Annotated in this window: 45 protein-coding genes (1 of these 45 running past the window's edge); 17 read left to right on the top strand and 28 right to left on the bottom strand. The window is 55.9% G+C overall.

What is annotated here, in order from left to right:
- The first annotated feature begins 433 nt into the window (after nucleotides 1–433).
- Nucleotides 434–1,015, top strand: a complete 582-nt coding sequence (locus ABVT36_RS02235) for a hypothetical protein (RefSeq protein WP_367152811.1) — start codon at nucleotides 434–436, stop codon at nucleotides 1,013–1,015.
- 576 nt (nucleotides 1,016–1,591) lie between these two features.
- On the top strand, nucleotides 1,592–2,446 hold the full coding sequence (locus ABVT36_RS02230) for a sulfurtransferase (protein ID WP_368455054.1): 855 nt from the start codon (nucleotides 1,592–1,594) through the stop codon (nucleotides 2,444–2,446).
- Nucleotides 2,447–2,614: 168 nt separating this feature from the next.
- Here the strand turns inward: ABVT36_RS02230 and ABVT36_RS02225 are convergent, their stop codons facing one another.
- The 4 genes from ABVT36_RS02225 to ABVT36_RS02210 form a co-directional block, all read right to left on the bottom strand.
- Nucleotides 2,615–3,307 carry a hypothetical protein gene (locus ABVT36_RS02225; protein ID WP_368455053.1) on the bottom strand — a complete coding sequence of 231 codons (693 nt, stop codon included), beginning with the start codon at nucleotides 3,305–3,307 and terminating at the stop codon, nucleotides 2,615–2,617.
- Between the two features lie 19 nt (nucleotides 3,308–3,326).
- Nucleotides 3,327–3,863 (bottom strand): hypothetical protein, encoded by a 537-nt coding sequence (locus ABVT36_RS02220; protein ID WP_368455052.1) that lies wholly within the window; start codon nucleotides 3,861–3,863, stop codon nucleotides 3,327–3,329.
- A 1-nt stretch (nucleotide 3,864) separates the two neighbouring features.
- Entirely contained in the window at nucleotides 3,865–4,647 is a 783-nt protein-coding gene (locus ABVT36_RS02215) for a hypothetical protein (RefSeq protein WP_368455051.1), read from the bottom strand.
- Between the two features lie 593 nt (nucleotides 4,648–5,240).
- The gene (locus ABVT36_RS02210) at nucleotides 5,241–7,052 is read right to left on the bottom strand and encodes a carbohydrate-binding protein (RefSeq protein WP_368455050.1); all 1,812 of its coding nucleotides are present in this window, start codon (nucleotides 7,050–7,052) and stop codon (nucleotides 5,241–5,243) included.
- 872 nt (nucleotides 7,053–7,924) lie between these two features.
- Between ABVT36_RS02210 and ABVT36_RS02205 the strand changes: the two genes are divergently transcribed.
- The 3 genes from ABVT36_RS02205 to ABVT36_RS02195 all read left to right on the top strand — a co-directional run bounded on the left by ABVT36_RS02205 (nucleotide 7,925) and on the right by ABVT36_RS02195 (nucleotide 10,730).
- Complete coding sequence (locus ABVT36_RS02205) at nucleotides 7,925–8,911, top strand: serine protease (RefSeq protein WP_368455049.1); 987 nt, start codon at nucleotides 7,925–7,927, stop codon at nucleotides 8,909–8,911.
- A gap of 160 nt (nucleotides 8,912–9,071) precedes the next feature.
- Nucleotides 9,072–9,239 (top strand): hypothetical protein, encoded by a 168-nt coding sequence (locus tag ABVT36_RS02200; RefSeq protein WP_368455048.1) that lies wholly within the window; start codon nucleotides 9,072–9,074, stop codon nucleotides 9,237–9,239.
- Between the two features lie 543 nt (nucleotides 9,240–9,782).
- The gene (locus tag ABVT36_RS02195) at nucleotides 9,783–10,730 is read left to right on the top strand and encodes an alpha/beta fold hydrolase (protein WP_368455047.1); all 948 of its coding nucleotides are present in this window, start codon (nucleotides 9,783–9,785) and stop codon (nucleotides 10,728–10,730) included.
- Between the two features lie 264 nt (nucleotides 10,731–10,994).
- On the opposite strand, the gene msrA is transcribed toward ABVT36_RS02195, so the two are convergent.
- Together msrA and ABVT36_RS02185 are read right to left on the bottom strand one after the other, a co-directional pair.
- A complete protein-coding gene (msrA, locus tag ABVT36_RS02190; protein WP_368455046.1) occupies nucleotides 10,995–11,624 on the bottom strand; it encodes a peptide-methionine (S)-S-oxide reductase MsrA in 630 nt (209 codons plus the stop codon).
- Between the two features lie 21 nt (nucleotides 11,625–11,645).
- Nucleotides 11,646–12,269: a methyltransferase gene (locus tag ABVT36_RS02185; protein WP_367152001.1), complete on the bottom strand. Its 624-nt coding sequence runs from the start codon at nucleotides 12,267–12,269 to the stop codon at nucleotides 11,646–11,648.
- A 409-nt stretch (nucleotides 12,270–12,678) separates the two neighbouring features.
- On the opposite strand from ABVT36_RS02185, the gene ABVT36_RS02180 reads away from it, so the two are divergent.
- From ABVT36_RS02180 to ABVT36_RS02170, 3 genes are all read left to right on the top strand, one after another.
- Entirely contained in the window at nucleotides 12,679–13,947 is a 1,269-nt protein-coding gene (locus ABVT36_RS02180) for a porin (RefSeq protein ID WP_368455045.1), read from the top strand.
- Nucleotides 13,948–13,988: 41 nt separating this feature from the next.
- The gene (locus tag ABVT36_RS02175; RefSeq protein WP_368455044.1) at nucleotides 13,989–14,477 is read left to right on the top strand and encodes a DnaJ domain-containing protein; all 489 of its coding nucleotides are present in this window, start codon (nucleotides 13,989–13,991) and stop codon (nucleotides 14,475–14,477) included.
- Nucleotides 14,478–14,599: 122 nt separating this feature from the next.
- Nucleotides 14,600–15,331, top strand: coding sequence for an SDR family oxidoreductase (locus tag ABVT36_RS02170; RefSeq protein WP_368455043.1), 732 nt, complete (start codon nucleotides 14,600–14,602; stop codon nucleotides 15,329–15,331).
- Nucleotides 15,332–15,458: 127 nt separating this feature from the next.
- Here ABVT36_RS02170 and ABVT36_RS02165 read toward each other — a convergent pair whose 3' ends face one another.
- Genes ABVT36_RS02165 through ABVT36_RS02155 form a run of 3 tightly spaced genes read right to left on the bottom strand, consistent with a single transcriptional unit; the run spans nucleotide 15,459 to nucleotide 17,279 of the window.
- Entirely contained in the window at nucleotides 15,459–16,241 is a 783-nt protein-coding gene (locus tag ABVT36_RS02165) for a methyltransferase domain-containing protein (protein WP_368455042.1), read from the bottom strand.
- Nucleotides 16,242–16,246: 5 nt separating this feature from the next.
- Nucleotides 16,247–16,573 carry a nucleotide pyrophosphohydrolase gene (locus tag ABVT36_RS02160; RefSeq protein WP_368455041.1) on the bottom strand — a complete coding sequence of 109 codons (327 nt, stop codon included), beginning with the start codon at nucleotides 16,571–16,573 and terminating at the stop codon, nucleotides 16,247–16,249.
- A gap of 1 nt (nucleotide 16,574) precedes the next feature.
- Complete coding sequence (locus ABVT36_RS02155; RefSeq protein WP_368455065.1) at nucleotides 16,575–17,279, bottom strand: DUF599 domain-containing protein; 705 nt, start codon at nucleotides 17,277–17,279, stop codon at nucleotides 16,575–16,577.
- 215 nt (nucleotides 17,280–17,494) lie between these two features.
- Between ABVT36_RS02155 and ABVT36_RS02150 the strand changes: the two genes are divergently transcribed.
- The 4 genes from ABVT36_RS02150 (at nucleotide 17,495) to ABVT36_RS02135 (ending at nucleotide 23,691) form a co-directional block, all read left to right on the top strand.
- Nucleotides 17,495–20,410, top strand: a complete 2,916-nt coding sequence (locus ABVT36_RS02150) for an insulinase family protein (RefSeq protein ID WP_368455040.1) — start codon at nucleotides 17,495–17,497, stop codon at nucleotides 20,408–20,410.
- A complete protein-coding gene (gene cmoA / locus ABVT36_RS02145) occupies nucleotides 20,407–21,162 on the top strand; it encodes a carboxy-S-adenosyl-L-methionine synthase CmoA (protein WP_368455039.1) in 756 nt (251 codons plus the stop codon). Before ABVT36_RS02150 ends, cmoA begins: the two co-directional genes overlap by 4 nt.
- Nucleotides 21,163–22,140, top strand: coding sequence for a tRNA 5-methoxyuridine(34)/uridine 5-oxyacetic acid(34) synthase CmoB (gene cmoB, locus ABVT36_RS02140; protein ID WP_368455038.1), 978 nt, complete (start codon nucleotides 21,163–21,165; stop codon nucleotides 22,138–22,140).
- 165 nt (nucleotides 22,141–22,305) lie between these two features.
- Nucleotides 22,306–23,691, top strand: a complete 1,386-nt coding sequence (locus tag ABVT36_RS02135; protein WP_368455037.1) for an L-serine ammonia-lyase — start codon at nucleotides 22,306–22,308, stop codon at nucleotides 23,689–23,691.
- A gap of 50 nt (nucleotides 23,692–23,741) precedes the next feature.
- On the opposite strand, the gene ABVT36_RS02130 is transcribed toward ABVT36_RS02135, so the two are convergent.
- From ABVT36_RS02130 to ABVT36_RS02120, 3 genes are all read right to left on the bottom strand, one after another.
- Nucleotides 23,742–24,551, bottom strand: coding sequence for a class I SAM-dependent methyltransferase (locus tag ABVT36_RS02130; RefSeq protein ID WP_368455036.1), 810 nt, complete (start codon nucleotides 24,549–24,551; stop codon nucleotides 23,742–23,744).
- A 36-nt stretch (nucleotides 24,552–24,587) separates the two neighbouring features.
- Nucleotides 24,588–24,956 carry an STAS/SEC14 domain-containing protein gene (locus tag ABVT36_RS02125; RefSeq protein WP_368455035.1) on the bottom strand — a complete coding sequence of 123 codons (369 nt, stop codon included), beginning with the start codon at nucleotides 24,954–24,956 and terminating at the stop codon, nucleotides 24,588–24,590.
- A gap of 82 nt (nucleotides 24,957–25,038) precedes the next feature.
- The gene (locus ABVT36_RS02120; RefSeq protein ID WP_367152026.1) at nucleotides 25,039–25,497 is read right to left on the bottom strand and encodes a hypothetical protein; all 459 of its coding nucleotides are present in this window, start codon (nucleotides 25,495–25,497) and stop codon (nucleotides 25,039–25,041) included.
- Between the two features lie 737 nt (nucleotides 25,498–26,234).
- Here ABVT36_RS02120 and ABVT36_RS02115 point away from each other — a divergent pair.
- Nucleotides 26,235–26,384 carry a hypothetical protein gene (locus ABVT36_RS02115; protein ID WP_368455034.1) on the top strand — a complete coding sequence of 50 codons (150 nt, stop codon included), beginning with the start codon at nucleotides 26,235–26,237 and terminating at the stop codon, nucleotides 26,382–26,384.
- Between the two features lie 47 nt (nucleotides 26,385–26,431).
- On the opposite strand, the gene ABVT36_RS02110 is transcribed toward ABVT36_RS02115, so the two are convergent.
- The 6 genes from ABVT36_RS02110 to ABVT36_RS02085 form a co-directional block, all read right to left on the bottom strand.
- Nucleotides 26,432–26,785, bottom strand: a complete 354-nt coding sequence (locus tag ABVT36_RS02110) for a hypothetical protein (RefSeq protein ID WP_367152027.1) — start codon at nucleotides 26,783–26,785, stop codon at nucleotides 26,432–26,434.
- Between the two features lie 626 nt (nucleotides 26,786–27,411).
- Nucleotides 27,412–27,888 (bottom strand): hypothetical protein, encoded by a 477-nt coding sequence (locus ABVT36_RS02105; protein WP_368455033.1) that lies wholly within the window; start codon nucleotides 27,886–27,888, stop codon nucleotides 27,412–27,414.
- Between the two features lie 162 nt (nucleotides 27,889–28,050).
- Nucleotides 28,051–28,701: an OmpA family protein gene (locus ABVT36_RS02100; RefSeq protein ID WP_368455032.1), complete on the bottom strand. Its 651-nt coding sequence runs from the start codon at nucleotides 28,699–28,701 to the stop codon at nucleotides 28,051–28,053.
- Nucleotides 28,702–29,380: 679 nt separating this feature from the next.
- Nucleotides 29,381–32,095 carry a pyruvate dehydrogenase (acetyl-transferring), homodimeric type gene (aceE, locus tag ABVT36_RS02095; protein WP_368455031.1) on the bottom strand — a complete coding sequence of 905 codons (2,715 nt, stop codon included), beginning with the start codon at nucleotides 32,093–32,095 and terminating at the stop codon, nucleotides 29,381–29,383.
- 135 nt (nucleotides 32,096–32,230) lie between these two features.
- Nucleotides 32,231–33,415: a methionine gamma-lyase gene (gene megL, locus ABVT36_RS02090; RefSeq protein ID WP_368455030.1), complete on the bottom strand. Its 1,185-nt coding sequence runs from the start codon at nucleotides 33,413–33,415 to the stop codon at nucleotides 32,231–32,233.
- A 194-nt stretch (nucleotides 33,416–33,609) separates the two neighbouring features.
- On the bottom strand, nucleotides 33,610–34,092 hold the full coding sequence (locus ABVT36_RS02085) for an Lrp/AsnC family transcriptional regulator (protein ID WP_368455029.1): 483 nt from the start codon (nucleotides 34,090–34,092) through the stop codon (nucleotides 33,610–33,612).
- A gap of 1,017 nt (nucleotides 34,093–35,109) precedes the next feature.
- Here ABVT36_RS02085 and ABVT36_RS02080 point away from each other — a divergent pair.
- Both ABVT36_RS02080 and ABVT36_RS02075 read left to right on the top strand, forming a co-directional pair.
- Nucleotides 35,110–35,988 (top strand): DUF417 family protein, encoded by an 879-nt coding sequence (locus tag ABVT36_RS02080; RefSeq protein ID WP_368455028.1) that lies wholly within the window; start codon nucleotides 35,110–35,112, stop codon nucleotides 35,986–35,988.
- A gap of 1,068 nt (nucleotides 35,989–37,056) precedes the next feature.
- Nucleotides 37,057–37,614 carry a hypothetical protein gene (locus tag ABVT36_RS02075; RefSeq protein ID WP_368455027.1) on the top strand — a complete coding sequence of 186 codons (558 nt, stop codon included), beginning with the start codon at nucleotides 37,057–37,059 and terminating at the stop codon, nucleotides 37,612–37,614.
- Between the two features lie 181 nt (nucleotides 37,615–37,795).
- On the opposite strand, the gene ABVT36_RS02070 is transcribed toward ABVT36_RS02075, so the two are convergent.
- The 6 genes from ABVT36_RS02070 to prmB form a co-directional block, all read right to left on the bottom strand.
- Nucleotides 37,796–39,775 (bottom strand): alkyl/aryl-sulfatase, encoded by a 1,980-nt coding sequence (locus ABVT36_RS02070; RefSeq protein ID WP_368455026.1) that lies wholly within the window; start codon nucleotides 39,773–39,775, stop codon nucleotides 37,796–37,798.
- Between the two features lie 472 nt (nucleotides 39,776–40,247).
- Nucleotides 40,248–40,562, bottom strand: coding sequence for a hypothetical protein (locus ABVT36_RS02065; RefSeq protein ID WP_368455025.1), 315 nt, complete (start codon nucleotides 40,560–40,562; stop codon nucleotides 40,248–40,250).
- Between the two features lie 96 nt (nucleotides 40,563–40,658).
- Entirely contained in the window at nucleotides 40,659–41,186 is a 528-nt protein-coding gene (locus tag ABVT36_RS02060) for a hypothetical protein (protein WP_368455024.1), read from the bottom strand.
- A gap of 567 nt (nucleotides 41,187–41,753) precedes the next feature.
- Nucleotides 41,754–42,554: a tetratricopeptide repeat protein gene (locus tag ABVT36_RS02055; RefSeq protein WP_368455023.1), complete on the bottom strand. Its 801-nt coding sequence runs from the start codon at nucleotides 42,552–42,554 to the stop codon at nucleotides 41,754–41,756.
- A gap of 116 nt (nucleotides 42,555–42,670) precedes the next feature.
- A complete protein-coding gene (gene aroC, locus ABVT36_RS02050; protein WP_368455022.1) occupies nucleotides 42,671–43,759 on the bottom strand; it encodes a chorismate synthase in 1,089 nt (362 codons plus the stop codon).
- A gap of 104 nt (nucleotides 43,760–43,863) precedes the next feature.
- On the bottom strand, nucleotides 43,864–44,787 hold the full coding sequence (prmB, locus tag ABVT36_RS02045) for a 50S ribosomal protein L3 N(5)-glutamine methyltransferase (RefSeq protein WP_368455064.1): 924 nt from the start codon (nucleotides 44,785–44,787) through the stop codon (nucleotides 43,864–43,866).
- Nucleotides 44,788–44,953: 166 nt separating this feature from the next.
- Here prmB and folE point away from each other — a divergent pair, with 166 nt between their 5' ends.
- Nucleotides 44,954–45,493: a GTP cyclohydrolase I FolE gene (gene folE / locus ABVT36_RS02040; protein ID WP_368455021.1), complete on the top strand. Its 540-nt coding sequence runs from the start codon at nucleotides 44,954–44,956 to the stop codon at nucleotides 45,491–45,493.
- Between the two features lie 60 nt (nucleotides 45,494–45,553).
- Complete coding sequence (locus tag ABVT36_RS02035) at nucleotides 45,554–45,898, top strand: 5-carboxymethyl-2-hydroxymuconate Delta-isomerase (protein WP_368455020.1); 345 nt, start codon at nucleotides 45,554–45,556, stop codon at nucleotides 45,896–45,898.
- 39 nt (nucleotides 45,899–45,937) lie between these two features.
- Here the strand turns inward: ABVT36_RS02035 and ABVT36_RS02030 are convergent, their stop codons facing one another.
- The 4 genes from ABVT36_RS02030 to ABVT36_RS02015 form a co-directional block, all read right to left on the bottom strand.
- Complete coding sequence (locus ABVT36_RS02030; RefSeq protein ID WP_368455019.1) at nucleotides 45,938–46,816, bottom strand: alpha/beta fold hydrolase; 879 nt, start codon at nucleotides 46,814–46,816, stop codon at nucleotides 45,938–45,940.
- A 103-nt stretch (nucleotides 46,817–46,919) separates the two neighbouring features.
- Nucleotides 46,920–47,375 carry a phosphohistidine phosphatase SixA gene (sixA, locus tag ABVT36_RS02025; protein WP_368455018.1) on the bottom strand — a complete coding sequence of 152 codons (456 nt, stop codon included), beginning with the start codon at nucleotides 47,373–47,375 and terminating at the stop codon, nucleotides 46,920–46,922.
- A 26-nt stretch (nucleotides 47,376–47,401) separates the two neighbouring features.
- Complete coding sequence (locus ABVT36_RS02020) at nucleotides 47,402–47,848, bottom strand: DUF4389 domain-containing protein (RefSeq protein ID WP_367152177.1); 447 nt, start codon at nucleotides 47,846–47,848, stop codon at nucleotides 47,402–47,404.
- Nucleotides 47,849–47,861: 13 nt separating this feature from the next.
- Nucleotides 47,862–47,958, bottom strand: the 3' portion of a protein-coding gene (locus tag ABVT36_RS02015) for an NAD(P)H-dependent glycerol-3-phosphate dehydrogenase (protein WP_368455017.1). 938 nt of this gene lie beyond the right edge of the window; only the last 97 of its 1,035 coding nucleotides appear in the window; the start codon falls outside the window, past its right edge; it ends in the stop codon at nucleotides 47,862–47,864.

The following is a 47,958-nucleotide window of genomic DNA, read 5'->3' as shown; positions in this document are numbered from 1 at the left end:
ATTTTGACGTTACCCCGCTGTAAAGGCAGCAGGTGTTCGATAATTTTGAACTGCGATTTTGTGATTTCCATAAACGCAGATTTTATCAAAATTAGTGTTAACAGGCCCTAGGGTAAGTCAATTGGTCTCATCAGGCAGATGAAAGTACGCGGTTTATCGAAAGTGAACAGTGTCTTTATGCTGACGATGATTGGCTGGAACCTGACTCGAATGAGGGCGTTACAGGGATAGTCCGTCTTGAAGGCGGGGAAAGCCCGCCACCAAGGCCCGTAAGGGTAAAAAATGGCCTTAAATCGTCTATTTGGGCCGAGAATTGCGGATTCAAACGATTACCGTGTTCGAATCTGGGTGAAAATCAACAGCCTGCTAGGCTTTTCCTGCCCCACAACTGTGATCCTTGCCTGAAAACTACCACAACAAATCAAGTAATTGTATGCTGGACTTGCAAACCGAATTTCTCCGTTCGAGACAGCAGGCTATAGACAAGGTTTTTTCGGCCCTCTGCCACCCTCAAAGGGGAATAAAGGATGCAGGTGGATTGGTATTTACTCCACCATTCAAAGTGCAGAAGGGAATACTGGCATCCTCAAATCGTATAACCCCAGTAGTCAGGTCGATATCCCCTGTTAAATCTCCGCTACATACACCAAATATAGTCTGCATCTGTATATTCTCTATAGTCACCATAGCAGTGGTGCTGCAGAAAGTACCACTATGGCCCTCCATATTGTATGGCAATCCATTGAACCCCGTTATTCCACAGGGATCTAAAGGAGAGAAATCAGACACTGACAAGGCTGTGATGGTTGCATCCGAGCCATTTAAGATAGCCGTTCCATTCAGTTCACAGGGAAATGGGCCGAATCCAGCAGATATAAAACCTTCTAAAGCGACAGTCCCCGTGGGAGCCCAGGTTTCCGCATTGACCAGGCTGCTTGGGAAAGGAATGCTAATGGTAAGAAATACGGAGATTATTAAGTTTTTCATAAAAATTTTCTTTAAATTATGTATGTGATAAAAATGATAAATAGCCACACGAACAGTACAAAGACCACGCAGGTATAGTGCATTTTTACAAGCTAAATAAATACGCCCATAAAAAACCCTCTGAATAATCACTTGGCAGAATACCTATTGATACAATCGTATCACTGAAGAAAAGTCGCGAATAATTTCGCATGTCATTCCACCAAAAATTCAGGAAAAATCGAATCCGCAAAAAAGCGACTTTTCAGAACATCAGACGCAGTGTTTTTCTGATAGGGGGGTTAGCCACGACAATTTGGCGTTTTATTTTTGGTATTGTCTTGTAAAAAGGGAAGACCAGGCCCATGAATATAGAAGTCTTTTCATTTTTTCAGGGTTATTGGTACTTTTGGCCTTTTCCAGGGTTACTTAGTACTTCATAGCCAGAGGTTGCAACTTAACCCACAATCACTCGGGCTTTTATTCTGCAGTAGATGGTCTTCTCTCCAACTGCCACTGGACAAAGGGTTTTTGTCACCGTAACTTGGCCACCATTCAGCGCATTTTCCAGCGGCGGTGCTATGAGTCACCTCTTATAGTAATAACAGGAGTATTAAAAAAATCTATGGATTCGACCCTACCAACCCTAATCAGCGTCACAGATCTGGCAGCTATAGCGGCACAACCGGATCTGGTGATACTGGACTGCCGCTACCAGCTGGATGACCCGGACGCCGGTGCCAGGGCCTTTGAGAAGGGCCATATCCCCGGTGCCGTCTATGCCAGCCTGCACCGGGATCTATCCGGGCCGCTGAGTCACTTCGGGGGACGCCATCCGTTGCCAGCCCCACAACAATTTGAGGCTTTTGCCCGCGCCGCGGGTATCAGTGCCAACACCCGGGTTGTGGTGTACGACGACCAGCGGCTGGCGTTTGCGGCCCGGGCCTGGTGGCTATTTCGGTATTTCGGCCACAAACAGGTGGCGGTGCTGGATGGTGGTCTGGGCGCTTGGCGAGACGCCGGCCTGGCGATGGCCACCGGCGAGGGGGTCACCCCTGCCGCAACCGGCGACTTTGTCGCCAGCCCCCAGGCGGACATGACTGTGGATTACCGGGATATCCACCCGGAGCCAATGCCGGGCATGCAATTGGTGGATGCGCGGGAACCGCGTCGATTTGATGGCGAGGAAGAGCCAATAGATCCACTGGCGGGCCATATCCCCGGCGCCGTCAACAAGCCCTGGAAACGTATCACCGACGAGCATGGCTTTGTGCGCAACCGGACAGAACTTGAGCAGCACTGGGCGGACCTTCCACCGGACCAGCGCCTGATCTGCTATTGTGGCTCCGGTGTGACCGCCTGTGTCAATCTGTTGTCCCTGTATCTCGCCGGCCGCGAAAATACGGTTCTCTACCCAGGCAGTTGGAGCGACTGGTGCGCCCATATTCTGCACCCGGACAGCGAAGAGAAAAGTGGATAGGAGTAACAGTGCTATTAACCGAGCAATTCAATAGAAGAGGAATGATCAATTGGATTGTCGGGTCAATCAAAGAAAGAAAAAGCCCTGGCCGGATTGCATTCCAAAACAGGGCTATTAAAAAAGGTCAACAGTAAGGCCAGGAGGGCCAGGGCCCTCCGATTTCGTTTGTCAGTGGCCTATTATCTGGAAAAAGACATCGACCACTTTGGTTTTGACAAGCTTCTCACCACCGTCATTGGATTTCGAGGCTGCCAGTTGGCCGTGCGCCCAATAGGGCATCAGGTTACCGGCGGCGTCATGCCGGTTTGGATTTTTCCTGGGGATCGTCGGCAAACTCTCCACCCCTGACTCCGCCAATGACATGATCTCATCGACATCGCTGACACCGTCCGCATTCTTATCCAGCCATAATTTGAGATCAGACCAGATTACATCCGCCTCGCTCAACATACCGTCATCATTACCGCCCAGTAGCGGACTGTCGTATTGCGCCATCGCCAAAAATCCATTGGCGGCCAGAGTCCCGCTGCCGTCGTGTAGTTCCGTGGCATTACCAAACAGCTCGGAGCCATCGTCAACTATACCGTTGTCGTTACGATCCAGTACCACAAAGGCTTCGTTGCCCCCTGCCATAACCCACTGGATATGGGCGGGCCGGCCGTTGGCCGAAATATCAAAACGCACACCCTTCCCGGGAGCCGCAAATTCTATACCGTCTGCACCCAAGTCAATCACAATGGGGTCTGTATAGGTACAGGGGTGCGCTTGAGTACCGGAAGAAAACGCCGCGGACAATGCCAGTATTGCGACAAATTCAGGTACCTTTGCATAGGAGATTGTTTTGGAAATTATTTTTTTCATTTTATATTCCTCATGCTACTCAGGGGCAAATTATTCCGGTATTCCCACCACAGGGATTTACCGGGCAGGCATGGTCAGAATGACGGACTACGGATACGTTTGTGTTGTCTCCATACTCGTGGTCAGGTAAATCAACCGAGAAACCCGCTCCAACTCCCACAGTCGCGCTCAGTGCATAGCGATTCATAGCGGTCCAATTGTAATTCAGCAGGCAAGTGGCACTTGAACCAGTCCAGGTCGGATATCCAACAATATCCTGGTTGGACTTTGAAAAATTCATCACCAGCGACCATGAGGTTTCAGTGCCGTAGGTCCTCTTGGCTCTCAGTGTTCCCGACTGAATGGTAGGACAGGTAAAATCATAGCCAAAGGTGGCGGTAATCTGAGGTATCAAATTGTTGCTAACCGCCGTGGCGCTGGCAAGTATCTTGACATGCTCGGGCTCCGAGCTAAGCAACTGCTCCACAGTTATACTGGGGTTGGATAAAGTAACCGCTGACATTGCCCTGGCAGAAAAAAACACCAGCAAAAAAACAGTAAAATAGCGTGATCTCATATTATTTTTCCCCTTTTGACTGCTTTTCAATTGCCCTGACCAAACTGCCGTCCTTGATCGAGGCAAAAAGTCTTTCCACACTCTCGTTAAAATTATTTTCACGGATGATAGTCAAATCCGAGGAAAGTTCTACCAGGTAGGAAATCAGAACGCGGCCAGCCCGCTGATCGAGGCTGCGATACAGATTCCTGAACCATTCCTTCTCAAATTTTCTCAACCGCTTTTGCAGGTTATTTTTATAATCCCGAAAGGCAGGAATTGCACCTCCTGGAGAATTAAATTTTCTCACTAATCCGGGGCCTTCAACCTTCAGGTAGTTTAAATATAGTTTTTGTCTTTCTTTTATAAATTGATTCTCCTCCAAATAAACTGTCAGAACCTGTAGGTCCTTTTCACTGAAACCCCTGGCTCTGAGAGCCTCAGTTCCCTGTTGTACAAAATTGGGAGATGTCATAGGCCCAAACAACTGCGAGACCGTCATCCAGCCTGGATAGGCACTCAGATCTATCGAGTATTTACCTTCAGATATCCGCTCAATGCCATACTTGGCCAGATATTCAATTTCCTTGCCCGCATCGATCTGGTCTGAAATCATCTCCATCCGCAACATGGCCAGACGATCCTGGCGGTCATCAAATACCCAGGTTTCCTCTATCTCGACTTCAAACGGAAAGGAACTCGCAAAGAGCTTTTCGATTTCCTCTCGCTGGAAGGTTGCCTGATAGTCAGTGCTGGATGCATACACATTAGCTGATAAAAAAACAAGTAGTACAATTAACCGCATCAACGATCAAAACTCCTATTACTGTGTAGCTGTAATCAACCTAACAATCCATATCCTCTGGATTGCGGCCCTTGAAAACCTGCAAAATTACCAGGAATTGCTCGCTTTCCGAGAGCCTGTTCCCGACGGTCTCACATCCCTGTACCGCAGTTACCAGCCAGATTATTGAGCACCTGACAAGCAATAAGCGATTGTTCGAGCATTTACTGTCAATCTGTTTGGCAGTTTGACAATACGGACATAAATAACTTTTTTATTCTTTTTGAATAGCTACCTGGTACTTATATAACAGGATAAACCAATATAGCAGATAAGAATCAAAGGAAAATTATCGTGACATTATTTGTGAGCTAGTTCACCAATCCTCTGTTCCAATGCGCCTAAAGCACCTTTGTAACCGATTGTTCAAACTGGCACTTGAGTGGAGATAGCCAGCCGCAAGGACAGGCCACATCGGCTGCTTATCAAGGGCGTACGCAGGCACCCACCGGGCGAAAGACCATCCTTGTACCTATTAACCCGGCAACGTATTCCATTGCCGGGTTAATGGACTATCGGAGCCTGCCGCCGGTGGCCAGGGGGCGGACTCGGGGCTACTGCGGGATAAGGCGAATCCAGTTGAGATTCCAGCCTCCCTGGGGTACACCAATGCCAAAATTCTGCACACCGGCTTCCAGATAGGTGGTCAGACTGACGGTGGTCCAGTTTTGCCATCCACCGGTGGCGGGGATACCGACAGTACCATACACCGGAAAACCGCCGGCACGCTCGAAACTGAGACTGCCCCCGCCCGGTGCAGCAACCCGGAACTCCACAGTGTAATTACCGGCTGTGGGCACTGAGATGTCGTGATAGGCCATCCAGTCACCGGTGTCTATCCAACCCAGGTTGAGACCTCCACCGGAATCGCTGGTTACCTCCGTTTGTACACCGCTCATATAGGTGTAATCTTCGGCTTCGATAAAGATGTCGCCGCCGGGGGGGTCCGGTTCGTCCTGGTGCCGAATGTCCAGCCAGTTGATGTTCCAGCCGGACGCCAGGGCGGCAATAGCCAGTTCCCGCTCGCCGGCCTCCAGTTGAACCTGATGCTGTATAGTGCTCCAGCTCTGCCAGGCGCCGGTATCGGGGATGTCCATCTGTCCGTACACAGGGGAGCCGCCCCGCGCCTCCAGTTGCAGTCTCCCACCACTGCCGGGCGCGGCCACCCGGTAATCAACAGTGTAAACCCCGCTGACCGGCACCTGGACCTTGTAGCTCATCCAGTCGCCGGTATCGATATAGCCCACATTGCGGCCGCCACCCGTGTCGGCGGTGTCCTCCAGCTGTATGCCGGACATGGCGCAGAAATTCTCTGCTTCGATTCGGGCGGGCAGCGCGACGCTATCGCAATTGCCATCGGGAGGCTGGTTGCCTCCCCAGCCACGGATAATGTCCCGCACTTTATTACCGGATTCCGTCAGGCTGGAGCTGGACCAGCCGCCGCTGCTGCTGGCACCGGGCACCAGGGCGGAGGCTCCTTCACTCTTGTCATTAATCGCCCAATTGGCGTGACTGATGTGGTTGGTGCGAAGGAAATTCATCCAGTTGTCGGTTTCACCATGATTGACGCCGCCATTACCGTCGGCATTGACAGTGCCCCATTCGGTGGCAAACAGGGCTATGCCATTGTCCAGGGCGGTGCGCGCCTTGTCGCGCAGAAACTGGCCGTGGGTGCCGGCATAGAAATGCAGCGCATAGGCGATATTGGCGTAACCCCGAATCGGATCGTAGGAAGCCAGATCCACGTCCTGGGACCAGGTCGGGGTACCGACGATAATCAGGTTGTCCGGATCGATGGCGCGAATGGCAGAGATCACTGCCTCTGCATAGGGTTTGACATCACCACTCCAGGAAACCTGTTTGGGCTCATTGTATATCTCGTAAATAACATTGTGGGTATGACCGTAAGCGGAGGCCATGCGCCGGAAAAAATCCATAGCGCGGTTCCAGTCGTGGATGTGGGCATAGTGGGAATGCCAGTCGATGATAACGTACATATCATTGGCGATGGCCGCATCCACCACTCTGCGCACCTTGGCTTCGTTCCCAGCCGGATCGGCAAAGTAGCCGCCACCGTCTTCTACCCCCATGGCGGCCCGCACCAGGGGGGAATGCCAGTCCGATCGCAACCACTGCACTGTATCCGCGTTGTAATATTTCTCCCCGCCCCAGCCGTTGTTACTCCAGAAAAAACTGTTGCCGGCCAGACTGCCGACCTGGCCGCCAATGAGAATCCGGTTGCCGCTGACGCTCAGTGGCTCTACGGCAAATGCGGCAGCGGCCTGCAGCAACCAGCAGCCACCAACCAGGGCCGCTGTGGTATGCCGGCAGAGCGCAACCAGGCGAGTTGTGATTGAGTTTGTCATACTCCTTGTCCCTCTCGAATTGTTTTGCACCAGTCACCGAATGGTGCCGGTTCTTTTTAGCGCTCAACGGATAAATCCACCACAGGGAGCACACCAGGCTCCGAGTGGCGCCTGCATCCAGGCGCTGTTTGGACTGCGGCGACATGATTCCGCCGCAACCGACGGCGGACAATGGAAACAAGCCCAAGAGAGCCTTTATCAGGGCAATAGGGACTCGAAGAAGGTATGGGAAAGATTGCGCAGGGTAACAGGGACAGCCCACGGGGGGCTTCTGGAATGCTTTATCCGTCACGCAAAGGGAATCACCTGGGCAGCCTATTACACGTCCATTGCGCCTGATCGTGCGGTGCCTGTCGAGAATATTTTTCTTCTTACAGATTCAGCCAGTAGATGAGCTAAAGCGATCCACATACACTAGCAGGTTGTTGAAAAAGGCATCCTGCCTTTTTCAACACACGAAAAGCGAAAAATGTGATTTTCACTTTTCTCTCAAAATCAACGACTCAGGCGTCACCGATTTTGCCGGAACATCCATATTCCGGTAGCAGGCACCGAAATTCTTAGAATTTCAACAGCCTGCTAGAAGAAGTTCAGCGCACAGATATAATCAATATCGCTGACAAAATAATTTTCAGAAGAGTTTATTATTCATTGGCTTAATAGAATTATTTTTTCCTAATAGTTAAAATACCAATTACTATGCATCACTCGCGAATAAATTTTAAGATTATGGCACCCATTTAACTACTTGAGTGGACCCTGCAATTGTAAGCACAGGTATTATTGTTATATGGTTTGCGCGCATAGTCAGTAACTGCAAAAAATGAAAAATACTGTTGTATTAAATAAAAATTGCTTGAGAGGAATTAGATATGAATCGGATGCATATTTTTCTTTCCCTGGCAGTACTTTCCGGAACCGCAAGCGCGGGCTCCCTTTCCAATTTTGTTGAGATAGACCAACCGGCAATCTTTATAGATGGTCATAATGTCGCACAACAACCGATAGTCAATGAAGCGGCTTTAAAGAGAAATTACACCTTAGCAGAGCGCGCAGAGGCACTAAGTGCCATATCGGTCACCCCAGACGGCAAGCAATCTATCGCAAAAGTCGGCAAAATGGAGCTTGCACTGTTGGAGCAGGCGATTGCTATTTTTGAATCACAGGGCCTGGATTCAAGTTTCTTTTCATCGGGAGGCCAACTGCCAGCCACTGCGCCGGGTGAGCTGGGGGATCAACTGGTCACCCCCTATGTTGTGATAGGCCCCGACGACAGAGTCCAGATTACCAATACGGTTCAGGATCCACACTGGCATAACGGTCGCATCGACGTGGGATGCACCGGCACCTTGATTACGGCAAAGCATGTGTTAACCGCCGGGCATTGCGTTTCCAATGGCGCGGGCACTTTTTTCAGCGCACTGGATTTTACTGTAGCTCAAAATGGCACTTTCGAACCCTGGGGTAGTGAAACCTGGACGAATGCGGTCACCACCACCGCCTGGCACAACGGCGCAGACACCAACTTTGACTATGCAATTATTGTATTAGCTGACGAACCTCACGGCGGAAACTCCGGGTGGGGAACCTACTCCGGGGGAACCCATAGTGTTACCGGCTATCCGGGAGACAAGCCGTTTGGCACCATGTGGACGGATTCCGGCAGCACAACCGCGAGCAGCACCAGAATATGTTATACCCTGGATACAGCGGGTGGCCAAAGTGGTAGCGGCATCAAGGATACCGGCAATGTTGTCCGCGGTATTCATACCACAGGCTCACCTACCCAGAATTGCGGCACGCGTATAAACAGCAGTGTATTTAGCACCCTGCAGGACTGGATTGCGACTTATCCGTAGATAAATCAGCTGGGATTCACTATGATTAAAGGCGCCTATTGGCGCCTTTTTAAAGGGTACTATGAAAAAAATTCTAGCCTTAATCGTTTTTCTTTGCGCTTGCACAACCGTGGAAAATAATGAGTCAGACTGGCAGAGGGTTATGGTGAGGGGCGCCAGGATGACGCCTGACCCGGTTTTGCTGGAAGTGCAGCGGCTGGAGCAATCCGGGCGGGTCAAGAACGTTGTTGTGCTCGAGTCCTATCCCTTGCAAATATGGCTTAGCGCCGACCCGGAGACGATCAAAAAGCTACAGGCCCTATCGGACAAAAATAATCCAGCCCGCTGACCCGTTCGATAGCGGCGCTATTGACGATATTCTTCCCTCTCCCACCCTGGCAATCCACCCTCGGAGGCGCTATGGATATACCGGGCCGACCACCTGGATAGTTCCGGGCCAAGACTCTGCCCTACCTATCTAGCCAATAGTGTAAATCATTATCTTCGTCACTATTGCTTGTATAATAGATTTTTATTATTTTGTTGCAACGTAGTCCGGAAATCGGGTTTATTGGGAAAATATTCCCATTTTGTGACAAGTCCAACTCAACAGGTTGCTGGAAGGCCCTGCCCAGTAACCTGCCAGCGCGGTAACCAGGCAGGTTATCGCGTCACTGTGCCAGAGGGATCATCGCCGGACAAAAGCCAGCACAGGCCTGGAAAATCTGCGGTTTGGGGAATTGCGCAGGCTTTGAGGGGCGACAGCCCTGTCGGTGGAAGATTATTTATTGGATTGCAGGTTAAGGAATCTCTGATTAATTCAGTACTGCCTCAGCGGAGCTTAGCGTTGAATTAATCAGAGATTCCTTTATAGCTGAGGAGATAGAGAAGTATGAGGCCATACCTTTGTTCTTTCGCATTGATTGCCGCACTGGTTTTTGCTGTACCCCTATGGGCGCAAAATGCGGTGTGGCCGGCAAAAACCCACTATAAAACCATTGACGTGGGTGGACACAAAATTTTTTACCGGGAGGCGGGGAACCCCAAAAACCCGACTATTTTGCTGCTGCATGGCTACCCGGCCTCCTCACACAGCTACCGCGAGCTGATTCCACTCCTCTCCGGGCGCTTTCATGTTATAGCGCCGGACAATCTCGGCTCCGGATATAGCGACAAACCGGACCCGGAAGGCACAGTGTATACGTTTGACCTTCTGGCCGATGTGATGGCTGGATTTACCGATGCCCTCGGTCTCAAGCAGTATACGCTCTATATGCAGGATTTTGGTGCACCGGTGGGATATCGCCTGATAATGAAACAGCCCGAGCGCCTGCAGGCTTTGATCGTACAAAATGCCAATGCCTATCTGGAAGGTTTGACAGCACCCAGACGCGCCTTTTTCAAGAGCGCCCATGAAGACCGCTCCCCGGAAAAATGGCGACAGCTTTATAATATAACCGGGCTACAGGGGGTGCGGGACAAGCAGTATTTGCGTGACGTTCAAGACCGGCAGACTATCATGAGCCCCGACAGCTGGACCCATGATTTGCATTTTCTTGAAACCAGGCAGCAGCGCAAAATACAGGTGCAACTGTTTCAGGATTACCAAAACAATATTGATGCCTATCCCGACTGGCAGGCATTTTTGCGTAAACAAAAACCGCCAACCCTGATCGTCTGGGGCAAAAATGATCCCGCCTTTATTTATGCGGGTGCAGAGGCCTATCTCCGGGACCTTCCGAATGCCCAATTGTATCTATTGGATGCGGGGCATTTCGCGGTCGAAGAAAAGCCTGTCGATATTGCCCGGCATATTATCCGGTTTATGGGGGAAGATTGAATTTGCCACTTACTGAGGATAGCCTTCCGAGGCTTTTCTCAAGCTGAGTGAGCCCTAGCAGGTTGTTGAAAAAGGCATCCCGCCTTTTTCAACACACGAAAAGCGAAAAATGTGATTTTCACTTTTCTCCCAAAATCAACGACTTAGGCGTCGCCGATTTTGCCGGAACCTCCATATTCCGGTAGCAGGCGTCGAAATTCTTCGAATTTCAATAGCCTGCTAGCTGACCGCCGGCCCTCCCGGGGCCCAGGTGATAAACGCCACTCAGGGCAGCATACAGGCGCCGGTGCCGGCAAGGCCGCAATAACCTTCAGGGTTCTTGGCCAGATACTGCTGGTGATACTCCTCGGCGTAGTAAAAAGGCGGGGCCGAGGTGATTTCGGTGGTGATGTCGCCAAAATCCTTATCTTTAAGTGCCTGCTGAAACTGCTCGCGGCTCTGACGTGCGGTTTCCAACTGGGCGTCGTCAAAACAGAAGATGCAAGAGCGGTACTGGGTACCCAGGTCATTGCCCTGCCGCATGCCCTGGGTGGGGTCATGCTGCTCCCAGAAGTGGCGCAACAGTTCCTCAAAGGAGATCTTGCCGGGGTCGAAAACCACCAGCACCACCTCCGCGTGACCGGTGCGGCCACTGCATACCTCTTCGTAATTGGGGTTCTCGGTACAACCATCCGCATAGCCCACAGCGGTCACATAAACGCCATCCAGCTCCCAGAACAACCGCTCCGCACCCCAGAAGCACCCCATGCCAAACAGAACCTGTTGCATTCCCTCGGGAAACGGCGGCTTCATCTGGCGACCATTCACATGGTGGCGGGCGCTGATCTCCATCGCCTCTGGGCGCCCCGGCATAATCTGGTCCGCGCAGGGCATCTTAAACTTGTCATATTGCATGTCTCGTCACCTCAAGCCTGTTCAGTCGCCGGATGCGCCGGCCACCATGATACATCCACTAGCCTTGACCGGCCGCGCCACCTGCCATTCCCGGTATCGGGCGCCCAGTTTGTCCTGCGCGCGCTCCGCCAGGCGGCGGAAAGGGGAGCGCCCGGGATCCACCAGCACCACCCGCTCCACACCTGCGCCCAGCGCCCGTCGGGTTAAATTGTAGAGCGGGCGCTCCAGCTTGTCCCAAAAACAAATATCAGTGCCTATGAGCACATCAAACCCCGCCAGGTCGGCGGACGTGACCCTTTCATAGCGGCACTGCCAGGTGGTCACCTCCACCCCATTCAGATCCGCGTGGTAACGCACAAACGGAAATACACTGGAATCCGCATCCAGACCGGTAACCCTGGCGCCAAACTGCTTTGCGCAGAAAATGCCCCCGAGTCCCCAGCCACAGCCCAGGTCCAGTACCCGCGCACCCCGCTTGAGGGGGTGGCGGCGCAAATAATCCATGGTGAGGCAGGAACTCTTCCAGAATTTGTTGCCATGCAGGCTGGCCTCGCCCGCGGTACGGCGCAGCCGGCGCATATCCGGGTGCGCATTCTGCCGCACGGTGAGACCGAATAGGCGTTGACTGTGAGTGTCGGAAACCATGTGTATGTCACTGCCCCTTGGAAAAGCGTTTACTGTGGGCCGGCGGTGAAGGCCGTGGACCCAATGGCGACTACCCGAAAAAGCACGGAAGACCTCGTTGCCAGCGGGCAAATGAGAGCCAGGGGGCCGCTATCGGGCGGCGCAATTGTACCCGCAAACCCCGAAAGTCTCAGCCCCATCAACTACCCTTAAATGCGACCTGGCAGGCTGTTGAAATTCGAAGAATTTCGACGCCTGGTACCGGAAAATGGATGTTCCGGCAAAATCGGCGACGCCCAAGCCGTTGATTTTGGGGGAAAAGTGAAAATCACATTTTTCGCTTTTCGTGTGTTGAAACAGGCGGGATGCCTTTTTCAACAATTTGCTAGGTCGCATCAGTCTCCTCGACATCATAGGGAATAAATTGAATATGGACATCTGCAAGGGATCTGCCGGCGCGCTGGCGGTATCGCTGGTGGCCGGCACTGTGCAAGCGGTGCCCATCTTCGAGTCCGATGAAGCAACTCTGTATATGGAGGGATATTTCGCCGTACACCAGGTGAATGCCAACGGCGACACCGCTATGCAGGACGGCGCCTCCCGTCTCCGCTTCGGCCTCGATGTACCCGTCTACGGCGACTGGGATGTGGGGTTCAACCTGGAATGGGGGGTAGCGGCCATTTCCTCCACCGGCGACCTGATCATATCCGGCAACCAGCAGGTGGAAGTGGGCGAGCGCGGCGAATCCCTCTACCTGCGCCAGGGCCATTTGTTCGCCAACCACGATTGCTGGGGGGAATTCGCCGCTGGCAAGCAGTGGAGTGTCTATTACGACGTGGCTCAGATTACCGACTGGTACAATGTGGGCGGAGGCCTGGCCAGCGGGGCCTTCACACTGGGCAGCGACGGCGGCCTCACCGGCACCGGCCGCGCCGACAGCGCCCTCACCTGGCGGCGGAGTTGGGACGGTTACGGCGGCGAGATCCAGCTGGGGCTGCAGTATGCCGCCCATGTGTCCACATTTGACGTCGACCTGGAGGACTTCGTCGCTCCGGATACCCTGTTGGTGTGCCCCGACGACGATTGCGAGTTCGGTCTCCACCACGGAATTTCATTTACCTACGACGCGGATGTGGGCGATGGCCTGTTTGTGGGGGCGGCCTACACCCGTACCAAGCTGGACCTGTCCACAGGCCGCGGGGAACTTTTCGATATTTCCGATCCCGAAGATCCCATTCTGATTACCGATCGGTTCATGCTCAGGGAAAGCACCAACGCCTTCGCCGCCTCCCTGGGCTTCGCCTATGGCAAGGGGCCCTTTGAAAAGGGTTTTTACGGCGCTGTGGTGGGGCAGAATTCACATAACAACGAGGTGGTACCGCCGGGACTTACCGATGAGATTCTGATAGATGCATTTGACGCCAAAGGCTCGGAATCCTTTTTCAGCTATACCTGGGGGGCGCGGGACTGCTACAGCATCTACGGCGGGCACAACCGGCTGAAATCCGACGACCCGGAATTCGAAGAGCAGCTGGTGGATGAAGATGAGTTCCTGCTGGAAATCATTTATGTGGGCTTCAGCTACCAGTGGAACGAGCGGGTCCGGATATACTGGGAAAACGCTTTCGACAACAGCAATGATATCGCACTGCCGGCGGTGGGCGACTTTATCGCGGTCGGCATGCGCGTCGACATCTGATATTCTGGGCGGCCGGATAACGCAATAGGGATTATCACTCGGTGGCCCGTCTTATTCTGCTCGTCGCGGCGGGCATACTGGCCTATGTGGCCTGGCAAAAATTCACTGCGAGCAACGCCGAACAGAGGCGCAAGTTGCTGTTGCAGTGGCTGCTGATCGGCCTGGCATTCGCGGCGGTAGTACTGGCCGTAACCGGACGCCTGCACTGGGTGGGTGCCGCTATCGCGGTGATACTGCCACTGGCGGGCAAGACCCTCAGCTGGCTGGGCCGCCACCTGCCCTGGCTGGCCCCCCTGATTGCCAAGAGGGCGCAGGCGCGACAGGAGACCGACAGCGGCCCGGCCAAATCCCCGCCTCTGACCGAGGACGAGGCCCGGCGCATTCTCGATGTGCCGCCCAGGGCCTCCCGCGACGATATCATCAGCGCCCACCGCAAACTGATTCAGAAACTGCACCCGGACAGGGGTGGCAACGACTACCTGGCTTCGCGCATCAACGCGGCCAAGGAACTGCTGCTGGAAAATCTCTAGCAGGCTATTGAAAGGTATCGGGAGGCTCCGAAGCCGCACCCTACCGGATAATTTTGCATTGATTGAGGGAGCTTTCCCGCTGTGCCCCCTCTGCAAAGCCTGTGGACTTTGGGGAAATTCTATTGAACAGAGTTGTGATTGTAACCGGGGGAGGCCGGGGTATCGGCGCGGCCACCGCAAAACTGCTGGCCGCAAAAGGCTACTCGGTATGTGTTAATTTTCGCCAAAACGCCGACCGGGCCGCATCTACGGTCTCCGCAATAACAACCAGCGGCGGCAACGCCTTTGCTTTTCAGGCAGACGTGTCCGTGGAGTCGGAGGTAAGGTCCCTATTCAAAGCCGCGCAAAGTCGGTTTGGACTGGTTACGCACCTGGTCAACAATGCGGGGGTTTTGTTTGCGCAATCCCCACTGGGCCAGGTCAGCGCTGAACGCTTCCGGAAAATCCTATCGTCCAACGTGATGAGTTGCTTTCTCTGCTGCCGGGAGTTCATTAACCAGGCCGGGAAGTTGGCTGCCATTGTCAATGTCTCTTCCGCCGCATCCCGAACCGGCGCACCCTTTGAATATGTGGATTACGCGGCGTCCAAAGGTGCAATGGATTCACTCACCAAGGGCCTGTCGCTGGAGCTGGCCGCGCGCGGCATCCGCGTGAATAGCGTGAGACCGGGTTTTATCCACACGGAAATGCATGGGGACGGCGGGGAGCCGGATCGCGTGGAGCGTTTGTCCCCGCAAATACCCATGGGGCGGGGCGGGACTCCGGAAGAGGTGGCGGAATCCATCGCCTGGCTGTTGTCTGAGGATGCGTCTTACGTTACCGGTTCGTTTATCGATATTGCCGGTGGAAAGTAGCCGCCAAAAAATTTAGCGGCCTGTTGACACCAATCCCAAGATAAGCTGCACAACCGACTAGCGGGCTGCCCAAAAAAGTCTTCGCCTGCAGCCTGCCGGTATTTCGGTGGCCCGCCCGAACGCTTTATCACGCTGCGCAGCACAGCAGATGGACATAGCGGGCCAGCTGCCGGTAGGGGTCCAGCCGCGAATACTGCAGCTCCTTGCTGACAATGGCGGCGGCCGGCAGCTTGTCGCTCATACCGGGGGTCATAAAATCGTGAAAACAGCGAATACCACTATGGGCCACCACTGCCAGCCCGGCCTGCGCTACCCAATCCTGCACCTGCTCCGGCAGCAAAGGGTTATCAGGGGTGAGACCGCCCGGGTGCCCGGACCAGTCTCCGGAAGTGATATTTCTATCCAACTGGCGAAAACAACCCCGCTGCAACAGGCGAAATTCCAGTGCACGGCGGTTGTAAAATGTCAGCGACAGGTAACCGCCAGGCCGCAATAGCGGCCGCAGCGCCATAAGCGCCGCGCGCGGCTCCGCCAACCACTCCAACACCGCGTGGCACAGAACCAGGCCCGCACTGGCCTTCAGCTCGGACCGTCCGGCCAATGTCTGCAGCGGCTGGCACAACAGGCTAACTCTGTCCGCCAGACCTAGTTGAAGCGCTCTCTCTTCTGCCTGAGCCAACATCTGTGCGGAGATGTCCGCCAATACCACCCTATGCCCCGCCGCCGCCAAATCCAGGGCAAATTGTCCCTGTCCACCCCCTGCGTCCACCACCAGCAGGGACTCATCGCAATGGCCCAGCACCTGGGTCAGATCGCGGTTCAACACCGCCAGGCGGATATCCCCTTTAAGACCACCATAAATGCGCCGGCGGAACCGGTGCGCCAGTTGGTCGAAACTGCGATCTCCCATGCGCCCTACTCCGGAATGGATGCAGGCGGTAAAAAGCGGACGCGATTGGCGGCAACTTTATCCCGCAGCGCCCGCTCCAGATCCACCCCGAGACTGGTGCAGAGCTTACACAGATACATTTGTATATCCGCCAGCTCCGCGGCCACAGCACCTGCCTGTGGAGACTCCATCAGGTCTTCAATCCCGCGATCGTCGCGCCACTGCAGCAGGCGGGCCAACTCCGCCACCTCCACTGACAACGCCATGGTGAGGTTTTTTGGGGTATGCAACGGCCGCCAGCCGTTCGCATCGGCCACCTTGTCAGAAGCGGCCACGATTTCATCATAATGCATATTATTTAACCGAATCTTTCGGTAGTAACTGTCCACCAGCAGCCAGTATCGCCATCAGGGTGCGGGAGCGGAATTCACGCTGATAGAGCACCAGTACCACGGCCACATAGCCGGCCACAAACAGCAGTGGGTGTATAAACCAGCCCATAACCGCCATGGCGAAATAAAAGGACCGAAAACCGTAGTTGTAGCTGTGTCCCGCCTGATCGATCACCTTGGCGGTATTGATGGCGAAGCGCCGCCGCTCCTCCTGGGTCATGTCCGATCCACCCGGCTCCGGCGCGGCGCCAATCAGCACATTGGCGAAGGAAAACTGCCGCAGGGACCAGGTGAAATTAAAAAAAGCGAAAACAAAGATAAGCACCAGCAGCAACACCTTTAACTCGAATTCCGCCGCCGTGGTCCGCCCCACCAGCGGCAGGTGGTGCAGCACTTCAATTGCTGCCTGATTGGCCGCCAGGGCGGTGACCAGACCAGCGAGCACCAGGATACTGGTGGAGGCAAAAAAGCCGATGACTCTTTCCAAATTGCCGATAATCGCCGTGTCCGACATGCGCATGTCCCGCTCCAACATGCGCAACATCCACTCCACCCGATACCACTGCAATGAGGAGGCGAGACACCAGGCCTCCTTGGCCCGTTTGCGCGCAAAAGTCGTATAACCCACCCAGGCTACAAAAAAGCCAGCCAGGCTGGCGATATCCATCCAGGTCACTGTCAGTCTCCGCTTAGCTGCTTGTTGAGTTGGCGACCCCAGGATCCAATTGGGGACTCTCGGGCAGTCTTGGTACGGGCGCCCCCCTTGTCAACACTGTTATTGCTGTACCGCCAGACGGTAGAATAGCGGCCTCACACGGGAACCGGCGGCAACCGCCCGGGGCCGCCAGCCACCCGTTTCACTGTACCTCAAGGAGCCGTATTTTGAGTAATTCACACCCTGCCTTCGAGCTGCTGACCAGCACGGAAATCGACTCTCTGGGTGTTCGGGTGGAGGAGTATCGCCACCGCGCAACCGGCGCCCAACACCTGCACATAGCGGCGGACAATAATGAAAATGTGTTTCTGGTCGCCCTGCGCACGGTGCCCGGGGATTCCACCGGCGTGGCTCATATTCTCGAGCACACGGCCCTGTGCGGCAGCGAAAAATATCCCCTGCGCGACCCCTTTTTCCTGATGATCCGGCGCTCTCTGAACACTTTTATGAACGCCTTCACCAGTTCCGACTGGACCGCCTACCCTTTTGCAAGCCAGAACCGAAAGGATTTCGACAATCTGTTGGACGTCTACCTGGACGCAGTATTTTTCGCCAAACTGGACCCGCTGGATTTCGCCCAGGAAGGCCACCGTCTCGAATTTGCCGAGACGGACAACCCGGACAGCGAGCTGGTGTATAAGGGCGTCGTCTACAACGAGATGAAGGGCGCCATGAGCTCGACCAGTACACAGCTCTGGCATACGCTCAACAAATACCTCTTCCCCACCACCACCTATCACTACAACTCCGGCGGGGAACCGGCGGATATCCCAAAATTGACCCACGCCCAGCTGGTGGACTTCTACCGCAGCCACTACCACCCCAGCAATGCCATCTTTATGACTTTTGGGGACATAGAGGCGGGCACTCACCAGGCGGCATTCGAGGAAAAGGTTTTGCACAAGTTCGATCCGCTGCCGGAAACCATTGCGGTGGGACGCGAGGATCGCTATCTGGCGCCAATAGCGGTGGAGGAGCGCTACCCGCTCAGCAGCGATGACGACCTGGAGGGGAAAACCCATATTGTGCTGAGCTGGCTGCTGGGCGACGCCACCAATGTCGAAGAGGCGCTGACCGCACACCTGCTGTCCGGCGTACTGCTGGACAACAGCGCCTCACCACTGATGAAACTCATGGAAACCAGTTCACTGGGCACTGCGCCCTCGCCGCTGATCGGACTGGATGACTCCCAGCGGGAGCTGATATTTTTCTGCGGCCTCGAGGGCAGCGAACGACACCATGCCGACGAATTTGAACAACAGGTGTTGGCCGTTTTGCGCGATGTGGCCGACAACGGCGCCCCCTACGAACAGGTGGCGGCCACACTGCACCAGCTGGAATTACAGCAGCGCGAGATAGGTGGCGACGGCTATCCGTTTGGCCTGCAGCTGATCCTCTCCGCCCTGACCGGGGCAACCCACCGCGGCGACGCCACCGGTCTGCTGAACCTGGATCCGACCCTGGAAAAACTGCGCGAGCAAATCAAGGATCCGCAATTTATCGCCACCAAGGCGCGCCAGTTGCTGCTGGACAATCAACACCGGGTGCGCCTGACAATGACCCCGGACGACCAGCTTGCAGGGCGCAGGGACTCGGCGGAAAAAGAACAGCTGGCCGGCATCCGCTCCCGGCTGAGCGACGACGAAAAACAGCAGATTATTGCCACGGCGCACACACTGGAGGAGCGCCAGCAGAATGAAGTCGACGCGTCGATTCTACCCAAAGTGGGTATCGAGGATATTCCGCTGCATATGCCCCGGGTGGAAGGGGAGACGGTGCCCTTGGGCGCGCAAAATCTCACCCGCTACGGCGCTGGAACCAACGGCCTGGTCTACCAGCAGATGATCTGCCCCCTGCCTGAACTAACCGAGGCGGAGCGGCAACTGCTGCCCTACTATTGCCAGGTGATCAGTGAGGTGGGCCTGGGGGATAAAGACTATCTACAGGTCCAGCAGTGGCAGACCCGCGTCGCCGGTTCCCTGCACGGTTTCAGCAGCAGTCGCACAGCCATCGACGACCTCCACAGCCTCAGCGGCCACTTTATCCTGTCCGCCAAAGCGCTGTCGCGCAACCAGAGCGCCCTGACGGAACTGATGCACGAAACCATGGAGCGCACCCGCTTTGACGAAATAACCCGTATCAAAGAGTTTTTTACCCAGACCCTGGCCCGCCGCGAGGAGGGGGTGGTGGGCAATGGCCACGGACTCGCGATGGCCGCCGCCTCCTCCGGCTACAACCGCGCCGCCTACGAGAGCCACGCCACCGGCGGCCTGCTGGGCCTGCGCCATCTCAAACAGCTTGTGCGCGGTTTTACCCGGGACAGCGCGGAACTGGAAAATCTGGCGCAGAGTCTGCAGGCCATTCACAACAAGGTACTCGGCACAGAGCGCCACTTCCTGCTGATCGGCGAAGAGGAAAAACTGGCCGGTTACAGTGGCGCCATGACGCCCCTCGCCAATGAAATTCACGGGCCCGCCCCATCGGCGCAAGCGCCCTTCGATCCGCATCCGGTGAGCGAATTGTGGATCGTCAACAGTCAGGTAAATTTCTGTGCCAAAGCCTACCCCACTGTGCCCATGGGCCACCCGGACGCGCCGGCGCTGGCGGTGCTGGGGGGCTTTTTGCGCAACGGTTTTCTGCACCGCACCATTCGCGAACAGGGCGGCGCCTATGGCGGTGGCGCCAGCCACGACAGCAACATCGGGGTTTTTCGCTTCTACTCCTACCGCGATCCCCGCATGGGCGAGAGCCTGCGGGATTTCGACGACTCGCTGGACTGGCTGCAAAACCACCCCCACACCCAGGAGCAGGTGGAGGAAGCCATTCTCGGCGTGGTGGGCGGGCTGGATAAACCCAGTTCACCGGCGGGCGAGGCCAAGCGGGCATTCCACTCCGAACTCTACGGCCGCAGCCACGCGGTGCGGGAGAAATTCCGCCAGCAGGTGACAGAAGTGCGCCTGCAGGACCTGCAGCGGGTCGGCCAAACCTATCTGGTGCCGCAACAGGCCAGCACAGCGGTGGTAACCGGTGCCCAGGGTCGCGAAGCGGGTCTTTCCCTGGGGCTGCGACAGGAGAACCTGTGAGCCAGCACGACGACATATACGCCAACCCCCTGGGCAGTGTGTCGACTTTCCAGTTTGACCAGCCGGTGGTGGACGTTTTCCCGGACATGATTCAGCGCTCGGTGCCGGGCTACACCACTATCATTGCCATGATCGGGACCCTGGCCGAGCGCTACGCCCAGGCGGGCAGCCGCTGTTACGACCTGGGCAGTTCGCTGTGCGCGGCCACCCTGGCCATGCGCCACCGGATTCCGGCGGCGGCTTGTGAAATTGTGGCGGTGGACAATTCACCGGCCATGGTAGAAAGGGCGCGCGCGGTACTGGCCGCGGACAGCGGGCAGATTCCGGTCACGCTGGTGTGTGACGATCTGCAACAGGTACCGGTCGTGGACGCTTCAGTGGTGGTGCTGAACTTCACCCTGCAATTTATACCGGTGGCGGAGCGGGAGCCCATCCTGAGCAAAATCTACGCGGGCCTGCGCCCCGGGGGCGTGCTGATTCTGTCTGAAAAAGTGGCCTTCGCGGACCGGGACCACGAGGATCTGATGATCGAACTGCACCACTCCTTCAAACGGGCCAACGGCTACAGTGAGCTGGAAATCGCCCAGAAACGCGCGGCACTGGAAAAGATACTGATTCCCGAAACCCTGGGGACACACCGGGAACGGCTGAAAAAGGCCGGTTTCGACAGTGTCGATGTCTGGTTCCAGTGCTTTAACTTCGCCTCGATGATCGCCATCAAAGGCAAGCCCGCACCACCGCCGACGCTATAGATGATCGACTACACCCCCCTCTATTCCGCCCTGCAGCATATACCCGCCCTGCGCCCGTGGCTGGCGCAGTTGCCGGCCCAGATAGCCGCGGGTCTCGACCCGCGCCGCTGGGGGGATCTGCCGGATTGGCGGGAAGCGCTGCAGAGCCTGCCGGAGCTGACCCCCTCCCGGCTGGAATTCGGGCCCAGTATCCGGATTGGCCGCGCCGGCGACGCGCCGGAGTCGCAGAGAGCGCTATTGGAACAACAGCTGCGCAGGCTGCACCCCTGGCGCAAAGGACCCTGGGAACTGTTCGGCATCCCTATCGATACGGAGTGGCGCTCCGACTGGAAATGGGACCGGCTGGTGCCGCATATAGAGCCCCTGGCCCGGCGCCTGGTACTGGACGTGGGCTGCGGCAACGGTTATCACTGCTGGCGCCAGTTCAGTGCCGGTGCCCGGCGGGTGGTGGGTATAGATCCCTCGGCCAAGTTTGTGGCTCAGTTCTACGCACTGAAAAAATATCTGGGTGCCGACAAGCCGGTGGACCTGCTGCCGGTGGGCATAGAGGCGGTGCCGGCACCACTGAGGGCCTTCGACACCACTTTTTCCATGGGAGTCCTCTACCACCGGCGCTCGCCCATGGACCATCTGCGCGAACTGCACGACACACTGCGCCCCGGCGGACAACTGGTACTGGAAACCCTGGTGATCGATGGCGGGCCGGGCGATTGCCTGGTACCCGAAGGCCGCTACGCCAAAATGCGCAATGTCTGGTTCCTCCCCAGTTGCGCCACCCTGGAAAGCTGGCTGCGGAAGTGCGGCTTCGACAACCCGCGCACCGTCGATGTCAGCACCACCAGCCTCGAGGAGCAGCGGCGCACCGGGTGGATGCGTTTCGAGTCCCTGGCGGACTTCCTCGACCCCGCCGACCAGGGCCGGACGCTGGAGGGCCTGCCGGCGCCCAAAAGGGCCATTCTGGTCGCCAATACACAGTAATATCCCCTGCTGAGGCAGAATTTTACCCTTATCACTCTGTCAAACTCAGCGACAGCAGCATATTCTGCGCAATGCCGGTGGCCCCATTGAACCGATGACTCTTTTGGGCAAAATTCCCCCGACCTGCCAGTCAAGCGCGATGTCGATTTCGGAGTCCACTAGCCCATGAGTATCAGTATTTTTGAACTGTTTAAAATTGGTGTCGGCCCCTCCAGCTCCCACACAGTGGGGCCAATGGTGGCCGCGCGCCAATTCGTGCGGGATCTGGAAGAGCGGCGGCAGCTGGGCAACACGGATCGGGTGGAGGTGCACCTGTTCGGTTCACTGGCACTGACCGGCATCGGCCACGGCACCGATATGGCGGTATTGATGGGGCTTCTGGGGGAATCGCCGGACTCGGTGGAGGTGGACACCATCGACGACCGTATCCGGGAGATCCGTCAAACTTCCCGCCTGAACCTGAGCCAGGATCACGAAATCGAATTCAATGTCGGGCGCGACCTGCTGTTCCACAAGGACGAGTTTCTACCCCAGCACGCCAACGGCATGACCTGCCGCGCCTTCTCCAGTGACCGGATGCTGTTTGAACGCAGCTACTTCTCCATCGGCGGCGGCTTTGTGCTGTCCGGGGAGGATTTCACCCACAGGGAGCAGATCGCCACCCTGCTCCCCTACGACTTCAACTCCGCCAGTCAGCTGATGGAACTCTGTGACCGGCACGGCTGGAGCATCGCCGAACTGGCGATGAACAATGAAACGGCATTCCGCAGCCAGCAGCAGGTCAAGGACGGGCTCTGGCGTATCTGGGAGGTTATGGACGCCTCCATACAGCGCGGCTGCCACCAGACCGGTGTACTGCCCGGCGGCCTGAACGTGCGCCGGCGGGCGGCGGAGATGTACCGGGAGCTCAGCAAGCAAACCCAGCAGGAGCGCAACCGCGGCCTGGCGATACTGGACTGGGTGAGCCTCTTCGCCCTCGCCGTCAATGAGGAAAACGCCGCCCGCGGCCGTATTGTGACCGCACCGACCAACGGCGCCGCAGGAGTCATTCCCGCCGTCATCGCCTATTACGTCCAGTTTGTGCACGATGAAGGGCTGCACGGGGACCTGCGGGATCAGGTGGTCAAATTCCTCCTGACCGCGGGCGCAGTGGGTATGCTGTTCAAAAAGAACGCCTCCATCTCAGCCGCCGAAGTGGGCTGCCAGGGTGAGATAGGCGTGGCCTGCTCCATGGCGTCGGCCGGGCTGGCGGCGGTACAGGGGGGGTCAAACCAGCAGATCGAAAACGCGGCGGAAATCGGCATGGAGCACAATCTCGGCCTGACCTGCGACCCCATCGCCGGCCTGGTGCAGGTACCCTGCATCGAGCGCAACACCATGGGCGCGGTCAAGGCCATCAACGCCGCCCGCCTGGCCCTGCGCGGCGACGGCGCCCACATAGTGCCCCTGGACAGTGTTATCGAAACCATGCGGCAGACCGGCATCGATATGCAGAGCAAATACAAGGAAACTTCGCTGGGGGGACTGGCGGTGAATGCCGTCAACTGCTGACCGGCAAAAACCCCCACAAATCCTGCAGGGACACCGCAAGCGCAACCGAATCAACGGGCAGCGCTAATACCGTGCTTGGTGTAGATATCAAAGCGCCCGGACTTCCCCTCCAGGGACAGGGCCGGACTGCGATTGGCGAGGTATGGCGCCAGGCGCGGCCGCTTGACCACAGTGCGGTAGTAACAGGCGGTATAGGCGGGGTCCAGCAGGGCGTCGGCATCCAGGTCGGCCCCTACCAGTCGGTGGAATGCCACCATCTCCTTGCGGGCCCTGGCACTTTTCCCCCGCTGCGGAAACATGGGATCCAGATACACTACCGGCAGCGACTCGGGTTCCCGCGCCGCCAGCCAATCCGCCGCCGAAACCCGCTCTTCCCGCAGTGCCAGCCGCCCCCCGATCGCCGCCAGCTCCGGATCGCTTTGCCCGGCTTCATGCAGCCGGCGCAGGCCATCCCGCAACAGGGCGCGCACCACCGGGTTGCGCTCCAGCATGGTGACCTCACAGCCCAGGGACGCCAATACAAAGGCGTCTCGTCCCAGGCCCGCTGTGGCATCCAGCACCCCCGGGCGAAAAGCGCCCCGCAATCCCACCGCCTTGGCGATCTGCTGTCCCTTGCCACCCCCGTATTTGCGGCGGTGATTCAGTGCTCCGGAGACAAAGTCCACCGCAATAGGGCCGGGCACCTTGCGCCCGGTCGCCCGCAGCTGCAAAACCGCGCCCAGTTCCAGAACATAGGGAATATCGGCGATAACTTCCGGATGCAGGCAATCGAGACAGGGGAGATCCAACTGTTGCGAAAGCGCCCGGGCGGCGGGCAGGTATTGCTCGGCAGTGGCCACCACCGCCAACGACTGGCTCAAGGTAAAAATCCGGAAATATGAAGATCGGCGGAAATCCTAACCCGGATCCTCGAGCCAATCCAGAGCGCTCTGCACCTCGGCGGCGGCGAAAGGCCGCACCTCGGCACTGACGAAGTGATCCACCAGTCGCGGCATAAACTTCATCAGCGCCTGATCGGACAGCACGGCAATCCGGCGGACATGCTGCTGGTGGTCGTGCACGAAACGCACATGGGACACCAGCGCGACAAAATTCTCCCAGCCGGCAAAATCCTGCGCGTCTATCATCAGTCCGGTGAGTCGACCATGTTCGCGGATGACCGGGTCCACCTGCCCTCCCAGCAGTTGAAAATCCTCTTCCGACAGCGGCCCCCGGGGCCGCACCTCGAGAATTTTATGACCCAGGTGCCAATCGTAATCAATCATCTTTTACAACACAGGGTAACAGGCGCCGCAAGCTGCGCCTGTTGTTATGGGGGAATATCTGGCGATACGGGCGCCGCCCGTATCAGTTTTGCGGTTCGTCCTTTTGCATATCCTCGTTTTGCATTTCTTCGTCCTCTTTTTTCATCTCCTCCGTAAAATCCTTACCGCGAATCTCGTCCGCCGCTTTACCGGCCGCATCCTCCACGTCGTCAACGCCTTTTTTCGCCGCATCACCGACATCTTTCAGGGCGTCGCCGGTTTTATCGGCGGCGTCCTCCACGGCGGAACCCGTATCCCTGGCGGCGTCTTTGAGGGCGCTTCCGGTGTCGCGCATCGCATCCTTGGTCTTGTCCATCATGCGGGAGGAATCCGAATCCGGCGGTGTCTCGGTATCGAGGGGCGCCGACTTCTCTTCCATCGATTCGCTCGATGGCTGGTCCATAGAATCGTAGGCGTCCTTGGCCTTGTGATCACCGCCTCGCGACATGAAGTAGCCGATGATCAACAGTAAAATGATCAGTGGAAGCAGTAGCTTTTTCATAAACCCACCTTTGGCACGACCCCTGACTGTTACATAAACATAATTGCGACATTCCTGTAGGGACAGCACTTGCTGCCACCGCACCGGAAACCCTTATACCGGCTCCGGCCCGGCGCCGCATTCACAGGGGCCCTACTTCAACACCATGACGCCGGAACAGTCTTCACCGCTGGGGAGGCTCCGGAAGAGGTTGGCGCCAACATTGATAAGAATAACCCGCCCAGTGGGTTCTTCAAGGCACATACTCCCCCTGGCCAAGTCTGGATCGCTGTATGCATCCCGCCTGATATGAAAAAAAGTATGATTGCCGCGCCAGTGGCGGGATTCCGCTGCTTAGGAATGCGCGGACATTGGGTCACCCGGGCCTATATCTAAAATGCACTACCGCAGGATAGTGACTGGCTGTCGCCAATATGAATCAGGCCGGCCTGTTATTTCAGGGGGTGGTTCACTAACAGGCTGTTGAAATTCAAGGAATTTCGACGCCTGGAACCGGAATATGGATGTTCCGGCAAAATCGACGACGCCTAAGCCGTTGATTTTGGAAGAAAAGTGAAAATCACATTTTTCGCTTTACGTGTTTTGAAACAGGCAGGATGCCTTTTTCAACAACCTGCTAGGGCACAGGGATATGCCACTTCCGGGCGGACGCAGGCACTGGTCTTTGAAAAGCAAGCGATTCAACTTAATTGCGCAGGTTTAAAGATTGGCAATCCTATCGATGAGGAATCGATCTATTGGATGACTGGATCAGTCAAAAGTTTATTGCAGCCCACTGGGTCAAAGAGATATCACCAAGAGCAGACGATCCGATCCCAGGGCAGTTCAATCAAAATTTATCGGGGGAATTACCAAAAATTTTCAACAGACAAATGCTGTACCTCTAATCAACCCAGTGTAAGGAAACTTCTTACACCGGGCAGGTACCTATTACTTACTTATTCAGTTCTGCAAGATTGGTGCAGGTATACATAATAGAGGTTGGACTACTGGTACTGATACCATTCAAGGTCATCGGCTCATCGACATATATATAATCAGCGTTGACTGAAACAGCTTTCTCCAGTGAAAATTCCACACAGCGATCATGTGCAGATTTCATAGTGAAATTAGTATAAGGGCAGCTTACTTCAGCAACTTTAGTACAGTTTTCACTATCCTTGGGAGGTAATTGCGATGATATCATCGCCGACTCAACACCGGGTACAGGCTTTCTAACCGCGGATTCGATGGCAGCGCAAGCGGTTGTTAAAAGAGCAACGAGTATTAAAAGAACAGAGCTTCTCATTTCATATCCTTAATGACAGTTATTTTTTTAAATAATGGCTTATGCCTATAAAAAAGAGGCAGCCTTCAGGTAGGACTGCCACATTTATATCCCGGCCATGGCAACTATTGTCGCAAAAACCATCATCGGATAATACCCTTCTATTTATTGATTTTTTAGGAAAAGCAAGCCTTCCTGTCAAAATAACAACCACGATGATTGCAGCTTCCTTTGGCATCTGGGCACATCATCTGTTAATCGGACACACTTCCTCATAGGCATCCGGTGTCAGCAATAACTCACCAGCCATGGAAGTTGAGTGACAAGCAGTGACATCTGAAATCAATTTGCCACTAGCAGGCTGTTGAAAAAGTGTTTTTCAGCAGCCTGCTTTCCCGAACAGGGATGTTCGGGCCGCAAATCAAGCATGTAACTGCTTGATTTGTCGTGGAGGGTTTGCGGACAAGCGCCGCAAACCCGGGTTGAGGAAAGCCAGGGAGGGCTTTTTCAACAACCTGCTAGGCAAGGAATGAAGAAGGGGGGGCCGGGCTGGGTTCATTTTATCGGGTATTGCAGTGATCAACCCGGCAACTTATTTAGGGCTAATGACAACCACCGAAAAGGCGTGAGACCGGCATCCGCTGCGGCTATCCGCGTCCCTCTCCCTCGCGCAGCAGGGCCAGCAGTGGTCCGGCCTTGTCTCCGGGGACAGCGGCGTCACAGCTGTTGAGTTGCAGGCGTCCCATACTGTCGGCGCTGGCAAAAATCAGGTAGCGGCTACCCTGCACCAGTTTTTTGTCGCAGTCGGTGAGTCCCAGGCGAAAAGCGATCAGCTCCCCCGCCCGCCCCTTCCACACCCGCTGTGAAACGGCGGAATAAACATATCCCAGAACCGCCACCATACCCGGTTCGGAAAGCGCATGGTCGATGTCCCGGTGGACACTGTTCACCTGCACTTCCGCCACCAGCTCTGCGGCGGCAAAGCGCTTGTTGAAGCTATCTGCCGACACCTGTGGCTCGCCCGCAGATTCCTGCGCCTCTATTGGGAATCCCGCCATTGCCATCAGGGCAGCCGCAAAGCCCAGACAGTACCGGATCCGACGGTCGGTTGTGGAAGTGAGCACGGGCTTATCTCCTGCTGTTGGCCAGCTATTCTCAAAGCCGTTGATACCGCGACCGGTGTGTCGGGTCAAGGGGGAACCCCGGGGCAGACCCGGGGCCTGGTATTTCCGCCACGGCGTCGGAGCGCCTGGGACCGGCGGGGGCGTAGCACCCCCTGTCACGCTTTATTGGATCGGCAGCAGCTCAAGCTCCACCCGGCGGTTGGCCTGGCGGCCGGAGGCGGTGTCATTGGTGGCAATGGGATAACGCTCGCCGTAACCCACCGGCTGAATGCGCCCCCCGGCGATGCCGCGACCGGCGAAGAAATTGGCCACGGAATTGGCCCGGCGCTCACTCAGCGTTTGGTTGTAGACGTCGGTACCCCTACTGTCCGTATGGCCGCTCACACGAATGGCCGTCTTGTCGAACTCCTTGAGAACAATGGCCACGGAATCCAGGGTGCCGTAGAAGTCGCTGCGGATGTCCGCGCCATTGGTGGCAAAGGTGATGTTACCGGGCATGATCAGGCGGATATTGTCCCCCTCGCGCTGCACCCGAACCCCGGTACCTTCCAGGCGCTGACGCAGTGCCGCCTCCTGGCGATCCATGTAGTAGCCGACGCCGCCGCCAATAGCCGCACCGCCGACAGCGCCGGTAAGTGCGCCCTTCTTGCGGTCATCCTTGCTGGCGGTAGCCGCACCGATAATCGCTCCGGCAATAGCGCCGACGCCGGCGCCTTTGGCCGCGTTACTGGTTTTGCTTTCACCGGTGTAGGGGTCCAGCGTGGTACAGCCCACCAGTGAGCTCAATGCGAAAATCGCTACCCATTGCTTCATGTAAGGTTCTCCTAACTCTTCGAGTCCGTTAACGGGTGTGTGAGTAAAGCGGGCGACAAAAAGTTCGCCACACGGGGAATGAGAAGTCTGCCTGTGGCCAGCTGACTGAGAGCTGAACGTCTCATCTCGGGGCGGGAGCCTATGCGGAAAAGCACCCCGGGTCTACGAAACGGTACACACTTCTGGTGGCGGATACTACCACTGAATTCGGCGCCGGACAGATAGCGTCTTCCGGCATCACCGGACGGCCTGTGTGGTTTCCACAGCTTCTGTGGATAACTCTGTGCGTTAATCTTAAATACCCGGTGCAACACGGTGCTATCTCTGGTGAAGACCGGATTGACCAAATATTACACAGCAAAATTTTTTTCTTATTTAACAATAAGTTAGCTCCTGTCAAGAAGTAGGTGTGCCAATTATGCCAATATCCACGCCATCCCACCGGCGGGCCGGATCGAGTGTGGAAAAGTGATATTGGTGGTGGACTGGCGGAATAAACTGTATTACGTGGAATGGGCGTCACCGCCCAGTGGAATAAGCGTCACACAGCAGTCTCAAACCCTTGGGCTGCCCCTGCGGGCGGGTTATATTGGGACAATATCGGCCGCCTTTGCGAGCCGGCGGCCTGCGGGAGTCGATGAACTGATTTCTTCGATGGCGGGAATAGGGCGGCACCCAGTCACCCACCGGATTCCCCACCCAGAAATTCATTTTCCATCGCGCGGGGAAACCCATCGAAGACGCCCAGCTCGGTACCCCAGAGCCTCAGGTTGTCCGCGCTTACCTCTCCCTGGTCACAGAGCGCCGCCAGTGCCGCATAGGCGATACTGGCCGCATCCACCTCAAAATACTGGCGCAAATGCTCGCGCGATTCACACACCCCGAAACCGTCGGTGCCCAGAGTGGCATAGGGACCGGGCACCCAGCGCGATATGCTGGCGGGCAGAGCGCGCATATAGTCGGTGCAGGCAACTATGGGACCCTCGACGCCGGCAAGCGCTTCCTGCAGCCGGGATTGATGCCCGGTGCCGGGCTCCATCCGCTTGCGGTGTTCCACTCTCTCCGCATCCCGGGCCAGTTCGGTGTAACTGGTCACGCTCCACACACTGGCGGCAACGCCCCACTCGGCCAGTAGCTCCCGGGCCTGCAACACCTGTTGCATGATGCTGCCGCTGCCGAAAAGCTGTACCGACGCCCCCTGGCCCGCCCCGCTTTCCGCGGGCTGGAAAAGATAGATGCCCCGCTTGACACCACTTTCGATACGCGCCCTTTCCTCCGGCTCGACGGCGGGCATGGAGTAGTTTTCGTTATAGAGAGTAATATAGTAGCAAACCGGCTCGCCGCGTGTGTACATGGCCTCGATACCCTCGCGCAGGAGTATCGCCAGTTCATAGGCAAATGCGGGATCGTAACCGCGCATATTGGGCACCGTCGAAGCCAGGAGATGGGAGTGTCCATCCTGGTGCTGCAAGCCCTCGCCGTTCAGCGTGGTGCGACCGGCCGTGCCACCCAGCAGGAACCCCCGGCACATGCTGTCGGCACCACTCCAGATCATGTCCCCCACGCGCTGAAAGCCGAACATACTGTAGAAGATATACATGGGGATGGTTGGAATACCGTGGTTGGCATAGGCGGTGCCGGCGGCCAGAAAGGAGGCCATAGCGCCCGCTTCACAGATTCCCTCCTGCAGAATCTGTCCGTCCTCCGCCTCCCGGTAGGGCGACAGGCTGTCGGCGTCCACCGGCTGGTATTGCTGTCCGCCGGGGGCGTAGATGCCCGCTTCCCGGAACAGCGCCTCCATCCCAAAAGTACGTGCCTCGTCCGGCACTATGGGGACCAGGTACTTACCGATTCCCCTGTCCTTGAGCAGCCTGGCCATAATACGCACCGCCGCCATGGTGGTGGAGAGGGCACGGTCGCCACTGCCGTTAAAAAAGTCGTCCAGCAGTGCGCGGTCCGGCGCCGGCAGCGGGGCGCAATCCACCCGCCGGTAAGGCATAGCCCCCCCAAGGGCGCGGCGCCTTTGGCGCAGGTAGCAGGCTTCTTCGGAGTCCTCCGCCGGGCGGTAGAAATCAGCCCTGGCCAGCGCCTCATCCGCGAGCGGGATACCCAGCTGCTGGCCGATGGCGATACGCTCCGCGGCGGAAAACTGTTTCTTTTGATGGGCGGTGTTCCTGCCCTGGGTGGAGGCACCCAGGCCATCCCCTTTGACGGTTTTGACCAGTATCACCGTGGGTCTGCCGCTGGTTTGCGCCGCGCGGGCAAAAGCCGCGTAGAGTTTTTTCGGGTCTTGGCCACCGCGCCGGATTTCACCCACCTCCTCATCAGTCAGGCTGCTCATCAGCGCCGCGAGTTCCGGCGAGTTCTCCACCCAGTGCTGGCGCTGGGCGCCGCCGGACCGGGTGGAGTACATTTGGTAATCTCCATCCAGGGCCTGGTCCATGCGTTTTTGCAGCACACCCAAGCGGTCATTTTGCAGCAGCGTATCCCAGCCACCGCCCCAGACCACCTTGATCACCTGCCAGCCGGCGCCGCGAAAACTCCGCTCCAGTTCCTGGATGATTTTTCCATTGCCGCGCACCGGCCCGTCCAGCCGCTGCAGATTGCAGTTCACCACCAGTACCAGATTGTCCAGCTGTTCCCGCGCGGCGATATTGATGGTGCCCAGCACTTCCGGTTCGTCCGCCTCACCGTCGCCGATAAAATTCCAGACCTTGCCGCCGTTGTCCGGTTTCAGTCCGCGGGCTTGCAGGTATTTTGCAAAACGGGCCTGGTAGATGGCGGAAGCGGTCGAAAGCCCCATGGAAGCGGTTGGCGCCTGCCAGAATCCGGGCATCTGACGCGGGTGCGGATAGGACGGAAGGCCGCCGCCCGGCTGCAGCTGACGGCGGAAATTCCCCAACTGCCGCTCCGTCAGCCGTCCCTCCATAAAAGCGCGCGCATAGATGCCGGGGGCCGCGTGGGCCTGCACATTGAGCAGGTCGCCCCCGTAGTCCGAATCCCGACAGCGAAAGAAGTGGTTAAAACCCACATCCAGCATGGTGGCGGCGGAAGCGTAGGTGGCGATGTGGCCACCCACCCCGGCACCGCTGTCGGCGGCCTGTAATACCATAGCCAGGGCGTTCCAGCGGATCATTTTCTCGATGCGCTGTTCAAGCTGCAGGTTACCGGGATAAGCGGGCTGTTGAGATAATGGAATAGTGTTGCGGTAGGGTGTATTGAGCGGCACCCCATCCGGCTGTATACCACTCCCGACCAACCGTTCCTGCAGCGCACAGAGTATTTCCCGCGCGCGCCCGGCACCCTGGCACCGCAGAATATCGTCCAGGGATTCCAGCCATTCCGCTAGTTCCAAATCGCCATCGCCATTGAAGGCGTGCGGATTCAATTGCATATTCACGCTGCGCGATTACCCGTTCAGTTTGTGTCGGCAATTCCCCATCGCCGCCTGTGGTTGGGTACCACATCAGTATGAATCAGCACTGCGCGGCGGCGACAGCATTATTTTTCCGGGGGAAGTGGGCCCCTGTCAGGCGATAGTGGCCAGGGCCTGATCCAGGTCCGCCAGAATATCCTCGGCGTTTTCCAGCCCCACCGCCAGCCGGATCAGCGTGCGGGAAATTCCCGCCGCCGCCAGTTCCTCCGGCTCGTAGGTGGAGTGGGTCATGGACGCCGGGTGCTGGATCAAAGTCTCGGCATCACCCAGGCTGACCGCGCGCTTGCACAATTGCAATTGGTTGATAAAGGCCACCGCCTGCTCAAAGCTGCACTGCAGTTCAAACGCCATCACTCCTCCGGCACCCTGCATCTGGCTGCCCAGCAGGCGGTAGCCGGGATGATCCGGGAGACCGGGATAATAGATTTTTGCGATGGCGCTGTGCCCCTGCAGGTATTCGGCCACCCGCTGCGCATTCTCGCAGTGGCGCTGTACGCGCAGATGCAGGGTTTTCAGGCCGCGGATAATAAGCCACGCATCGTTGGGGCTGATCACCGCGCCCATGTCCTTGCGGGTGGTCATTTTGATCTGATCCACCAGTTCGCGGGAACCACACAGAATGCCAGCCACCACGTCCCCGTGCCCGTTCAGGTATTTGGTGGCGGAGTGCAAAACCAGGTCGATGCCGTGGGTCGCCGGGCGCTGCAGGATGGGCGACAGGAAAGTGTTGTCGATAATGGTGGTGATACCCCGCTCCCGGCCTATGGCTCCTATGACATCCAGGTCGATCACTGTCAGGCAGGGATTGATTGGCGTCTCGCCGTAAATCACTTTGGTATTCGGCTGAATAGCGGCGCGCAGCTTCTGCTCGTCCGCCAGGTCCACAAAGCTGACCTCTATGCCCAGCGCCGGCAGCTGATGACTGAACAGCGCAAAGGTACAGCCGTAGAGGCGGTGGGAAGTGATCAGGTGGTCGCCGGCTTTCAACAGGCCGAAAACCGCCGCGGAAACGGCACCCATACCGGAACCGAAAGCGGCCGCCGCCTCGGTTTCCTCCAGTATCGCCATGCGGGCTTCCAGTTCATCCACCGTGGGGTTGCCCAGCCTGGAATAGATGTGGCCATGAGTATCGCCGGCAAAGCGGTCCGCGCCCTGCTGCACATCGTCGAACACAAAGGTGGAAGTCTGGTAGATGGGCGTCGACAGGGGGCCGTGCTCGCCCTGGGACGGTTTGCCACCGTGAATCGCGTTGGTTTCGATATTGTTAGATTTCCACATGTGTGCCTCTTATGGTTTTCAGCTAGGCCCTAGCAGGCTGTTGAAATTCGAAGAATTTCGACGCCTGGTACCGGAATATGGATGTTCCGGAAAAATCGGCGACGCCTAAGTCGTTGATTTTGGGAGAAAAGTGAAAATCACATTTTTCACTTTTCGTGTTTTGAAACAGGCAGGATGCCTTTTTCAACAACCTGCTAGAGTTCCGGCAGGTCCAGCTGGGTTGTCTGCTTGAGCGCCTTCAACACTATGCTGGTATGAATCCTGGCAATGCCCGGGAGAGGTATCAGCCGTGTGGCAATAAACTGGTCGAGCGCGCGGTTGTTCACCGTGGATACCTTGAGCATATAGTCGTACTCACCGGTGACATGGAAGCACTCCAGCACTTCCGGCATGGCCACCAGGCTCTCCAGTACCCCCGCAATGCGCTGGTGCTGGTGCAACTCCAGAGCGATCTCAATCAGTGCCAGGTTGTCGTGGCCCAGCTTTGCCCGGTTGAGCATCGCCGCATAGCCGCTGATATAACCCTCCTCCTCCAGCCGCCGGACCCGCGCCAGTGTCGCCGGTGGCGACAGGTGCACCCGGTCCGACAGGGCCACATTACTGATGCGCCCGTCAGCCTGCAGCACCCGCAGAATGGCGATGTCGGTGCGATCCAACGACGAAGCTGAGTTTAACATTGGGAGTCCTTTGCAGATTTAAGTTAAGTAAAAATAAGTATATTCCGAATATTATTAAGTTTCAGTACCAAAAACACCACAAGAACGAAAAATATTCTGCCGGAGAATTGGCCCTTTTGCCGATTGTTAGGTCTCCATAGTCACGGGGGGCGGGTCCCTTGTAGCGGGCCCATGGGATTTGCAGAGGCAGGCGCAAGGCACCACTGGAAACCCGGCAGCTTGCGGCATTGAAAAGAAGCGGGTTTGGCCTCTGTGGATCTCCAGATATGGGACACCCTGGCAGGTTGTTGAAAAAGCCTTCCCTGGCTTTCCTCAACCCGGGTTTGCGGCGCATGTCCGCAAACCCTCCACGACAAATCAAGCAGTTACATGCTTGATTTGCGGCCCGAACATCCCTGTTCGGGACAGCAGGCTGCTGAAAAACACTTTTTCAACAGCCTGCTAAAGGCTTTCCCTAAACCCGGAATCAGATCCAACACATAAGATAGAGAAGAAGCTACAAACAGATGGCTTGAGGCGCCGTTTAAGCGGCAAAACGCACCAAGGCTAATGAAAGGTACTGTACCCTTGGATTTGCCGACAAATTGACCAGGCGAATGATTTTTTAACCAAACTCAATCCCGAGTGTAGGGATTTGGCAATAATTGAAATTTTTATGGCCAGTCCGGTAAGTATTTGGGACTTTTTAAGACAAAGAGTTCTGAATGGCAATTTGTGCCACAAAGACAGTTTGCATGCCTGGATAGGCCTGAGCGTAGAAGCAGGGTTATCTCAGTAAGCGTAAATAGGCCCTGGCAGGTTACTTAAAAAATCTTGGTCAGCAGCCTTCTGTCCCGAACAGGAATCTTTGGGGCACAAATCAGGCGAGTAGCAGCTTGTCCTGTCGTCGAAGGTTTGCGGACAGGCACCGCAAACCCGGGTTGCTAAAAGCCAGGCAAGGCTTTTTCAACATGCGCTTAAAAGGCTCCGGCAAATTCGCCCCTGCCTCATTGTTTCCCGAACAAAGGAGTTTGATGCATGAATCTTTCCTATTTTTTTAACATCCCCGCGCGTCACGTCAATGCCGTCGCCAATTGGACAGTGGTTGGGTATCTCCTCTGGACAGGCATACTTTCATTTGGAGAAACCGGTACCCAGCTGATCACTAACTGGTTCAGCGGGCACATCCTGTTCTCCGGCTTCGATAGCACATGGGTACTGATGGCCTGGCTGATTGGCGGCTTGAAACTCCTCACCGCGATTGGCCTCAGCCAGCCAAACCGGCACAGTACCAGTTATCAATGGGCGGCGCTGGCGGCCTTCATACTCTTTATCGCCCCCACAACGCTTCTACTGACCAACCCGGTTTGGGTAGAGTCCTATGGTGGCTTTCCCATTATTGGCTCGGGCCAGGGGATCATAAAGTACTTCTCCATGGCCGGTGTGGCGCTTTATTTGTATGCCCTGGCCACTTCATCACAAAAATGCCAGCGCATAGCGGTTTGGCTCTGCATATTCGGCGTAGCCATTGTGATGGGATGGATCGGCGCCATGAAATTCTTTGAGTTCGAAGCCCAGGGAATTTCCCGCTTGATGCAAACCAATATTCTGTTCTCCTGGACTTACACCCTCTGGAGCACCCAGGGCGCGTCAAACTTTATTGGTATTGTGGAGATTATTTTCCTGCTGGCGCTCCTGTGCGCGCCCCTATCCAGGTACATCGGCCTGTTTGGACTGGCGGGCATATTCGCCACAGCCTTCGGGACCACAACCTTTATTCTCAACACCCCCGGGTACGAGGGTTTTCTCCTTAACCTCAACAGCACCGGCCAGTTTATTATTAAGGACTGGTTATTGTTTGCCGCCGCGCTGATATTCTATACCTCAGTAGCCAAGCGGAAACCTGGGCCGGCTTGAGCTGCCGGGTCGATTAGGGACAAAAGAGAATTTTCACAGGGATTGTGTCCAGGGCCTGTTTACACTGTACCTACCTGGAAACTGATTCCCGCCATCCCCCCAATCGCAGCCTCCGGATTGAGCCATTTTTCCGGAGGCTTGGGGGCCAACTTTCCCCACAAGTAGCTTAGATGTTAAGCTCTCCAGTCCAGAAAATCCCCTCAGCTCAATCTCACCTTCACTCCCGCCTTTTATAGAAATTTAAAGCTATTTTTACGGATGAAAATCAGTACCCATAGGATTTTTGCAAAGGAAATTTAATCCAGAAATACTCTAAGGGAATGCTTTGACTGGCCCATAAAATTCTAGTCACCTCTACTCAAATATCGTTGAGCAATAGATAAAGAAAAATCTATTATTTTTTCAAGTATGACAAGTGTGGAAAAACAGTAATTTAACTCCTTCCCTTATTACTGAAATAACTTTTTTCCAGATTCCAAAAACCGACAAGCGATTGTAAAAAAACTTAAAAATTGAGAAGAGATACTGCGGAAACGTGCAGAAACAGCTTGGCTTTTTATTCAATATAAGGTTATCTGGGTACGCGAAGTTCGCACACACATATAAAATATTATCCGAATAAAATATTCAAAAATGGATAAGAGTACAGACAGTGCTGAAAACAACAAAAATAAGAGCAGAAACTGTGTGGTTTTATTGCGCTCAATACAGCAACCGGCAAGGAGGAAATTTTTAACCAAAAACACCTCAAGCGAAAAGTGTGAGTTTCAGGAAAAAATAGTTTTTTAACAACCTGTTAGTACAAGTCACGTCTATATTGACAATCGGTTGAGCCGGGTTTGTGGCGTAAAGGCTGAAACGACTGTCGGTATGTGGTCCAGACAGCGCTTGATGACTCGGCCTGAATGAAGTCTGCCATTCATTACTCGTTGCCTGGATTTGTTGGGGCCTATGGGGCGATTGCCAGCGGCTTTATTTTTTTCCTGTGGTTACAGGGCAATAAATTCAGAGCTGTCAATTGATTTCATACGGCACCTTGTTTTGTTTAATAATAAGGTGGAAATCAAAATGAAAAAAATACTAATAGCGGTAGCGTTGTTAATGCCCGGCTTTGCCATAGCCGTGCCGGATACCTGGATTGAGGTGTTTGATGGTGGCGGTGTCCTGGTGGGCCATGTTACGGAAGTGAAAGTAGGTGGCCAGGGTCTCAATACCCCCACCACCGGCTGGGTGCGCGGGCTGAGTACCGCCTTCGATCCGGCTACCGGCGGTGAATTGGGCACCTTCCGGTTTGTGGCGGATATGATGATGGCCACGCACCACAATCGCATCTATTTCACCGGGGCCGGCTGTGCAGCCGGTGGCGGGCCTATTTACTTTGTGGTGGAGGACGACCCGGCACCCGCAGATACCATGAATGCGGAAGGCCGTGCAGCCATGTGGATGAATGCCGAGTGGGCCACTGCGCCCCTACCCGCCGGGCCCATGCCCCCCGCCGCCGCCTATATGGACCCCTTTGGCCCCTGCCTCCCCAACCCCCTCGGTGTGCTGCCCGGCGCAGTCTCCCAATACCGTATGGGTGCGGGTATCGTGCGCCCATACGCACCGCCATTCGGCGTTATGTAAAGAAGCTTCCCTCGGGCCTAACAGGCTGTTGAAAAAGTTTTTTCAGCAGCCTGTTGTCCCGAACAGGGATGTTGGGGCCGCAAATCAAGTATGTAACTGCTTGATTTGTCGTGGAGGGTTTGCGGACATGCGCCGCAAACCCAGGTTGAGGAAAGCCAGGGAGGGCTTTTCCAACAACCTGCTAGGGAGTAACAAGATTAAAATTCGGGTCAAACTGATCGAACAGCCTGCCAAATTTAACCAGTGCCAGGGGATTGCCACTTACTTTCAGGCGACCCTTCGCGATCAGGGCTGGGGCGCCTACCAGCCCACCAAACATCAGGCGCAGATCCCTGCTGCTGAGGGCCAGGCTGGCTGAGGGGGCATCGGAATGTCGATTCGGATAGCCATGCAACACTCCATTTTGCACTACCAGCAGATATTTCTGTCCGCTATCGGTCATATCGATATTGAGGAAAATCTCCGTATTGGCCGCCTTCTCACCATTGAGGCGCACTGCCATGGCGTCGAACAATAACTGCAGGGGTACCTGGGCGACAATCTCCTCTGGGGGTAACACGGCTTCACGAACATCGACCCCCTGGCGCAACTCCCTGGCCCCGGAAAGATAAAAGTTTCGCCAGATGCCGGACTCGGCCTGGTAACCCAACTGCTCGAAGCTGTCCGCCAGCAGATAGCGCGCCTGCTCATCCCCCGGCTCGGCAAACACCAGGTGCTTTAATACCGTGGCGACCCAGCGGTAATCACCCCCGGCAAAATCCCGCTGAGCCAGCGCCATAATTGCGTCACGCCCCCCCATATACTCGACGTAGCGCCTGGCCGCCTCCCTCTGGGGCAGTGGATGCAGATTGGCGGGGTTGCCATCGAAATAGCCCAGGTAGTGATTGTAAACCGCCTTGGCGCCAACATTGACGGTGCCGTAATAGCCTCTGTTGGCCCAGGCCCGGGACAGGCTGTCGGGCAATTCCAGCCGCTCGGCTATTTCAACCATATCATGGCCATGGTTGGCCAGGCGCAAAGTCTGGTCGTGAATATATTTATACAGGTCCCGCTGCCCGGCCAGGTAGTCCACCGCCTCATCATTGCCCCAGGTGGGCCAGTGATGGCTGCTGAACACCACCTCCGTCTGTCCGCCGAACCTCTCCAGGGCGTGTTCGATATAGCGGCTCCAGGCCAGGGCATCGCGGGTCTTGGCCCCGCGCAAAGTGTAAATATTGTGCAGGGTATGACTGGCAATCTCGCTCATGCACAGGGCTTTGAACTGGGGAAAGAAAAATACCATCTCCGCCGGCGCTTCGGCCCCCGGAGTATTGATAAACACCATTTCCACCCCATCGACCTCCAGCTCAGCGCCAGACTCGGGAATCAAAATTGTGGGCCTGGCGATTCCGCGCTCCCCGGCGGAGACCCGGTTGCCGAGACCGGATGAAACAAAGCCCTTCTCCCCCCAAGGCAGCAAATCTCCAAACTGGTAGAGTGCCCGCCGCTGCATCACATTGCCCGAGCGCACATTTTCACTGATCGCCTCCTCGGTAAAACCCTGTGGTGCAATAATGTCCACGGACCCGCTTTCCAGTTGCTCCCCGGACAGTACACCCGTCACCCCGGCGAAGTGATCCGCATGACTGTGGGTAAAGATCACCGCAGTCACAGGCCTTTCCCCCAGTACCCGGTTGGCCAGGGCCAGGCCCGCCGCCGCGGTTTCCGCAGAGGTCAGGGGGTCGATAACAATCCAACCATTTTTCCCTTCGATCAGGGACATATTGGCAAGGTCCAGGGAACGTATCTGATAGATACCGTCCACAACCTTGTAGAGACCCTGGTTAAGAGCATTGAGCTGGGCCTGGCGCCAAAGACTGGGGTTCACCGTATCCGCGGGTTCCCCCTGCAGAAACTGCATCCGGGCCAGGCCATAGACCTCCCGACCTTCAGCGTCGTTCACCTGCGCATCGGGAATGGCTGCCATAAATCCACGCCTGGCCAGCTGGAAATCCGCCCGATCGCCAAAGGGCAGTTGTTTTGCGAATGACTGGTTGTGGGCAATTGTCGCCCTGGAAGCGGGTTTAATCTCCCCATTCAGGGGCCGGGTACCCGGCTCGGTTTCCGTACCACAGGCCAGCAGGAATACAGGCAACAACGACAGTAGCAGCAAGGCACGCATGGAAACTCCCCCAGGCAGGATTGGTTTTACGCCCCAGTTTACAACAGCGCAAGGCCGCTGTGACGCCGATGGCGTTATCGCAGCCAGTCCCCTTCTTGAGCCCCGTTTAATGATCCCGCCTCTATATGGTTATTCCGCCTAACCGATTAAATTTCACTCACACAAGGACTGGATTTCCGATTGCCCCCTCTATGGATGGGATATTATGGAATACAGGGACGATCGAATTGGGTTAGCCAATTACGGCTAGAAGCCGGATAAAGGAGTTGAGTAAAAATACTATTCCGGACTTAGTGGCCTAAAGGCGTCAAGCCACTATCACCGGGGTTCCGGTTAAGTCTCTTTAGCTACTCTTTAACCTATCCGGTGACAACGCACAGGAATACAACAGCAGGCGCAGCAGAGAGTATTTGGGCCAGTCCGCCTTGGTGAAATTATATCGGCAGCTAAAGGCTTTAGTTGGATTGCCGGGCTAATAATAGATATGACTGATCAGGGGATAGTCATTGAGACAACCGTCACCCTGGATAATTACCGTCGAGCCCATAGACCTGATGGCCAGCAAGGCCGACAGCATTGCCGAAGTATTATTGTCAGCTATATCCAGAATATAATATTGCTGTTGCGAACACCCCTCCATCTCTGTCATGGATTTCAACTGTACCCGCGCAAAGTTACTGCCAATGGTCAGCTGTGAAATTTTAGCTGGTGCAGAATTGGTTAGGGCCTGTACATTACCCGTTGCTATAACAGAAAGCAGCAGTAGGCTGCAAAATCGCTTCTTCATAGTTCTATTTTCAGTTAATTCTAAGAGGATTATTGAGCAAGACAATAAACTAGCAGAAAGATTTTTCTCCGACCCTAAAATTCTTAATAATTTACTCTAGGTAGAGAAGACCGGATGTTTTTCAGTACGACGAACCAATTTAAAATGCATGACTCCAGGAATATCATTTATTGAATAGCTTACATCCAGGGTTAAATCAGCTTCAGAGCTTAAGACTTTTTGTAGCAAATCGCTCCTAACGTCAAAAAGCTGGACACTAGTTTTCATCAAATCTGAATTTTCCACTTTATTATCTAAAACCAGCTTGCGACTAATATCCCCTTGCTTTTTCCAAGAATCCCCACTAATTGCCGCCTCATGAACAACTACAGCTTTACCAGGGGACTGCGTATACAAGCCTAGCCAGACCAAATAATCTTCTCTACTTACCTCCTTCAAAGCAACAACAAACAAAACATCATTTTCTCTAAAAGGCAACAAATTTTCAGCAGAAAAGTTCAAAGATTCATAGAATGTTATTGATGGATCATGTTCATAGAAAACTATTTCAGAGGAACGACATGATGACAAGATAAATACGCATACCAATAGAAACCCTGCAACATCAGTGAACCTAACCTGCATAGAACTAATCCTACAGTTTGAATTATTGGGGTCGAGGTAAAATTGTGGCGTTTATTGTATCATGTTATTTCTTGAATTCCTCCGTCTTATCCATAACGGATACCATCGTACCGTTCATGACTAAAGTCGTTCATGATGAAGGAGTCGGCCGCTGTGAAATGCTACACGCCAACAACCGGCAAAACCTCCTATTCCGCCCCATCCTGACCATCGTACGACTCGTAGAGTATAGTCGCAATCTATAGCGGTGACCCCTTCACCGCCAATGTCCCAGTTTGGCCCAAACTAGCCGACAAGGGCATCGGCGTCAGAACGAAAGGGGTGGACATCTCGGAGTTTCTAGGCAAGTGCCAAGCTAAAAAAGGTGCTTTTTTTATAAGTATCATGGGGGCAAGAGGCGGAGCTGCTGAAGAGGTCGATTGGCCTGTATCGAAATCAGCCACTCATCTCCCGGAGCGATTAGAGAAATACATCAGCCTATGGGGCTGCTTGGCTGACACAGAATTTTGAACATAGACCGCAAAGAAAATAGCATCAAAATTTTACTTCACCTCTAAAATTCTAAATTTATTTTTTATTTTCATTTATATCTATAGGGGCTAGCAAGGAATCAAAGGGGATAGGTTCATTAATATCACCTTCTAACAAAAATCTCTTCAGCTGATCTCCCGCTAAAACCACTTTAGAATCACGCTTTTTATTTAATTCATATAAGGGCTTTCTCGAAGTTACGGCGTCAGAAAAATTTTTTCGATCAGCGTAATTATTATCTATTAAATAATTCACAAAATTCTTTGATTTTGCATGCTCAAAAGCAGACAAAATCGCAAATAATTCCGCAGAAAACTTAATATTTTGCTCAACTCCCTTTCCAAAATAATTCATCAAAGCAATATTATATGCCGAATCTAAATGTCCCATTCTCGCAGCTTTTTTAAAGAATGAATAAGCAGTTTCTAGATCAGGCTCAACACAAACACCCTGATAATAATATATTCCTTGTGTATACAAATATGCTGAGTCTTGATTTAACATAGCATCGACGACATTCTTTGCCTCACACGGCCTACCTTCGGATCTGTATTTATCTGCTAAAACTAAAGAATAGTCGTCCACTCCCAATTTTAAAACCAAAATTTCCAATTGAGTTGCACTAAGCTCTTTATCATGCCCCTCATCCAAAAAAAATTTTTTTACATCATTTTCCAACTCTTCAAGATTACAAACCTCTTTACTAAGAAATTGAGCACTTTGAACTTTGCAGTGTTTAGCAATTAATCCTTCAAAGCTTACATCATTACGCTCCTTACCAACACATTTAAAAGAAGCGACCATAAAAGTACCAAGCAGCAGTATCCATCTATTCATTGCTTCCACCAAAACTTACTTTCGGAGACTTCAGGCTTTCGTACGCAGCAATACCTACTGCCTTAACGGAATAATACCAATGCTCGAGGACTTTATTATCCCCGGCCGCCTGTACTTCAACCGACAGTGGCGACTCCGGGCTCTACATCACCATTCTGGGCCCGCTGGCGCAGTGTGTGGTCTATCAGCACCAGGGCCATCATTGCTTCGGCGATGGGAGTCGCGCGTATGCCGACGCAGGGGTCGTGGCGGCCCTTGGTCACCACTTCGATGGGGTTGCCATGAACATCGATGCTGCGGCCGGGAATCCGCAGGCTGGAGGTGGGTTTGAGGGCGATATGGGCGATGATTTCCTGGCCGCTGGAGATGCCGCCGAGTACACCGCCCGCATTGTTGGAAAGAAAGCCCTCGGGGGTGATCTCATCCCGGTGCTGGGTTCCCTTTTGCTCCACACTGGCGAACCCGGCCCCGATTTCCACACCCTTTACCGCGTTGATACTCATCAGCGCCTGGGCCAGATCCGCATCCAAACGGTCAAATACCGGCTCGCCGAGGCCGGCGGGCACCCCGGAGGCGTGTACTGAAATGCGCGCGCCGATGGAGTCGCCCTCTTTGATCAGCGCCTGCATATAGGCTTCCATCTGCGCCACCTTGTCGGCGTCGGGGCAGAAAAACGGATTCTGCTCAATCTGATCCCACTGAAGCATCTCCGCTTTGATGGGTCCCAACTGGGACAAGTAGCCGCGCACCTGGATGCCATAGCGCTGTTTGAGCCATTTCTTGGCGATGGCACCGGCGGCGACCCGCATGGCGGTCTCGCGCGCCGAGGCGCGGCCACCGCCACGATAGTCGCGCACCCCGTACTTTTGCCAGTAGGTGTAGTCCGCATGGGCGGGGCGCACTTGCTCGGCGATGTCGGTATAGTCTTTGGAGCGCTGATCGGTGTTTTTAATCAGCAGCCCTATAGGGGTGCCGGTGGTCCTGCCCTGAAACACGCCGGAAAGGATTTGGACGGCGTCGGGCTCGCGGCGCTGGGTAGTGTAGCGGGAGGTGCCGGGTTTGCGCCGGTCCAGCTCTGCCTGTATCTCTTCGACACTGATCTCCAGGCCGGGGGGGCAGCCGTCGACGATGCAACCCAGTGCTGGGCCGTGGCTTTCGCCGAAAGTGGTGACGCAAAACAATTTGCCAAAGGTGTTGCCCGACATAAATCAATTCCGTAAGTGGCGGCTAAATGGGAATGTGCAGCCGCTGGCGCATTATAGAGGAGCGAACCCCGCTGCGCTCGGGGTTCCAGTGGCCAAATGCAACTCTATCCGGCGGTGAAATAGGGTTGATAGGCCAGCAGCTCTTCGCGGCTGATAATAAAGACGCCGTGGCCGCCCTGCTCGAATTCCGGCCACAGGAAGGGCACCTGGGGGAAAGCCTGCTCCAGCGCTTCCCGGCTGTTGCCCACTTCGCACACCAGAATGCCGTCAGGTTGCAAATGCTCGGCGGCCTGGCACAACAGGCGGCGGGTAAAGTCGAGTCCGTCGTCACCGGACCCCAGTGCTATCTCCGGTTCGGCGCGGTATTCCGCCGGCATCCGGGCCAGATCCTGCGCATCCACATAGGGTGGATTGCACACAATCAGTTCATAGCTGCACTCTTCGAGGCCGGCAAACAGGTCGGAGACCAGGGCGCGCACCCGCTCGTTGAGCTGGTGGCGATTGATGTTGATCTGGGCCACTTCAACTGCATCGCTGGAAATGTCGGCCAGGTCCACCCGCGTGCCGGGGAAGGCGGCGGCGCAGGCGATACCAATACAGCCGCTGCCGCAACAGAGATCGAGGATGGACAGCGGCTCCACCTGCAGCCAGGGCTGAAAGTCGCGGCTGATCAGCTCGCCGATCGGCGAGCGGGGCACCAGCACGCGGTGGTCCACGTAGAAAGTCAGGCCGCCAAAGTGGGCTTCATGGGTGAGGTAGGGGGCGGGCAATCGCTCGTGGACGCGCCGCTCCAGCAGCGCCATGACTTCGCGGCGCTCGTCCATGGTGAGGCGCGCCTGGGCCACCTCGGGTTTGCTGTCCGGGGGCAGGTGCAGTGTGTGCATCACCAGCAACAGGGCTTCGTCCCAGGCGTTGTCGGTGCCGTGGCCGAAATAAAGGCCGGCCTCCGCAAAGCGGCTGGCGCCCCAGCGAACGAAATCCAGCAGGGTGCAAAGCTCGTGCAGGTTGGCCTCGCGCTTCTCTATCATCACTCTTATCCCCAATTGTTGCGGTTCGACCCCAAATCCACCCGGCTGTACCCTGTGCCACTGAGTCTGCGGCCGGCCGGTTCGACGGCGGACCTTTACTCCAGGGTGACAAAAGCTTAGGGTAGCGCACCCGCCCCTCGGGCCGAAAAATGGGAAGCAGGACCAGATGAACGAACACTATGCGCGAATTATCGAGGCAATCGGCGAGGATCCGCAACGTCCGGGCCTGGTGGATACCCCGGAACGCGCCGCCAAGGCGATGGCATACCTGACCCGGGGTTACCATCAGACGGTGGAGGAAGTGGTCAATGGTGCGCTGTTTCCATCGGATTGCAGCGAGATGGTGCTGGTCAAGGATATCGAGCTCTACTCACTGTGCGAACATCACCTGCTGCCTTTTATCGGCAAGGCCCATGTGGCTTATGTACCGGATGGCATGGTGGTGGGTCTGTCCAAGGTGGCGCGGATCGTGGATATGTTCGCCCGACGCCTGCAGATTCAGGAGCAACTGACGGTGGAGATCGCGCAGTCGATCCTGGAAGTCACCGGTGCCGCAGGAGTTGGGGTGATCATTGAAGCCAAGCATATGTGCATGATGATGCGCGGGGTGGAAAAGCAGAATTCGGTGATGAAAACCTCTGCCATGCTGGGTTCTTTCCGCAGCCAGCAGGCGACCCGCAACGAGTTCCTGTCCCTGATCCGCTAGGGGCTATACTGTCTGGTACAGTGAAGTGGCGTGCCAGCGCCCCGGCAGGAAAGTAAGCTCATGCCCCACCTGGTGATCGAATACGCGCAGAAGCTGGAGGAGCGGGTTTCCATCGCCGCTCTGGTGAGCAACGCCCAGCAGGCGATGGATCACTCGGGGCTCTTCGCCACCCACACCATCAAGACCCGCGCCCTGCCCTACCGGCAGTTTATCGCCGGCGACAACGGCGGCTGTTTTATTCACGCGGAAATCCGCCTGCTGGAAGGTCTCAGTGACCGGGAACGCGAGACTCTGAGTTCATCCATATTCAACTGCCTGTGCCAATTCGCCGATGGGGTGCCGGCGGTCACGGTGGAAGTGCGGGAGATGGACCCCAACTGCTACTCCAAACGGCTGCCGTTTTAGGGTTCGTTCGCACTATCAACGGACAACCCCGATAAACCTTTATCGCCCACCCTCTTCACCACGCAAAAAAGCGCCAAACCAATCCGCTACGGCCTTGGCCCCCGCCGCTTCCATATGCAAATGGTGCCCGCCGGCCATCTCCCGTACGGCGATATGGGGATACCGCTCCAGCAGCGGCCGCAGCCGCTCGATCATGTCGGCGATCCCGTCCCTGGCCAGTACCAGGCGAATGGGTACTTCCCGGGTGCGGTCCAGAAACGCGGCCACTTGGTCCCGGGTGAGCTTGGCGGTGGAGGTGGCCATGAGGCGCGGATCGCTGCTCCAGGTGAAGCCATCATCCAGCGCTTTTGTGCCCCGCTCAGCGAGGCGCTGCGCCGCCTGTTCGGAGAGCGGAAAGATGCCCTTCCTGCGCGCCTCCACTGCCTGCTGAAGGCTGTCGAATCGCCGCGGTTTACGGGCACCGTAGCGGGTGCGCTGGGCCACGGCGTGGGCGAGAATCTGCGGTGCCTCACTACTGTCTATGGGCGGGGGCACCAGCCCGTCGATCAGGGCGAGCCGCTCCACGCGATCGGGGAAGGCACCGGCGGTCAACATGGCGGCAATGGCGCCGCGGGAGTGGGCCAATAGAGAAAAGCGGCGCAGGCCCAGGGCCTGAGCGATGCCCACTACATCTTCTACTTCCTCCCAGATGTTGTAGTTGGCATCCCTGCTACGGTGATAGCTGCGGCCGTGGCCGGCCATGTCCACCGCAATCAGTTTGACCTCGCGCAACAGCGGTGCCAGCCGATCGAAACTGGCGCAATTATCCAGCCAACCGTGCAGGGCGATGACGGGAACGCCGTCCATAGGGCCCCACTGTCGTGCGGCGATGGTCTTGCGATCGAACTCCAGGACAAGCTCACGGGGGGACTGCGTCATAAACCGGCAACACTCAAAGGAAACCGACTGGATGCTGCCGCAGCGGCGCCCCGGCGGCAATGACAATGCGGTTCAGCGGCACTGATGGAAATGATGGGAGCGCTCAGGGTTCAGCGTGTTGCAGCCAGTCCAGCCCGGCACAGCCGTTTGCCCAGACATCGGCACTCAAACAGGCGAGACTGGCGGTGCCCATGGGGTGGGCGCCGCCACTGCCACACAGGCCGTTGACGAGGCTGCCCACAAGGGGTTGATGGCTGGCCAGCAGCAGCGGGAAGGGACCGGCCCCGGCCAGGGCCTCCAGAACCCGCTGTGGCGGGGTATCGCCGGTCAGCAGCTCCTGGATGTGCACCGGCAGTTGCAGGTGGTCGGCGACAATTTGCGCAGTCTGCCGCGCACGCTGGTAGGGGCTGGCCCAGATGGTGCGCACCGAGGCCAGCTCGCGCCGGCGCCGATCGCAGACCCAATTCACCTGGGCGCGGCCCCGCGCGGTCAGTTGGCGCGCGGCGTCATCCAGCTCCAGTGGCTCCGCCTGGCCGTGGCGCAGGATAAACAGTTGCATGGCTGACCTCCGCGAAACCGGACCGGCTACTGGCTCTTGTCGGCGTCGCCGCTGTCGGACTTGGTATCACCGCTGCGCTTGTCCGCTTCCGGCTTGTCGTCGCCCAGCTCGATGACCTCATCCTCTTCCCCGGCTTCGGCGATGACTTCGCCATCGATCTCCTGGGCATTGCCGTAGCGGGACAGATCGTCGATGTCCGACTCGGGCCATTCGGAGAATGGGAAGGGCTTGTCTTCCGTGTTGTAGACCATGAACTGCAGGGTCTGGAAAAAATAGGAGGCTATCTGGTCCCCCAGGCGGCGCAGGTTGTCATTTGGCGCGCCGGTGAAAATCGAAAACAGGAACTGCAGCACCACCACCGCCAGCATCACCAGGCCGGTGATTTCCAGCAGAACGGCGAACAGTATCATGTACAAAAGGCGAATCCAGTGGTTGCCGGAAGTGAGGTTTTGTTTCAGTTTTTCATTGTCCATGTGCATGCTTCCATCAAGGTTTTGCCGAATAGGCCACATCAAAGGTCTGAGCGCCGGACATCAGCTCGCGGATCACCGCGGGTATCTGGCGCTGTTCAAATAATATGGCG

Origin of the sequence: Microbulbifer sp. TYP-18 (genome assembly GCF_040932045.1) — a bacterium.
Lineage (GTDB): Bacteria > Pseudomonadota > Gammaproteobacteria > Pseudomonadales > Cellvibrionaceae > Microbulbifer.
The sequence above is the reverse complement of the archived record's forward strand: the minus strand, read 5'-3'. Positions and strand labels throughout refer to the sequence as shown.

Excerpts from the sequence above, each read along its gene's own strand:
- ABVT36_RS02235 (WP_367152811.1), top strand. The coding sequence starts at position 434 with ATGCTGGACTTGCAAACCGAATTTCTCCGTTCGAGACAGCAGGCTATA.
- ABVT36_RS02230 (WP_368455054.1), top strand. The coding sequence starts at position 1,592 with ATGGATTCGACCCTACCAACCCTAATCAGCGTCACAGATCTGGCAGCT.
- ABVT36_RS02225 (WP_368455053.1), bottom strand. The coding sequence starts at position 3,307 with ATGAAAAAAATAATTTCCAAAACAATCTCCTATGCAAAGGTACCTGAA.
- ABVT36_RS02220 (WP_368455052.1), bottom strand. The coding sequence starts at position 3,863 with ATGAGATCACGCTATTTTACTGTTTTTTTGCTGGTGTTTTTTTCTGCC.
- ABVT36_RS02215 (WP_368455051.1), bottom strand. The coding sequence starts at position 4,647 with ATGCGGTTAATTGTACTACTTGTTTTTTTATCAGCTAATGTGTATGCA.
- ABVT36_RS02210 (WP_368455050.1), bottom strand. The coding sequence starts at position 7,052 with ATGACAAACTCAATCACAACTCGCCTGGTTGCGCTCTGCCGGCATACC.
- ABVT36_RS02205 (WP_368455049.1), top strand. The coding sequence starts at position 7,925 with ATGAATCGGATGCATATTTTTCTTTCCCTGGCAGTACTTTCCGGAACC.
- ABVT36_RS02200 (WP_368455048.1), top strand. The coding sequence starts at position 9,072 with ATGACGCCTGACCCGGTTTTGCTGGAAGTGCAGCGGCTGGAGCAATCC.
- ABVT36_RS02195 (WP_368455047.1), top strand. The coding sequence starts at position 9,783 with ATGAGGCCATACCTTTGTTCTTTCGCATTGATTGCCGCACTGGTTTTT.
- msrA (WP_368455046.1), bottom strand. The coding sequence starts at position 11,624 with ATGCAATATGACAAGTTTAAGATGCCCTGCGCGGACCAGATTATGCCG.
- ABVT36_RS02185 (WP_367152001.1), bottom strand. The coding sequence starts at position 12,269 with ATGGTTTCCGACACTCACAGTCAACGCCTATTCGGTCTCACCGTGCGG.
- ABVT36_RS02180 (WP_368455045.1), top strand. The coding sequence starts at position 12,679 with ATGGACATCTGCAAGGGATCTGCCGGCGCGCTGGCGGTATCGCTGGTG.
- ABVT36_RS02165 (WP_368455042.1), bottom strand. The coding sequence starts at position 16,241 with ATGGGAGATCGCAGTTTCGACCAACTGGCGCACCGGTTCCGCCGGCGC.
- ABVT36_RS02160 (WP_368455041.1), bottom strand. The coding sequence starts at position 16,573 with ATGCATTATGATGAAATCGTGGCCGCTTCTGACAAGGTGGCCGATGCG.
- ABVT36_RS02155 (WP_368455065.1), bottom strand. The coding sequence starts at position 17,279 with ATGGATATCGCCAGCCTGGCTGGCTTTTTTGTAGCCTGGGTGGGTTAT.
- cmoB (WP_368455038.1), top strand. The coding sequence starts at position 21,163 with ATGATCGACTACACCCCCCTCTATTCCGCCCTGCAGCATATACCCGCC.
- ABVT36_RS02135 (WP_368455037.1), top strand. The coding sequence starts at position 22,306 with ATGAGTATCAGTATTTTTGAACTGTTTAAAATTGGTGTCGGCCCCTCC.
- ABVT36_RS02125 (WP_368455035.1), bottom strand. The coding sequence starts at position 24,956 with ATGATTGATTACGATTGGCACCTGGGTCATAAAATTCTCGAGGTGCGG.
- ABVT36_RS02120 (WP_367152026.1), bottom strand. The coding sequence starts at position 25,497 with ATGAAAAAGCTACTGCTTCCACTGATCATTTTACTGTTGATCATCGGC.
- ABVT36_RS02110 (WP_367152027.1), bottom strand. The coding sequence starts at position 26,785 with ATGAGAAGCTCTGTTCTTTTAATACTCGTTGCTCTTTTAACAACCGCT.
- ABVT36_RS02100 (WP_368455032.1), bottom strand. The coding sequence starts at position 28,701 with ATGAAGCAATGGGTAGCGATTTTCGCATTGAGCTCACTGGTGGGCTGT.
- aceE (WP_368455031.1), bottom strand. The coding sequence starts at position 32,095 with ATGCAATTGAATCCGCACGCCTTCAATGGCGATGGCGATTTGGAACTA.
- megL (WP_368455030.1), bottom strand. The coding sequence starts at position 33,415 with ATGTGGAAATCTAACAATATCGAAACCAACGCGATTCACGGTGGCAAA.
- ABVT36_RS02085 (WP_368455029.1), bottom strand. The coding sequence starts at position 34,092 with ATGTTAAACTCAGCTTCGTCGTTGGATCGCACCGACATCGCCATTCTG.
- ABVT36_RS02080 (WP_368455028.1), top strand. The coding sequence starts at position 35,110 with ATGAATCTTTCCTATTTTTTTAACATCCCCGCGCGTCACGTCAATGCC.
- ABVT36_RS02075 (WP_368455027.1), top strand. The coding sequence starts at position 37,057 with ATGAAAAAAATACTAATAGCGGTAGCGTTGTTAATGCCCGGCTTTGCC.
- ABVT36_RS02070 (WP_368455026.1), bottom strand. The coding sequence starts at position 39,775 with ATGCGTGCCTTGCTGCTACTGTCGTTGTTGCCTGTATTCCTGCTGGCC.
- ABVT36_RS02065 (WP_368455025.1), bottom strand. The coding sequence starts at position 40,562 with ATGAAGAAGCGATTTTGCAGCCTACTGCTGCTTTCTGTTATAGCAACG.
- ABVT36_RS02060 (WP_368455024.1), bottom strand. The coding sequence starts at position 41,186 with ATGCAGGTTAGGTTCACTGATGTTGCAGGGTTTCTATTGGTATGCGTA.
- ABVT36_RS02055 (WP_368455023.1), bottom strand. The coding sequence starts at position 42,554 with ATGAATAGATGGATACTGCTGCTTGGTACTTTTATGGTCGCTTCTTTT.
- aroC (WP_368455022.1), bottom strand. The coding sequence starts at position 43,759 with ATGTCGGGCAACACCTTTGGCAAATTGTTTTGCGTCACCACTTTCGGC.
- prmB (WP_368455064.1), bottom strand. The coding sequence starts at position 44,787 with ATGATAGAGAAGCGCGAGGCCAACCTGCACGAGCTTTGCACCCTGCTG.
- folE (WP_368455021.1), top strand. The coding sequence starts at position 44,954 with ATGAACGAACACTATGCGCGAATTATCGAGGCAATCGGCGAGGATCCG.
- ABVT36_RS02035 (WP_368455020.1), top strand. The coding sequence starts at position 45,554 with ATGCCCCACCTGGTGATCGAATACGCGCAGAAGCTGGAGGAGCGGGTT.
- ABVT36_RS02030 (WP_368455019.1), bottom strand. The coding sequence starts at position 46,816 with ATGACGCAGTCCCCCCGTGAGCTTGTCCTGGAGTTCGATCGCAAGACC.
- sixA (WP_368455018.1), bottom strand. The coding sequence starts at position 47,375 with ATGCAACTGTTTATCCTGCGCCACGGCCAGGCGGAGCCACTGGAGCTG.
- ABVT36_RS02020 (WP_367152177.1), bottom strand. The coding sequence starts at position 47,848 with ATGGACAATGAAAAACTGAAACAAAACCTCACTTCCGGCAACCACTGG.